At 72.1% G+C, this 57,671-nt stretch carries 43 protein-coding genes; 25 read left to right on the top strand and 18 right to left on the bottom strand.

What is annotated here, in order from left to right:
* Positions 1-399 precede the first annotated feature (399 nt).
* A complete protein-coding gene (locus tag ACWGJ2_RS04840; RefSeq protein WP_453344674.1) occupies positions 400-3,726 on the top strand; it encodes a GH92 family glycosyl hydrolase in 3,327 nt (1,108 codons plus the stop codon).
* A gap of 94 nt (positions 3,727-3,820) precedes the next feature.
* Here the strand turns inward: ACWGJ2_RS04840 and acnA are convergent, their stop codons facing one another.
* Complete coding sequence (gene acnA, locus ACWGJ2_RS04835) at positions 3,821-6,541, bottom strand: aconitate hydratase AcnA (RefSeq protein WP_453344514.1); 2,721 nt, start codon at positions 6,539-6,541, stop codon at positions 3,821-3,823.
* A 506-nt stretch (positions 6,542-7,047) separates the two neighbouring features.
* Between acnA and ACWGJ2_RS04830 the strand changes: the two genes are divergently transcribed.
* Together ACWGJ2_RS04830 and ACWGJ2_RS04825 are read left to right on the top strand one after the other, a co-directional pair.
* Positions 7,048-7,782 carry an SDR family NAD(P)-dependent oxidoreductase gene (locus tag ACWGJ2_RS04830; RefSeq protein WP_453344513.1) on the top strand — a complete coding sequence of 245 codons (735 nt, stop codon included), beginning with the start codon at positions 7,048-7,050 and terminating at the stop codon, positions 7,780-7,782.
* 210 nt (positions 7,783-7,992) lie between these two features.
* Positions 7,993-9,522, top strand: coding sequence for a helix-turn-helix domain-containing protein (locus ACWGJ2_RS04825; protein ID WP_453344512.1), 1,530 nt, complete (start codon positions 7,993-7,995; stop codon positions 9,520-9,522).
* Between the two features lie 45 nt (positions 9,523-9,567).
* Here ACWGJ2_RS04825 and ACWGJ2_RS04820 read toward each other — a convergent pair whose 3' ends face one another.
* Positions 9,568-10,743, bottom strand: coding sequence for an NAD(P)/FAD-dependent oxidoreductase (locus ACWGJ2_RS04820; RefSeq protein ID WP_453344511.1), 1,176 nt, complete (start codon positions 10,741-10,743; stop codon positions 9,568-9,570).
* Positions 10,744-10,858: 115 nt separating this feature from the next.
* On the opposite strand from ACWGJ2_RS04820, the gene ACWGJ2_RS04815 reads away from it, so the two are divergent.
* Positions 10,859-11,647 carry an ArsR/SmtB family transcription factor gene (locus ACWGJ2_RS04815; protein WP_453344510.1) on the top strand — a complete coding sequence of 263 codons (789 nt, stop codon included), beginning with the start codon at positions 10,859-10,861 and terminating at the stop codon, positions 11,645-11,647.
* Positions 11,644-12,558: an isocitrate lyase/PEP mutase family protein gene (locus ACWGJ2_RS04810; RefSeq protein ID WP_453344509.1), complete on the top strand. Its 915-nt coding sequence runs from the start codon at positions 11,644-11,646 to the stop codon at positions 12,556-12,558. Before ACWGJ2_RS04815 ends, ACWGJ2_RS04810 begins: the two co-directional genes overlap by 4 nt.
* Positions 12,559-12,624: 66 nt before the next feature.
* On the opposite strand, the gene ACWGJ2_RS04805 is transcribed toward ACWGJ2_RS04810, so the two are convergent.
* Positions 12,625-13,191, bottom strand: a complete 567-nt coding sequence (locus ACWGJ2_RS04805) for a TetR/AcrR family transcriptional regulator (protein ID WP_453344508.1) — start codon at positions 13,189-13,191, stop codon at positions 12,625-12,627.
* Positions 13,192-13,288: 97 nt separating this feature from the next.
* On the opposite strand from ACWGJ2_RS04805, the gene ACWGJ2_RS04800 reads away from it, so the two are divergent.
* Together ACWGJ2_RS04800 and ACWGJ2_RS04795 are read left to right on the top strand one after the other, a co-directional pair.
* Positions 13,289-14,752 (top strand): MFS transporter, encoded by a 1,464-nt coding sequence (locus ACWGJ2_RS04800; RefSeq protein WP_453344507.1) that lies wholly within the window; start codon positions 13,289-13,291, stop codon positions 14,750-14,752.
* Positions 14,753-14,814: 62 nt separating this feature from the next.
* Positions 14,815-16,047, top strand: a complete 1,233-nt coding sequence (locus ACWGJ2_RS04795; RefSeq protein WP_453344506.1) for an FAD-dependent monooxygenase — start codon at positions 14,815-14,817, stop codon at positions 16,045-16,047.
* 18 nt (positions 16,048-16,065) lie between these two features.
* Here the strand turns inward: ACWGJ2_RS04795 and ACWGJ2_RS04790 are convergent, their stop codons facing one another.
* The gene (locus tag ACWGJ2_RS04790) at positions 16,066-16,404 is read right to left on the bottom strand and encodes a RidA family protein (protein ID WP_453344505.1); all 339 of its coding nucleotides are present in this window, start codon (positions 16,402-16,404) and stop codon (positions 16,066-16,068) included.
* Between the two features lie 218 nt (positions 16,405-16,622).
* A complete protein-coding gene (locus tag ACWGJ2_RS04785; protein WP_453344504.1) occupies positions 16,623-17,837 on the bottom strand; it encodes an acyl-CoA dehydrogenase family protein in 1,215 nt (404 codons plus the stop codon).
* 95 nt (positions 17,838-17,932) lie between these two features.
* Here ACWGJ2_RS04785 and ACWGJ2_RS04780 point away from each other — a divergent pair, with 95 nt between their 5' ends.
* The 3 genes from ACWGJ2_RS04780 (at position 17,933) to ACWGJ2_RS04770 (ending at position 20,985) form a co-directional block, all read left to right on the top strand.
* Complete coding sequence (locus ACWGJ2_RS04780; protein WP_453344503.1) at positions 17,933-19,663, top strand: AMP-binding protein; 1,731 nt, start codon at positions 17,933-17,935, stop codon at positions 19,661-19,663.
* 91 nt (positions 19,664-19,754) lie between these two features.
* Entirely contained in the window at positions 19,755-20,600 is an 846-nt protein-coding gene (locus ACWGJ2_RS04775; protein WP_453344673.1) for a PaaX family transcriptional regulator, read from the top strand.
* 175 nt (positions 20,601-20,775) lie between these two features.
* Positions 20,776-20,985, top strand: a complete 210-nt coding sequence (locus tag ACWGJ2_RS04770) for a DUF3099 domain-containing protein (protein WP_453344672.1) — start codon at positions 20,776-20,778, stop codon at positions 20,983-20,985.
* A 24-nt stretch (positions 20,986-21,009) separates the two neighbouring features.
* Here the strand turns inward: ACWGJ2_RS04770 and ACWGJ2_RS04765 are convergent, their stop codons facing one another.
* The 4 genes from ACWGJ2_RS04765 to argF all read right to left on the bottom strand — a co-directional run bounded on the left by ACWGJ2_RS04765 (position 21,010) and on the right by argF (position 27,623).
* Positions 21,010-23,421, bottom strand: a complete 2,412-nt coding sequence (locus tag ACWGJ2_RS04765) for a bifunctional salicylyl-CoA 5-hydroxylase/oxidoreductase (protein WP_453344671.1) — start codon at positions 23,419-23,421, stop codon at positions 21,010-21,012.
* Positions 23,422-23,441: 20 nt separating this feature from the next.
* Positions 23,442-24,278: an enoyl-CoA hydratase family protein gene (locus ACWGJ2_RS04760; protein WP_453344502.1), complete on the bottom strand. Its 837-nt coding sequence runs from the start codon at positions 24,276-24,278 to the stop codon at positions 23,442-23,444.
* A 778-nt stretch (positions 24,279-25,056) separates the two neighbouring features.
* Positions 25,057-26,469: an amino acid permease gene (locus tag ACWGJ2_RS04755; RefSeq protein WP_453344501.1), complete on the bottom strand. Its 1,413-nt coding sequence runs from the start codon at positions 26,467-26,469 to the stop codon at positions 25,057-25,059.
* Between the two features lie 143 nt (positions 26,470-26,612).
* The gene (gene argF, locus ACWGJ2_RS04750) at positions 26,613-27,623 is read right to left on the bottom strand and encodes an ornithine carbamoyltransferase (RefSeq protein ID WP_453344500.1); all 1,011 of its coding nucleotides are present in this window, start codon (positions 27,621-27,623) and stop codon (positions 26,613-26,615) included.
* Positions 27,624-28,022: 399 nt separating this feature from the next.
* Between argF and ACWGJ2_RS04745 the strand changes: the two genes are divergently transcribed.
* From ACWGJ2_RS04745 to ACWGJ2_RS04715, 7 genes are all read left to right on the top strand, one after another.
* Entirely contained in the window at positions 28,023-28,880 is an 858-nt protein-coding gene (locus ACWGJ2_RS04745) for an endo alpha-1,4 polygalactosaminidase (RefSeq protein WP_453344499.1), read from the top strand.
* A 414-nt stretch (positions 28,881-29,294) separates the two neighbouring features.
* Entirely contained in the window at positions 29,295-30,686 is a 1,392-nt protein-coding gene (locus ACWGJ2_RS04740; protein ID WP_453344498.1) for an ABC transporter substrate-binding protein, read from the top strand.
* Between the two features lie 14 nt (positions 30,687-30,700).
* Positions 30,701-31,822, top strand: a complete 1,122-nt coding sequence (locus tag ACWGJ2_RS04735; protein ID WP_453344497.1) for a carbohydrate ABC transporter permease — start codon at positions 30,701-30,703, stop codon at positions 31,820-31,822.
* Positions 31,819-32,679 carry a carbohydrate ABC transporter permease gene (locus ACWGJ2_RS04730; protein WP_453344496.1) on the top strand — a complete coding sequence of 287 codons (861 nt, stop codon included), beginning with the start codon at positions 31,819-31,821 and terminating at the stop codon, positions 32,677-32,679. The genes ACWGJ2_RS04735 and ACWGJ2_RS04730 overlap by 4 nt, the downstream gene beginning before the upstream one ends.
* A gap of 90 nt (positions 32,680-32,769) precedes the next feature.
* A complete protein-coding gene (locus tag ACWGJ2_RS04725; RefSeq protein WP_453344495.1) occupies positions 32,770-33,735 on the top strand; it encodes a carbohydrate kinase family protein in 966 nt (321 codons plus the stop codon).
* Between the two features lie 119 nt (positions 33,736-33,854).
* On the top strand, positions 33,855-35,156 hold the full coding sequence (gene melA, locus ACWGJ2_RS04720; protein ID WP_453344670.1) for an alpha-galactosidase: 1,302 nt from the start codon (positions 33,855-33,857) through the stop codon (positions 35,154-35,156).
* 18 nt (positions 35,157-35,174) lie between these two features.
* Positions 35,175-36,473: a Gfo/Idh/MocA family protein gene (locus tag ACWGJ2_RS04715; protein ID WP_453344494.1), complete on the top strand. Its 1,299-nt coding sequence runs from the start codon at positions 35,175-35,177 to the stop codon at positions 36,471-36,473.
* 77 nt (positions 36,474-36,550) lie between these two features.
* Here ACWGJ2_RS04715 and ACWGJ2_RS04710 read toward each other — a convergent pair whose 3' ends face one another.
* The 7 genes from ACWGJ2_RS04710 to ACWGJ2_RS04680 all read right to left on the bottom strand — a co-directional run bounded on the left by ACWGJ2_RS04710 (position 36,551) and on the right by ACWGJ2_RS04680 (position 43,054).
* Positions 36,551-37,783, bottom strand: coding sequence for an arginine deiminase (locus ACWGJ2_RS04710; protein ID WP_453344493.1), 1,233 nt, complete (start codon positions 37,781-37,783; stop codon positions 36,551-36,553).
* Between the two features lie 109 nt (positions 37,784-37,892).
* Positions 37,893-38,795, bottom strand: coding sequence for a homocysteine S-methyltransferase (mmuM, locus tag ACWGJ2_RS04705; RefSeq protein WP_453344492.1), 903 nt, complete (start codon positions 38,793-38,795; stop codon positions 37,893-37,895).
* Positions 38,792-39,715, bottom strand: a complete 924-nt coding sequence (locus ACWGJ2_RS04700; RefSeq protein WP_453344491.1) for an LLM class F420-dependent oxidoreductase — start codon at positions 39,713-39,715, stop codon at positions 38,792-38,794. Before ACWGJ2_RS04700 ends, mmuM begins: the two co-directional genes overlap by 4 nt.
* Before the next feature lie 181 nt (positions 39,716-39,896).
* Complete coding sequence (locus tag ACWGJ2_RS04695) at positions 39,897-40,355, bottom strand: DUF6099 family protein (RefSeq protein WP_453344490.1); 459 nt, start codon at positions 40,353-40,355, stop codon at positions 39,897-39,899.
* Between the two features lie 106 nt (positions 40,356-40,461).
* Positions 40,462-40,827, bottom strand: coding sequence for a nucleotide pyrophosphohydrolase (locus ACWGJ2_RS04690; RefSeq protein WP_453344669.1), 366 nt, complete (start codon positions 40,825-40,827; stop codon positions 40,462-40,464).
* A 59-nt stretch (positions 40,828-40,886) separates the two neighbouring features.
* A complete protein-coding gene (locus ACWGJ2_RS04685; protein WP_453344489.1) occupies positions 40,887-42,170 on the bottom strand; it encodes an AAA family ATPase in 1,284 nt (427 codons plus the stop codon).
* 194 nt (positions 42,171-42,364) lie between these two features.
* Complete coding sequence (locus ACWGJ2_RS04680) at positions 42,365-43,054, bottom strand: phosphatase PAP2 family protein (protein ID WP_453344488.1); 690 nt, start codon at positions 43,052-43,054, stop codon at positions 42,365-42,367.
* Positions 43,055-43,569: 515 nt separating this feature from the next.
* Between ACWGJ2_RS04680 and ACWGJ2_RS04675 the strand changes: the two genes are divergently transcribed.
* The 3 genes from ACWGJ2_RS04675 to ACWGJ2_RS04665 all read left to right on the top strand — a co-directional run bounded on the left by ACWGJ2_RS04675 (position 43,570) and on the right by ACWGJ2_RS04665 (position 47,784).
* On the top strand, positions 43,570-45,456 hold the full coding sequence (locus tag ACWGJ2_RS04675) for a cellulase family glycosylhydrolase (protein ID WP_453344668.1): 1,887 nt from the start codon (positions 43,570-43,572) through the stop codon (positions 45,454-45,456).
* 310 nt (positions 45,457-45,766) lie between these two features.
* Positions 45,767-46,897 carry a cytochrome P450 gene (locus ACWGJ2_RS04670; protein WP_453344667.1) on the top strand — a complete coding sequence of 377 codons (1,131 nt, stop codon included), beginning with the start codon at positions 45,767-45,769 and terminating at the stop codon, positions 46,895-46,897.
* Between the two features lie 203 nt (positions 46,898-47,100).
* Positions 47,101-47,784, top strand: coding sequence for a lytic polysaccharide monooxygenase auxiliary activity family 9 protein (locus tag ACWGJ2_RS04665; protein ID WP_453344487.1), 684 nt, complete (start codon positions 47,101-47,103; stop codon positions 47,782-47,784).
* A gap of 119 nt (positions 47,785-47,903) precedes the next feature.
* Here the strand turns inward: ACWGJ2_RS04665 and ACWGJ2_RS04660 are convergent, their stop codons facing one another.
* Positions 47,904-48,614, bottom strand: coding sequence for a GntR family transcriptional regulator (locus tag ACWGJ2_RS04660; RefSeq protein WP_453344486.1), 711 nt, complete (start codon positions 48,612-48,614; stop codon positions 47,904-47,906).
* A 274-nt stretch (positions 48,615-48,888) separates the two neighbouring features.
* Here ACWGJ2_RS04660 and manD point away from each other — a divergent pair, with 274 nt between their 5' ends.
* From manD to ACWGJ2_RS04640, 4 genes are read left to right on the top strand one after another with little or no spacing between them, the layout of a single operon-like run.
* Positions 48,889-50,097: a D-mannonate dehydratase ManD gene (gene manD, locus ACWGJ2_RS04655; protein WP_453344485.1), complete on the top strand. Its 1,209-nt coding sequence runs from the start codon at positions 48,889-48,891 to the stop codon at positions 50,095-50,097.
* Positions 50,094-51,632, top strand: coding sequence for a mannitol dehydrogenase family protein (locus ACWGJ2_RS04650; RefSeq protein ID WP_453344484.1), 1,539 nt, complete (start codon positions 50,094-50,096; stop codon positions 51,630-51,632). The genes manD and ACWGJ2_RS04650 overlap by 4 nt, the downstream gene beginning before the upstream one ends.
* Positions 51,633-51,681: 49 nt before the next feature.
* Positions 51,682-53,187, top strand: coding sequence for an MFS transporter (locus ACWGJ2_RS04645; protein WP_453344483.1), 1,506 nt, complete (start codon positions 51,682-51,684; stop codon positions 53,185-53,187).
* Positions 53,184-54,245 carry an L-idonate 5-dehydrogenase gene (locus ACWGJ2_RS04640; protein ID WP_453344482.1) on the top strand — a complete coding sequence of 354 codons (1,062 nt, stop codon included), beginning with the start codon at positions 53,184-53,186 and terminating at the stop codon, positions 54,243-54,245. Before ACWGJ2_RS04645 ends, ACWGJ2_RS04640 begins: the two co-directional genes overlap by 4 nt.
* Positions 54,246-54,500: 255 nt before the next feature.
* On the opposite strand, the gene ACWGJ2_RS04635 is transcribed toward ACWGJ2_RS04640, so the two are convergent.
* A complete protein-coding gene (locus ACWGJ2_RS04635; protein ID WP_453344481.1) occupies positions 54,501-55,574 on the bottom strand; it encodes a LacI family DNA-binding transcriptional regulator in 1,074 nt (357 codons plus the stop codon).
* A 234-nt stretch (positions 55,575-55,808) separates the two neighbouring features.
* On the opposite strand from ACWGJ2_RS04635, the gene ACWGJ2_RS04630 reads away from it, so the two are divergent.
* Positions 55,809-57,635: a coagulation factor 5/8 type domain-containing protein gene (locus tag ACWGJ2_RS04630; protein ID WP_453344480.1), complete on the top strand. Its 1,827-nt coding sequence runs from the start codon at positions 55,809-55,811 to the stop codon at positions 57,633-57,635.
* Positions 57,636-57,671: the final 36 nt, after the last annotated feature.

The raw sequence follows: 57,671 nt of genomic DNA, 5'->3' as shown, positions 1-57,671 counted from the left end.
CGGCGCTTGGACATACGAAAGCACGCGCCCCGGCTGACGTGGGGCGCTTCCGCTCTTTCGCGCCGCCTCACCGGAAGAAAACCCTCCGCCCGGCGTTACGCCCGCACGGCGGCACCTCGCGGCAAATCCCGCACCCCTTCGCGTCCCTTCACGTCCCGTAAATCGCGTGCCCCTTCGGCACCCTTGACAACAAAGGTCCCCCGCACGTTACTTAATCCTGCATTGCGTAACTGACAACGATGTCACCTCTGTTGAGAGGCCCGAGTGCGACGTAGCCATCAGACCACCCGGCACAGACCCGCGGACCGCCGCGGATTCCGTCCCCCGTCCCCCTTCTCCCCCAGGGCCGCGCGTTTCTCCCCCAGGGCCGCGCGCGCCGTCGTGCTCGCCGCGGTCACCGTGCTCGTCGTGACGGCCCAGGGCACCGCCGTCGCGGCCCCCGAGCCCGGTGACCGCGGCACGCGCTTCAGTTCCTCGTTCGAGCCAGGACAGCAGGCCCCCGACTGGAACGGCACCGTCGAGACCGGCCCCGACGGCGAGCCCCGCGTCTCCGGCGTCGGCCCGGACGACTCCGGGTCGGGCCAGGGCATGAGCACCCGCACCGGAACCGGCCCCTCCGAGTCGCCTACGGCGAAGACGGGTGCGGGCTTCACCGGCAAGCACGCGCTGCGCTACGCGGGCGTCCACCGCGCCGGGGGCCACGCGTACTCCTACAACAAGGTCTTCGACGTCGACACCGACATCGCCGCCGACTCCGTGCTGTCGTACCGGATCTTCCCCGAGATGCCGGAGGGCGACCGCGGTTACGCGGCGACGCAGGTGGCCGTCAACCTGGCCTTCACCGACGGAACGTACCTCAGCGAGCTGCGCGCCACCGACCAGCACGGCGCCCCGCTGAGCCCGCGCGGCCAGGGCGCGTCCAAGACGCTGTACGTCAACCAGTGGAACCACAAGGAGGCCAGGATCGGCCGGGTCGCGGCGGGCAAGACCGTCGACCGGGTCCTGGTGGGCTACGACTCCGACAAGGGCCCGGGGGCCTTCAGCGGCTGGCTGGACGATCTCGCGATCGCCCCCGAGGCCCCCGCGAAGCCCAAGGCGCACCTGTCCGACCATGTGGCGACCAACAGGGGCACGAACTCCAGCGGCAGCTTCTCGCGCGGCAACAACTTCCCGGCGACGGCCGTGCCCAATGGCTTCAACTTCTGGACGCCGGTGACCAACGCGGGCTCCACCGACTGGCTGTACGAGTACGCGCGCAAGAACAACGGCGACAACCTGCCGACGCTCCAGGCGTTCAGCGCGAGCCACGAGCCGAGCCCCTGGATGGGCGACCGGCAGACGTTCCAGGTGATGCCTTCGGCGAAGGCGGGCACCCCGGACGCCTCGCGCTCGGCGCGCGCGCTGCCCTTCCGGCACGAGAACGAGACGGCCAAGCCGCACTACTACGGCGTCGAGTTCGAGAACGGCCTGCGCACCGAGATGACGCCGACCGACCACGCCGCGATGATGCGCTTCACCTTCCCCGGCGACGAAGCGAGTCTCGTCTTCGACAACGTGGACAACAGGGGCGGGCTCAGCCTGGACACCGAGCGCGGGGTCGTGACGGGCTACTCGGACGTCAAGAGCGGCGGGTCCACGGGGGCCACGCGGCTGTTCGTCTACGCCACCTTCGACTCCCCCGTCACCTCCGGAGGCAAGCTGACGGGCGGCGGCGGAGCGGACGTCACCGGCTATCTGCGCTTCGCACCCGGCGAGGACCGCACCGTCACCATGCGCATCGCCACCTCGCTGATCAGCGTGGACCAGGCGAAGGCCAACCTCGCCGACGAGATCCCCGGCTCGGCCACCTTCGAGGGGGTCAGGGACCGGGCGCGGGCGCAGTGGGACGACATCCTCGGCGTCATCGAGGTGGAGGGCGCGAGCGAGGACCAGCTCACCACGCTCTACTCCAACCTCTACCGCCTCTACCTCTACCCCAACTCCGGCTACGAGAAGGTGGGTTCGCGCAGCCGCTACGCCAGCCCGTTCTCCCCTGCCGAGAAGCCGGACACGCCGACGGAGACCGGCTCGAAGATCGTCGACGGCGAGGTCTACGTCAACAACGGGTTCTGGGACACGTACCGCACCACCTGGCCCGCCTACTCCTTCCTCACCCCCGAGCGCGCGGGGAAGATGGCGGACGGCTTCGTGCAGCAGTACAAGGACGGCGGCTGGATATCCCGCTGGTCCTCACCCGGCTACGCGGACCTGATGACGGGCACCAGCTCGGACGTGGCCTTCGCGGACGCCTACGCCAAGGGCGTGGACTTCGACGCTGAGGCGGCCTACGAGGCGGCGCTCAAGAACGCGACGGTGGCCCCGCCGGACCCGGGCGTCGGCCGCAAGGGCATGAACACCTCGGCCTTCCTGGGCTACACGAGCACGGCCACCAAGGAGGGCATGTCCTGGGCGCTGGAGGGTTATCTCAACGACTTCGGCATAGCGAACATGGCCAAGGCCCTCCACAAGGAGACCGGAAAGAAGCGGTACAAGGAAGAGGCGTCCTACTTCCTGAACCGGGCCCAGAACTACGTGAAGCTCTTCGACGACCGGATCGGCTTCTTCCAGGGCAAGGACGCCGAGGGTGACTGGCGGCTGTCGCCCGACGCGTACGACCCGCGCGTCTGGGGCCACGACTACACCGAGACCAACGGCTGGAACTTCGCCTTCACCGCACCCCAGGACACCCGCGGCCTGGCGAACCTCTACGGCGGCAGGGCGGGTCTCGCGAAGAAGCTGGACAGCTACTTCGCGACGCCCGAGACGGCCGAGAAGCGGTTCGCGGGCTCGTACGGCAACGTCATCCACGAGATGACGGAGGCCAGGGACGTCCGGATGGGCATGTACGGGCACAGCAACCAGCCCTCGCACCACATCGCCTACACCTACGACGCGGCCGGGCAGCCGTGGAAGACCCAGGAGAAGGTCCGCGAGGCGCTCTCGCGGCTCTACCTGGGCAGCGAGATCGGCCAGGGGTACGCGGGCGACGAGGACAACGGCGAGATGTCGGCCTGGTACGTCTTCAGCGCCCTGGGCTTCTACCCGCTGGTCATGGGCTCCCCCGAGTACGCGGTCGGCTCACCGCTGTTCACGAAGGCCACGGTCCACCTGGAGAACGGCCGCGACCTGGTCGTCAAGGCGCCGGAGAACAGCGCGGAGAACGTGTACGTGCGGGGCCTGAAGGTCAACGGCAAGAAGTGGAACTCCACGGCGCTCCCCCACAAGCTCCTCGCCAAGGGCGGCACGCTGGAGTTCGCCATGGGCCCCGAACCGTCGAAGTGGGGCAGCGGCGAGCACGCGGGCCCGACCTCCCTCACGAAGGACGACAAGGTGCCCTCGCCGCGCCGCGATGTGACCCGCCCCGAGGAGGGCGACGCGCTGCTGGACGACACCTCGGACACCGGCGCCGAGGTCACCTCCTCGCCGGTGGCGGTGGAGAAGGGCTCGCGCGTCACCTCGTACACCCTCACCTCCGCGAAGAAGGACGAGGCGCCGGACGGCTGGGTGCTCCAGGGCTCGCGGGACGGGAAGCGGTGGACCGACGTGGACCGGCGCGCCGGGGAGAGCTTCCGCTGGGACAAGCAGACGCGGGTCTTCGAGGTGAAGCGGCCCGGGGCGTGGGAGACGTACCGGCTGGTGCCGAAGGGCGGTGGCGCGAGGCTCGCTGAGATCGAGCTGCTGTCGTAGGCGCCGTTGTTCCGTGCACGTCCGTGTACGGCGGAGGCCCGCACCCCCGGTGGGGGTGCGGGCCTCTTCGCCGTGCGTCACCTCATGCGGTGCGTCACTTGCTGATGAGCGAGCGCAGCACGTACTGGAGGATGCCGCCGTTGCGGTAGTAGTCCGCCTCGCCGGGGGTGTCGATGCGGACCTTGGCGTCGAACTCGACGCCACTGTCCGTCGTCACCTTCACGGTCTCGGGGATGCCGCCGTCGTTCAGCGCGGTGATGCCGCTGATCGAGAAGCTCTCCTCGCCGCCCAGGCCGAGCGACTCGGCCGAGGCGCCCTCGGGGAACTGGAGCGGCAGGACGCCCATGCCGATGAGGTTGGAGCGGTGGATGCGCTCGTAGCTCTCGGCGATGACGGCCTTGACACCCAGCAGCGCGGTGCCCTTGGCCGCCCAGTCACGGGACGAGCCTGAGCCGTACTCCTTGCCCGCGAGGATGACCAGCGGGGTGCCCTGCGCCTGGTAGTTCTGCGAGGCGTCGTAGATGAAGGAGACCGGGCCGCCCTCCTGCGTGAAGTCACGCGTGTAGCCGCCCTCGGTGCCCGGCGCGATCTGGTTGCGCAGGCGGATGTTGGCGAACGTGCCGCGGATCATGACCTCGTGGTTGCCGCGGCGCGAGCCGTAGCTGTTGAAGTCGCGGCGCTCGATGCCGTGCTCGGTGAGGTACTTGCCCGCCGGGGTGTCGGCCTTGATCGCACCGGCCGGGGAGATGTGGTCGGTGGTGACCGAGTCGCCCAGCTTGGCCAGCACGCGGGCGCCGGAGATGTCGCCGACCGGCGAGGGCTCCATGCCCATGCCCTCGAAGTACGGGGGCTTGCGCACGTAGGTGGACTCGGCGTCCCACTCGAAGGTGTTGCCGGTCGGGACGGGGAGCGCCTGCCACTGGGCGTCACCGGCGAAGACGTCCTCGTAGGACTTGTTGAACATGTCCTCGCCGATGGAGTTGGCGACCACGTCGTTCACCTCGGCCTCGGTCGGCCAGATGTCGGCGAGGTAGACCGGCTTGCCGTCCTGGTCGGTGCCGAGCGCGTCGCGCGTGATGTCCACCTTCATGGACCCGGCGATGGCGTAGGCGACGACCAGCGGCGGGGAGGCCAGGTAATTCATCTTGACGTCGGGGTTGATCCGGCCCTCGAAGTTGCGGTTGCCGGAGAGCACCGAGGTGACGGCCAGGTCGTTGTCGTTGACGGCCTGGGAGACCTCGTCGGGCAGCGGGCCCGAGTTGCCGATGCAGGTGGTGCAGCCGTAGCCGACGAGGTTGAAGCCGACCTTGTCCAGGTACGGCGTCAGGTCGGCCTTGTCGAAGTAGTCGGTGACGACCTTCGAGCCGGGGGCCAGGGTGGTCTTGACCCACGGCTTGCGGGTCAGGCCCTTCTCCACGGCCTTCTTCGCGACGAGCGCGGCGGCGACCATGACGTACGGGTTCGAGGTGTTGGTGCAGGAGGTGATGGCCGCGACCGTCACCGCGCCGTGGTCCAGCTCGTACGTCGAGCCGTCGGGGGCGGTCACCTGGACGGGCTTGCTGGGCACGCCGTTGGAGACGGCCGGCGCGTCGGAGGCGGGGAAGGACTCCTTGCCCGCCTCGTCGACGTCCGCCTCGGTGACGTAGTTCCGGACGTCCACGCCGAACTGGACGGCGGCGTCGGAGAGCGCGATGCGGTCCTGGGGACGCTTCGGGCCCGCGATGGACGGCACGACGGTGGAGAGGTCCAGCTCCAGCTTCTCGGAGAAGTCGGGCTCGGCCGCCGGGTCGAGCCAGAGGCCCTGCTCCTTGGCGTACGCCTCGACGAGCGCGACCTGCTGGTCGCTGCGCCCGGTGAGACGCAGGTAGTTCAGGGTCTCGTCGTCGACCGGGAAGATCGCGGCGGTGGAGCCGAACTCCGGCGACATGTTGCCGATGGTGGCGCGGTTGGCGAGCGAGGTGGCGGCGACGCCCTCGCCGTAGAACTCCACGAACTTGCCGACGACGCCGTGCTTGCGCAGCATCTCGGTGATCGTGAGCACCAGGTCGGTGGCGGTGGTGCCGGCCTTCAGCTCGCCGGTCAGCTTGAAGCCGACGACGCGCGGGATGAGCATCGAGACGGGCTGGCCGAGCATCGCGGCCTCGGCCTCGATGCCGCCGACGCCCCAGCCGAGCACGCCGAGGCCGTTGACCATGGTGGTGTGCGAGTCGGTGCCCACGAGCGTGTCGGGGTACGCCTGGCCGTTGCGGACCATGACGGTGCGGGCCAGCTTCTCGATGTTGACCTGGTGCACGATGCCGGTGCCGGGCGGGACGACCTTGAACTCGTCGAAGGCGGTCTGGCCCCAGCGCAGGAACTGGTAGCGCTCGCGGTTGCGGCCGTACTCCAGCTCCACGTTCTGCTTGAACGCCTCGCTGGTGCCGAACTTGTCGGCGATGACCGAGTGGTCGATGACCAGCTCGGCGGGGGCCAGCGGGTTGATGCGGGCCGGGTCGCCGCCCAGCTCCTTGACGGCCTCACGCATCGTGGCGAGGTCCACGACGCAGGGCACACCGGTGAAGTCCTGCATGATCACGCGCGCCGGAGTGAACTGGATCTCCTGGCTGGGCTGGGCGCTCGCGTCCCAGCTTCCGAGCGCGCGGATGTGGTCGGCGGTGATGTTCGCGCCGTCCTCGGTACGGAGCAGGTTCTCCAGCAGAACCTTCAGGCTGTAGGGAAGGCGCGCGGAGCCCTCGACCTTGTCCAGCTTGAAGATCTCGTACGACTCGTCGCCCACGCGCAGCGTGCTGCGGGCGTCGAAGCTGTTCGCCGACACGACAGTCTCCTTCAGTGCATGAATAGCGATCCGCTATGGTGAGCAGGGCTTAGTTAGGTAAGCCTTACTTCAGCGGTCGGTGTGCGCCTTCTCGCCAGTTATCTCGATGTCGAGATAACTCTAGTACACGACCGGCGGACGGTCATGCCCCGCCCCGGTCGTGCGCCGACTCCTGCGGCCCACGGATACTGGACCGCACCGTCCACAACAGGCGCCCTCGCACCACGCCACACCCACGCCAGTTCGACGTGCTGCGCGGCTTAGCGACCGGACCCGCACGCGACCCCAGCGGCGAGCAGGCCCGCCGCGGGTGCCCGCCGGCCAACACCGCGGCCGATCCGGCCGTCTTGCCGGTCATGGCCGAGACGCTGCTCGACCGCCTGCTGCCCGCACTCCGAGCCTCCCCGCAGTCGTACGCGGCACCGCCTCACCCTAGTTATTGACCGAGCGGTCCACATCATGCAAAGTTATGGACTGATTGGTCAACAACAAGGTCGGGAGCGGTCATGAAGGCGCTGAAGGACAAGGTCGCAGTGGTGACAGGGGCGAACGCGGGCATCGGTCTGGCGATCGCACGCGCCTACCGCGCCGAGGGCGCACGGGTGTTCGTCACAGGCCGCCGCCAGGCGCAGCTCGACGCCGTCGAGGCCGAGCTCGGCCCCGAGGTGAGCGGGGTCCGTTGCGACGTGGGCAAGCCGGCGGACCTCGACGCGCTCTACGCGACAGTCGCCGAGCAGGCGGGCCGGATCGACGTCCTGGTCGCCAACGCCGGGATCGGGATCGCGGCCCCGCTGGGCGAGATCACCGAGGAGCAGTTCGACGCGATGTTCACCACCAACGTCAAAGGCCCGCTGTTCACCGTGCAGAAGGCGTTGCCGCTGCTCTCACCGGGGGCGTCGATCATTCTCACCGGCTCGACGGCCGCCTCGCGGCCCCAGCCGTCCCTGCCCGTCTACGGGGCGACCAAGGCCGCCGTCCGCAATCTGGTCCGCGGGTTCGCCCACAGCGCCGAAGCACGCCGGTTCAGGATCAACGTGCTCTCACCCGGCGGCACCCGCACCCAAGGGCTGCTCGACCTCGTCTCCGCCGACGAGCTCGCCGCCGCCGAAGCCCAGGTTCCCCTCGGCCGGCTCGCCGAGCCGGACGAGATCGCCGCGGCGGCCGTCTTCCTCGCCTCCGACGCGTCCAGCTACGTCAACGGCTCCGAGCTCGCCGCCGACGGCGGCTTCGCCCAGGTCTGACCGGTCCGACCCCCGCCGGAGCACGCCGTGGCCGACAGGTGCCGGCCCCTCCGTCGGCCTACGGGTCCGCTCCGGCTCCGGCCGGGGCGGCTCCCCGTCACACTCGCCGCACGACGCCACCCGGGCCGAACCCGCCACCCGCGCACCCTCGCCCCCGGATGGCCCACCCCCCTCGCACTCCTATCTCACATCTGAGATACCGTCTTTTATATGACCGACGACTACCTCGCTCGTATCGGACAGCTCATCCGTGACGCCCGGCAGCACCGCGGCTGGACCCAGTCGCAGCTCGCCGAGGCCCTGGGCACCAGCCAGAGCGCCGTCAACCGCATCGAACGCGGGAACCAGAACATCAGCCTTGAGATGATCGCCCGAATTTCCGAGGCGCTCGACAGTGAAATCGTGTCGCTGGGCTACTCGGGACCCATGCATCTGAGGGTCGTCGGCGGACGCCGTCTCTCCGGCAGCATCGATGTCAAGACGAGCAAGAACGCCTGCGTCGCGCTGCTGTGCGCCTCCCTGCTCAACTCGGGGCGCACCGTACTGCGCCGGGTGGCCAGGATCGAGGAGGTCTTCCGCATCCTGGAGGTGCTCACCTCCGTCGGGGTCCGCACGCGCTGGATCAACGGCGGGGCCGATCTGGAGATCGTGCCCCCGGCCGAGCTGGACCTGGACGCGATCGACGAGGAAGCCGCGCGGCGCACGCGCAGCATCATCATGTTCCTCGGCCCCCTGATGCACCGCATGGACCGCTTCCGCATCCCCTACGCGGGCGGCTGCGACCTCGGTACCAGGACCGTGCAGCCCCACATGAGCGCGCTGCGCCACTTCGGCCTGGAGGTCACGGCGACGGAGGGGATCTACCACGTCGAGGTGCGCAGGGGCGTCTCGCCCGCGCGCCCGATCGTGCTGACCGAGCGCGGCGACACCGTGACCGAGAACGCGCTGCTGGCCGCCGCGCGGCACGACGGCACGACGGTCATCCGCAACGCCTCGTCCAACTACATGGTCCAGGACCTGTGCTTCTTCCTGGAGCAGCTCGGCGTCAGGGTCGAGGGCGTGGGCACCACCACCCTCACCGTGCACGGCGTCCCGGACATCGACGTCGACGTGGACTACTCCCCCTCCGAGGACCCGGTCGAGGCGATGAGCCTGGTGGCCGCGGCCGTGGTCACCGAGTCGGAGCTGACGGTGCGCCGGGTGCCCGCCGAGTTCCTGGAGATCGAGCTGGCCGTGCTGGAGGAGATGGGGCTCGACTTCGACCGCAGCGCGGAGTATCCGGCGGACAACGGGCGTACGCGCCTCACCGATCTGACGGTGCGGCCCTCCAAGCTGGAGGCGCCCATCGACAAGATCCACCCGATGCCGTTCCCCGGCCTCAACATCGACAACGTGCCCTTCTTCGCGGCCATCGCCGCCTCGGCCCAGGGCAAGACCCTCATCCACGACTGGGTCTACGACAACCGCGCCATCTACCTCACCGACCTCAACCGGCTCGGTGGCCGCCTCCAACTGCTCGACCCGCACCGCGTCCTGGTCGAGGGCCCGACCCGCTGGCGGGCAGCGGAGATGATGTGCCCGCCCGCCCTGCGTCCCGCCGTGGTGGTCCTGCTGGCGATGCTGGCGGCCGAGGGCACGTCGGTGCTGCGCAATGTGTACGTGATCAACCGCGGGTACGAGGATCTCGCGGAGCGGCTCAACGAGGTGGGCGCGCAGATCGAGACGTTCCGGGACATCTGAGGGGCGTGAGGCTCCTGGCGCTCCACGGCTCCTCGGCGAGCCCCGCTACGGCCCCTCGACGGCGGCGGCCCGTCGCAGCGGGTCGTACGGCGTCAGGTCCAGCCCCGGCGGCGTGCCCAGTGCCAGACGCGCCGCCAGGGCGCCGACGTAGGGGCCCATGGTGAGGCCCGAGGACCCCAGGCCGTTGGCCACGACGAGGCCCTCGCACGCGGGGACCGTGCCGAGCAGGGGCCGGACGTCGGGGCCCATCGGGCGGAAGCCGACCCGGGTCTCCACATGGGTGGCCGTGGCCAGTCCGGGGGCCACGGCCAGTGCCTCGCCCAGCACCTCGGCCAGTCCGCCCGCCGTCACGCGGTGGTCGAACCCGCTGCCCTCCTCTCGGGTGGCGCCCACGACGACGCGGGAGCCGTCGAAGGCGAGCAGGTAGTGGCTGGAGCGCGGGAGCACGACGGGCCAGCGCGCGGTGTCCGTACCCGTGCCCGCGTCCGTGCCCGCGTCCGTGCCCGTGCCCGCGTCCGGGAGGCGCAGGTGCACGATCTGGCCGCGCTGCGGGGTCACCTCGACGTGCACGCCGAGCGGCCCGAGCAGCGCCGGTGACCACGCGCCCGCCGCGGCGACCACCCCGTCGGCCGCGACGAGTTCGTCGCCGACGGACACCCCGCGCACCCGCCCGTCACGCGCCTCGATCCTGGCCGTGCCCCGCACCGTCCGCGCCCCGCGACGGACCGCGGCCCGCCGCAGCGCGTCCCGCAGCAGCCGCCCGTCGAGCCGCGCGCCCCCTTCGACACGCAGCACCGGCCCCTCGTGCCGGAGCGGAGGGAAGAGCCGCACCGCCTCGTCGCCCGTGAGCAGGGAGACGTCCCCGGCGAGCGCGGAGACGGAGGCGCGGGTGGCGACGAGGGAACGTACGGCCTCGGCCCCCTCCTGGTCCCCGGGGTCCAGCAGCCGGAGCGCGCCGACGCGGCGGTACCCGATGTCCTCCTCCCCGTCCTCGGACAGCGCCGCGAGCAGCGCGGGGTAGTGCTCGGCGCCCGCGCTGGCCAGCATGTACCAGGCCGGGTCGCGGAGGCGGCTGGTCCAGGGGCAGATGATGCCCGCTCCCGCGGAGGTCGCCCTGCCCTCGGCGGCTGAGTCGACGAGCACGGTGTCCGCGCCGGAGCGGGCCAGTTCGTACGCGGCTGCCGCGCCCGCCACGCCCGATCCGATGACGACGATGCGCATGTGGTTCCCTCTTCCTCCCGGGCGGGCCCACCGGGCTGCGGGGCCCGCGATGACGGCGGTGTCGGGCCGGGAGAGTTCGGCGGCCACCGAACGGTCCCGGTCGCATCATGGTCGTATGAAACGTGAGGTACGCGGTACACCCGGTGCGTCCGGTACGCCTGTGGCACACGTCGCCGAGGACGCGAGCGCCGGGCTCGCCCGGCTGGCCGCGCTGCTCGCCGACAGGACACGGGCGCGGTTCTGTCTGACGCTGCTCGACGGCCGGGCCTGGACGGCGGGCGAACTCGCGCGCGCGGCCGGGGTCGCGGCGGCCACGGCGAGCGGCCACCTGGACAAGCTGATCGCGGGCGGCCTGCTGGCCGAGGAGCGGCAGGGGCGGCACCGTTATGTGCGCCTCGCGGGTCCCCGCGAGGCGCAGTTGGTCGAGAGCCTCGCGGCGCACGCGGGCCCGCCGCCCGCGCCCCGTTCGCTGCGTGCCTCGTCGGTGCACTCGGCGCAGGCACAGGCGCGTACCTGCTACGACCATCTCGCGGGCCGCCTCGGCGTGGCCGTCACGGACGCGCTGCTGGCGCGCGGGCTGCTGCGCCAGGGCACGGACACGGGCACGGGGTTCGCGGTGACGGAGTCCGGGCTGGCGTGGTTCCGGGACGTGGGCGTCGAGCTGGCGCCACGCCCGCGCGGCCGACGCCCCCTCGCGCGTGCCTGCCTCGACTGGACCGAACGCCGCCCGCATCTGGCGGGCGTGGCCGGGGCCGCGCTGTGCGCGCACGCCCTGGCGGAGAACTGGTGCGAACGCGTCGGCAGCGGGCGCGCCCTGCGCGTCACGGCGCGCGGCGACGAGGCGCTGCGCGCGCTGCTGGACATCGGCTTCGGCTTCGACTTCGACGGAGAGGGCACGGCGTGAGCGGGAACGGACGGCAGGGGCGGGCCGAGGCAGGGGAGCAGGCGCCGACGGAAACGGAGGCGGCGCGGGCGGAAGCGGCGCAGGAACCAGCAGCGGGAGCGCGCGCGTTCCGTCGGCTGCACCACGGGGAGCGCCCTTTCCTGCTGCCGAACGCCTGGGACCACGCGTCGGGCGCGGCACTCGCCGCGCACGGCTTCGCCGCCATCGGCACGACGAGCCTGGGGGTCGCGGCCGCGGCGGGACTCCCGGACGGCGAGGGCGTGGCCCGCGACCTGACCCGCGCGCTGGGGTGCGCCCTCGCGCGGCTGCCGGTGCCGGTCAGCGTCGACATCGAGGGAGGCTTCGCCGACGCGCCGGAACCGGTGGCGGCACTGGCGGCCGAGCTGTGGCGTGCGGGCGTCGCGGGCGTCAACATCGAGGACGGCCTTCCCGACGGCGCCCTCACCGACCCCGCCCTGCACGCCGCCAAGGTGACGGCGGTGAAGGAGGCGGCGCCCGGCCTGTTCGTCAACGCGCGCACCGACACCCACTGGCTCCGCGCGGACCCGACGGTGCGGGGCGCGCTGCGCCGCGCCGAGACGTATGTGGCCGCGGGGGCCGACGGCATCTTCGTCCCGGGCGTGTCCGACGAGGACACCATCGCCGCGCTGACGTCCTCGCTGACCGTCCCCCTGAACGTCCTCCACTCCCCCGCGCTGCCCTCCTTCGACCGCCTCGCCGCGCTGGGCGTGGCCCGCGTCAGCCTGGGCTCGTCGCTGTTCCGGGCCGCGCTGGGCCACGCCGTCGCGACGGCCGCCGCGCTCGCGGCCGGTGCCGACGGGGCGCCCGCCGCCGCGCCCCGCTGGGCGGGCAGCGGCACGGGCGTGCCGCCGTACGCCGAAGTCCAGGCGCTGGCGGGCCACTTCGCCTGAGCGCGGCGGCGCCGGGGCCGACCGGCCGGACAGATGAGGGCTGGAGAGCTTGCGGGCTTGCGGGCTCTAGCGGACCAGCGGGAGGAAGATCGTGTCGACGATCTCCTCGATCACCTCGGGCGCGACCGGCCGTCGCGTCATCATCGTCTCGCTCCGGAGCAGGTCGAAGGGGAGTGAGGCGATCCGTGGTGTGAGCTTGGCCGGGTCGATCTCGCCGCGCTCGACGGCGCGCTCCATGATCTCGTCGCGTCCGGAGCGGCGTCCGGCCAGGAGCGTGTCGCGCAGCTCGGCGAAGCTGGTCCCGGCCTCGGCGAAGTAACCGGCGAGCAGCAGGCTGAGCTGAGTGAGGAACGGGCCCCGTTCCTCACTCAGCTCGGTCAGGGTGGCGATCAGGTCGCCGCGCAGGGACCCGGTGTCGGCCGGGGCGATCGGCCGGATGATGTCGCGGTGCACGACCGCCGCCTCGACCAGCTCCCGCTTGTCCGCCCAGCGCCGGTAGAGCACCGGTTTGCTGGTGCCCGCGCGCCTGGCGACGGAGTCGACGGTCAGGTTCGCGTACCCCCGCTCGCTCAACTCGTCCCAGGCCGCTTCGAGGATCGCCGCCTCAAGGGCTTCGCCACGCCGTCGTCCCACAACACTCCTTAGAAACTTTGACGTTTCTTATCTCGCACCGTACTGTGCGAGATAAGAAACCCAAACGTATCGTAAACGAGTGTGTGAGGAGTCCTTCATGCGGCAGATCAGGGCCGGAGGCGCAGACGCCGGGCCGCACACGAGATGGAACGGGCGGCTCATCGGCCTAGTGGCCGTGCTGGTCATGGTGAACTTCGTGCTCGACTCGGCCGTCAGCGCGCCGCTGGTCGTCCTCCCGGAGATGCTCGACCACTTCGACACCGACCAGACGGCGTGGCTCAACGCCAGCGCGATGCTGGCGGGCGTGCTGTGGGCCCCCCTGCTCGGCAAGAGCGCCGACATCCACGGCAAGCGCAAGGTGCTGGTGCTGTCGTTACTCCTCAGCGGCGCGGGCGCCCTCCTGTGCGCCGTGGCCCCCAGCCTCTGGGTGTTCGTGCCGGGGCGCATGCTCCAGGGAGCGGCCCTGGCCACCCTGTTCCTCTCCGTCGCGATCGTCCGGGAGGTCTGCGTACCCCGCATCGCGATGGTCATCGTGGGCATCGTCACCTCCGCCTCCGCGACGCTCAACATCGCGTCCCGTTTCGCCGTCGAGCAACTGGCCGAGGTGTTCGGCTTCCAGATCCTGTTCGTCATGTCGGCCCTCGTCGCGGCCGTGATGGCGATATGCGTGCACAAGATCGTCCCCGAATCCACGGTCAGGACCCCGGGCAGGATCGACCTCAGCGGTGCCTTCCTCCTCGGCGGCGGACTCGTCGGGGTGCTCAGCTACGTCAGCCTGGGCTCGGGCCTCGGGTGGCTCGCCGTCGGCCCACTGGCCCTCCTGACCGGCGGCGCCGCGGCACTGGCCGGGTGGTTCGTGGCCTCGGGCCGGAAGCCCGACCCCCTGATCGACGTCAGGAACCTCGGCCGTCCCTTGGTGCTCACGCTCCTTGTCGTCTTCTTCGCGACCGGCTCGTACCAGAGCATGCTTCAGCTCGTCTCTCTCATCGCCGACGTCTCGTCGGATCAGCGGCTCGGATACGGGCTGGCCGACCAGGGCTCTGTGGCACTGCTGCTCGCGGCACCGGCGCTCGGCGTCACGCTCGGCGGCCCGGCGTCCGGATGGATCGCCGCACGCGTCGGACCGGCCAGGACGCTGGCCGGGGCGGTCGTGCTCGGCACGGCGGTGACCTTCGCGATGTTCCTCGGGGCCTCCCTCCTCCCCGTCGCGCTCTGCTGCGGAGTCCTGCTGGGTGTCACGGTGGGAGCGCTCGGGTCGTCCGGCTTCAACGTGGTCGGCAGCCTGGCGTCCCCCGAGCGGCAGGCCGTCGTGTCCAGCCTGGTCATGGTCATGGTCTCGATCGGCTCCGTGGTGCTGGAGTTCGTGGGTTCGGCCGTGCTCGGGTCGACCAAGGTGGTCGTCGACGGCGACACGGTGAACTCGGCCGTGGGCGTGTACAGCTACATCGCGATCGCCTCCGTCGCGTTCGCGGTCGCCGCGGTGCTGGCCGTCAGGCTCGTGCGCAGCACCCGCCTCAGCGGTAATTCACCGTCGCCCGGACTTGAGCGGGAAACGGTATAGGGCGAGGTAAAGGCTCGCGGAAGTCCCGCATGTCCCATCACAGGCTGAGGAGTTGCTGTCGAATGAGCACAAGAACCGCATCGAAGGGCACGGTCCTGATATCCGGCGCGAGCATCGCGGGTCCCGCCGTGGCGTTCTGGCTGCGCCGGTACGGATTCGCGGTGACGGTGGTGGAGAAGTCCACCGGGCCGCGGGACGGCGGATATCCGGTCGACGTGCGCGGCACGGCGGTGGAGGTGGCGCGCCGGATGGGAATTCTGCCGCGGCTCAGGGAGGCGCATATCGAGTCGCGCCGGATGACTTTCCTCAATGCCGACGGCAGTACGGCGGCCGTGGTCCATCCACAGGCGGTGACGGGCGGAATCGAGGGACGCGACGTCGAGGTGCGTCGCGGGGATCTGACGGAGATCCTGTACGAGGCCGTCCGCGACGAGGTGGAGTTCGTGTTCGACGACTCCATCGACACCCTCACGGAACACGCGCACGGCGTCGACGTCACCTTCCGCAGCGGCGCCCGGCGCGATTTCGACGTGGTCCTGGGCGCCGACGGGCTGCATTCGCATACGCGGCAACTCGTATTCGGGCCCGAGCGGCGATTCCACCGCTATCTGGGGTACTGCTTCGCCATATTCACCATGCCCAACACCTTCAAGCTCTCCCATGAAGTGCTCATGTGGAACACCCCAGGAAGGGCGGCGGCGCTCTACGCGGTCGGGGACGGCGACGAACTGCACGCGTTCCTCAACTTCGCGCACCCCGAGCCGCCGTACGGGGCCCTCCGCGACCCCGGGGCACCACGCGACCTCGTCGCCGCCACCTTCGCCGACGACGGCTGGGAGATCCCGGCCATGGTCGCCGCCATGCGCCACGCGGACGATCCGTTCTTCGACACCGTGAGCCAGATCCGCATGCCGCGCTGGTCCAGCGGCCGGGTCGCGCTCGTCGGCGACGCCGCCTACGCCCCGTCGTTCCTGACCGGGCAGGGGACCAGCCTCGCCCTCGTCGGCGCCTATATGCTCGCCGACGCGCTGGCCACCCACCCCGACCACACCTCGGCCTTCGCCGCCTACGAACGCGACATCCGCGGCTTCGTCGAACTGAACCAGAACCAGGTCGGCGAAGGCGACGCGGCGCTTTTCCCCACCACCGCCGAGGCTCTGGAAAGGCGCAACGCCAGGCTCCGCGGCCTCACCGCCATGCCGCCAGGGACCGGACGCCCGGCCCACACGGCCCTCACCTTGCCGGACCGGCCCACGGCAGGACGCCCCGCCCCGAGGTCTGCACCGGCCCGCTAGGGGATGTCTTCCGCGTCCTCACGGCAGCACGGCCACCCCGTCCAGTTCCACCAGTGCCGTCTCGTCCCAGAGGCGGACGACTCCCACGACGGCCATGGCCGGGTAGTCGCGGCCCGCCAGCGTGCGCCACAGGGCGCCGAGTTCGCGGGCGCACTCCCGGTACGCGGGCACGTCCGTCGTGTAGACGGTGACGCGGGTGAGGTCGGCCGGGGTGCCGTCGCAGGCGGCGAGGGCCGTGAGGAGGTTGGTGAGGGCGCGTTCGAACTGGGCGGGGAGGGTGTCGCCGCGGATCACGCCCTCGGCGTCCAGCGCCGTCTGCCCCGCGAGGAAGACCAGCCGGGAGCCTGTCGCGGTCACCGCATGCGAGAAGCCGGTGGGGGGTGAGAGGCCGGCGGGGTTGACGCGGCGGTTGGGCGTCGGGCGTGCGGCTTCGCGGGCCGCGGCTTGTGCTGGTGCTGGTTCCGGTGCCGGTGCTGCTGGTACCGGTTCCGGTGCCGGTGCCGGTGCCGGTGCCGGTGCCGGGTGGCCGTCTCCCCTGGGGTCCGGCGTGCCGCACTCGCCCGCCCCGTCCCCCGTCATCGGTACAGCTCCTTCGCGATGATCGAGCGCTGGACCTCGCTCGCGCCCTCGTAGATGCGGGGCGCCCGCACCTCGCGGTAGAGGTGTTCCAGCAGGTGGCCCCGCTGGAGCGCCGCCGCACCGTGGATCTGTACGGCCGTGTCGACCGCTGCCTGCGCGGTCTCCGTGGCCAGCAGCTTCGCCATCGCGGCCCGCTTGGCGATGTCCGGGGCGCCACTGTCGTACGCCTCGGCCGCCGCGTAGACGAGGAGCCGCGCCGCCTCCACCCGGGTCGCCGTCTCGGCGAGCTGGTGGGAGACGGACTGGAGGTCGCGCAGTGTCCCGCCGAACGCGCGCCGACGCGCCGCGTGGCCGAGTGCCGCGTCGAGTGCCGCCTGCGCCATGCCGACCGCGAAGGCGCCGACGCTGGGCCGGAAGAGGTTGAGGGTGCGCATGGCGACGCCGAAGCCGCCGTCCACCTCGCCGAGCACGTCCTCCGGGCCGACCCGTACCCCGTCGAAGCGCAGCGTTCCGATGGGGTGCGGGGAGAGCATGTCCAGGGGCTCGCCCGTGAGGCCCGGCCTGTCGCCGGGGACCAGGAACGCGGTGATGCCGCGCGCGCCCGCGCCGCCACCCGTACGGGCGAAGACGGAGTAGACGTCCGCGTACGGGGCGTTGGAGATCCACGTCTTGGTGCCGTCGAGGCGCCAGCCGCCCCCGCCCCGGCCCACGTCACCGTCCCCGCCCCCGCCTCTCTCCGGGGTCGCGGCGAGGGTGAGGGCCGCCGCGTCGCTGCCCGCCTCCGGCTCGCTCAGCGCGAAGGCCGCGACAGCGCGGCCCGAGGCCACCTCGCCCAGCCAGCGGTCCCGTTGCCGCTCGGTGCCCGCCTGGGCCAGCGGTCCCGCGCCGAGCCCCTGGAGCGCGAGCGCGGTCTCGGCCTCCGTGCAGGCGTAGGCGAGGGACTCGCGCAGCAGGCACAGGTCGAGGGCGCGGACCGGCCCCGCGACCGACGGCTCCGGTGACCCCACTGTCCCCGGTGCCCCCGGCCGCCCCGTCACATCTGAGCCCAGCACCCGCGCCAGCAGCCCGAGTTCGCCGAGCGCGGCGACCAGCTCCCGGTTGACGCGCCCCGGAGCGCCCGCTTCCGCGAGCGGACGCAGTCGCTCCGCGCCCAGCTCCCGCACCTCCGCACACCACGTCAACTGCTCCGTATCGAGCGCGAAAGCGGGCATCGGCAACGCCTCCTGTATCGCGTACTGTTGACTGCCGTCACCATCACGTTACGCTCAACGGCACATCGGCACACCCGCCGTGAGGGGGCAACCGCATGCGCCACCTGAGCCCGTCAGCGCACCTCGACACCTTCGCCCGCGACCACCTGCCCCCTCCCGAGCAGTGGCCCGACCTCCTCCTCCACCGGCCCGAGCTGCACTACCCCGACCGCCTCAACTGCGGTACCGAGCTGCTCGACCGCACCGCCGCACGCCTCGGCCGCGACCGCCCCGCGCTGCGCGCCGAAGCGCCGGCGACGCACCCCGGTTCCGGGCCCACCGCGGAAGCGCACGCGACGACGTGGTCGTACGGCGAACTCCAGGACCACGTCGACCGCCTCGCCCACGTCTTCACCCGCGATCTGGGCGTCCTGCCCGGCAACCGCGTGCTGCTGCGCGGGCCCACCAGCCCCCAGCTCGCCGCCTGCTGGCTGGCGGTGATGAAGGCGGGCGGCATCGCCGTGACCGTGCTGGCCGCACAGCGCCCCCAAGAACTGCGCACCGTCTGCGGCCTCGCCAGGGCCGGTCACGCGCTCTGCGACGCGCGCGCCACGGACGATCTGATCGCGGCGCGGATACCGGGGCTGCGCATCACCCCCTTCGGCGGCGACACCCCCGACGACCTGCTGCGACTCGCCGAGAACGCCCCATCCACGCCGTACGAGGCGGTCGCGACGGCGGCCGACGACGTCGCCCTGATCGCCTTCACCTCCGGCACCACAGGACGCCCGAAGGGCTGCGTCCACTTCCACCGCGACGTCCTCGCCGTCGCCGACACCTTCTCCGCGCACGTGCTGCGCCCGCGCCCCGACGATGTGTTCGCGGGGAGCCCGCCCCTGGGCTTCACCTTCGGGCTCGGCGGGCTGCTGCTCTTCCCGCTGCGCGCGGGGGCCAGCACCGTGCTGGAGCAGTGGAGCGGCGCCGAGGGGCTGCTCGCCGCGGTCGGACGGCACCGGGTGACCGTGCTGTTCACCGCGCCGACCGCGTACCGCGCCATGCTCGCGAAGCTCGCCGAGCCCGCGCACAACCCCGAGCAGGGCCCCGCGTACGACGACACCTCCTACGTCATCCCGCCGTACGACATCTCCTCGCTGCGCCGCTGCGTCTCCGCGGGCGAGAACCTCCCGGCCGCGACCTGGCACGGCTGGCACGAGCGCACGGGGCTGCGGCTGATCAACGGCATCGGCGCGACCGAGATGCTGCACATCTTCCTCTCCGCCGCCGACGAGGCCGCGCGGCCCGGCGTGACGGGCGTGCCCGTGCCCGGCTTCGAGGCGCGCGTCGTGGGCCCCGAGGGCATCGCGCCGCTGCCCGACGGGGAGCCGGGGCTGCTGGCGGTGCGCGGCCCCGTGGGCTGCCGGTATCTGGACGACGAGCGTCAGCGCGAGTATGTACGGGAGGGCTGGAACCTCACGGGCGACACCTATGTGCGCGAGCCCGACGGCTACTTCCGCTATGTCGCCCGCGCCGACGACATGATCATCTCGGCGGGCTACAACATCGCCGGTCCCGAGATCGAGGAGGTCCTGCTGCGCCACCCCGACGTGATGGAGGCGGCCGTGGTCGGGCGCACCGACGAGAAGCGCGGGCAGACGGTGGTGGCGCACGTGGTGCTGCGGCCCGGCATGCCGGAGGGTGAGGCGACGGCCGAGGCGCTGCGGGCGTTCACCGCCAGGGAACTGACCCCGTACAAGTGCCCGCGCGAGTTCGTGTTCGCCGCCTCGCTGCCGCGCACCCCGACGGGCAAGCTCCAGCGATTCCGGCTCCGCGAAGCACACCTAGAGTGACCGCGTGACCCAGCACCCGCCCGCCGAAGCCCCCGTCTCCCCGGCCCGCCAAGCCCCGGCCGCCGACCCGGCCGACCCGTACGCCGTCCCCGTGCCCGGTTCCGGTCCCGGTCCCGGTTCCGCGAGGCCGTCGCCGGGGTCCTTGATCATCACCTTCTACGGTGCCTACGGCCGCGACTTCCCCGGCGACGGCACCGTGCCGGTGGCCGCGCTCATCCGCGCCATGGCCGCCGTCGGCATCGACGCGCCCTCCGTGCGCTCGGCGGTCTCACGGCTGAAACGGCGCGGCCTGCTGACCGCCGACCGGCCCGGCAGCAAGGCCGCCGGATACGCGCCCTCCCCCGCCGCACGTCAGCTCCTCGACGACGGCGACCGCCGCGTCTACACCCGCGCCGTGCCCGACGGGCGCTGGCTGCTCGCCGTCTTCTCGGTGCCGGAGAGCGAGCGCACCCGCCGCCACGTGCTGCGCTCCCGGCTCGCCAGGCTCGGCTTCGGCAACGCGGCACCCGGCATCTGGATCGCCCCCTCCCACCTGGAGGAGGAGACCCGGCACACCCTCGTCCGGCTGGGGCTCGACGCCTACGTCGACCTCTTCCGGGGGACACACGAGGGCTTCGAGCCGACGGCCGAGGCCGCGGCGCGCTGGTGGGACCTGGAGGCCATCGCCGCCCTGCACCGCTCCTTCCTCGCCGCGCACGAGCCGGTGCTGCGTGCCTGGTCACGGCGGCGCAAGACGCCGCCGGAGGAGGCGTACCGCGACTACCTCCCCGCTCTGGACGCCTGGCGCCGCCTCCCCTACGCGGACCCGGGCCTGCCCGCCGCGCTCCTCCCCCGCGACTGGCCCGGCGCCCGCGCCGCCAAGGTGTTCTTCGCGCTGCACGCGAAGCTGCGGGACGCGGGGCGGCGGTACGTGCTGGGCGCTGGGGACGGCGCGTAACCGGGCCGGAACAGGCCAGGGCGGACCGGGGCGGTCGTACCCTGGGGGCATGACCATCCGTCGCCCGACTTCCCGTCCGGGTGCAGGACCGGAGAGGTCACCGGACCCGGCCCCGGCCCCGCCCTCGGACGGCGCCCGCCGCTCCTACCCGCGACGGCGCCGCCGCTACTTCGCGATGATGACGCTCTGCCTGGTGCTGTTCGTCTCGGCCTGGGCCTTCGTGCGGCTGTGGTCCGTGCCCGTCGCGGTGGGCATGTGCGTGGTCGCCATGGTCATCCCGCCGTGTGCCGCGATCGTCGGCAACAGGCGCGAGCGGGAGGACCGCTGGTGGGACGAGGACGGGAACGGGGGCGAGGGCGGGAACGGGAACAGCCGGGGCCGCTGAGCGGCGCTCCGCTCCGCCCGCGCGTCAGAGGGTGAGCCTGGGCTTGGGCGCGTCCGTGCGCCCCGTCGGCGGCTTGCGGCTTCCCGCGCGGTACGGCAGCGGCCAGGGCGCGCCCGGCCCCTCGTACCCCTGGTCTGCGGCGGCGTGCAGGGTCCAGTGCGGGTCGTAGAGGTGCGGGCGGGCCAGGGCGCACAGGTCGGCGCGGCCCGCGAGGACGAGGGAGTTGACGTCGTCCCAGGAGGAGATGGCGCCGACCGCGATCACGGGGACACCGAGGGTGTTGCGTATGCGGTCGGCGTACGGGGTCTGGTAGGAGCGCCCGAAGTCGGGGCGTTCGTCGGGCACGACCTGGCCCGTGGACACGTCGAGCGCGTCGGCCCCGTGCTCCGCGAAGGCGGCGGCGATGGCGAGCGCGTCCTCGGCGCTGGTGCCGCCCTCGGCCCAGTCGGTCGCGGAGATCCGCACGGTCATGGGCCGCTCGGCGGGCCAGATCGCGCGTACGGCGTCGAAGACTTCGAGGGGGAAGCGCAGCCGTCCGGTGATATCGCCGCCGTAGGCGTCGGTGCGGTGGTTGGTCAGCGGGGAGAGGAAGCTGGAGAGCAGATAGCCGTGGGCGCAGTGGAGTTCGAGCAGGTCGAAGCCGCAGCGCACGGCGCGCTCGGCCGCTGCCGCGAAGTCCTCGCGTATCGCGTCCAGTTCGGCGCTGGTCAGCTCGTGCGGTATCTGGTTGACGCCCTCGCGGTACGGGAGGGGTGAGGGCGCCACCAGCGGCCAGTTGCCCTCCGGGAGCGGCTGGTCGATGCCGTCCCACATGAGCCGCGTCGAGCCCTTGCGGCCCGAGTGGCCGAGCTGCACGCCGATGGCGGCGCCCGGTGACGCCTCGTGCGCGAAGCGGGTGACGCGGCGCCAGGCCGCCTCCTGCGCGTCCGTCCACAGGCCCGTGCAGCCGGGGGTGATGCGGCCCTGCGCAGAGACGCACACCATCTCCGTCATGGTGAGGCCCGCGCCGCCGAGGGCGCGGGCGCCCAGGTGGACGAGGTGGAAGTCGCCGGGTGTGCCCTCGCCGTCGGCCGAGTACATGTCCATGGCCGAGACGACGATCCGGTTGCGCAGGGTCAGTCCGCGCAGCGGGAAGGGGGTGAACATCGGGGGTGTGCCGCCGGTGTCCTTTGTGTCGTCCCCGGTGGCTTCCCCTGTGTCGTCCCCGGTTCCGCACACCTCGCGTTCCACTGAGGCGACGAAGTCCGCGTCGCGCAGCCGCAGGTTGTCGTGGGTGACGCGGCGGCTGCGGGTCAGCAGATTGAAGGCGAACTGGCGTGGCGGCTGGCCCGTGTAGGTGGCCAGGTCCTCGAACCACTCCAAACTCGCGCGCGCGGCCCGCTGCGTGGACGCGACGACGGGGCGCCGCTCGGCCTCGTACGCGGCCAGCGCCGACGGCAGGTCGGGCTGCTCCTCCACACAGGCCGCCAGCGCGAGGGCATCCTCGACGGCCAGCTTGGTGCCCGAGCCGATCGAGAAGTGCGCGGTGTGCGCGGCATCGCCGAGGAGGACGGTGCGGCCGTGCGACCAGTGCTCGTTGACGACCGTACGGAACGCGATCCACTGCGAGTTGTTGCCGCGCAGCGCGCGCCCCTCCAGCGTCGCGGCGAACAGCTTGGCGCACGCCTCGGCGGAGGCCCGCTCGTCCATCGCGTCGAGCCCGGCCGCGCGCCAGACCTCCTCGCGGGTCTCGACGATGACGGTGGAGGCGCCGTCGGGGTGCTCGGGGGACGGGGCCGCGTAGGGGTACGCGTGCAGTTGGAACACGCCGTGCGGGGTCTCCGCGATCTCGAAACGGAACGCGTCCAGCGCGAAGTCGGCGGCGAGCCAGATGTAGCGGCAACGGTGTGTGGTCACCGTCGGACGGAACGCGTCGGCGTGGGCCTCGCGGGTGGCGCTGTGCACGCCGTCGGCGGCGACGACCAGGTCGCACGTCTCGGCCAGCGTCGCCGCCGACGGCGCCTGCGTACGGAAGCGGAGGCGCACCCCGAGATCCCGGCAGCGCGCGTGGAGCACCGCGAGCAGTCGCCGCCGCCCCAGCGCGGCGAAGCCGTGGCCGCCCGACGTCAGGACGCGGCCCCGGTACAGCACGTCGATGTCGTCCCAGCGCACGAACTCGTTCTGGAGCGCGGCGAAGACGGCGGGGTCGGCGTGCTCGATGCCGCCGAGGGTCTCGTCGGAGAGGACGACGCCGAAGCCGAAGGTGTCGTCGGGCGCGTTGCGTTCGAAGACGGTGACGTCGCGGGAGGGGTCGAGGCGCTTGAGGAGGGCCGCGGCGTAGAGGCCGCCGGGGCCGCCGCCGATGACGGCGATACGAGTTGTCGGCGTGGCGGCGGCGCGGGTCGTCGGCGCGGCGGCAGCACGAGGCGTCGTCGGCGTGGCGGCGGAGCGGGTCATCGGCGCGGCGGCGCTGGGGGCTACCTGCCCTGCCACTTGGGGTTCCGCTTCTCGGTGAAGGCAGCGTGGAACTCGGCGTAGTCCGCGCTGTGCATCAGCAGGGCCTGGGTGGCCGCGTCCATCTCGACCGCCGCCGCGAGCGGGAGGTCCAGCTCGGCCGTGAGCAGCGCCTTCGTCTGCGCGTACGCGAGTGCGGGGCCCTCGGCCAGGCGCCGGGCCAGCCGCTGGGCCGCCTCGTGCGCCTGGCCCTCCTCGGTGAGCTGGCTGATCAGGCCGATACGTTCCGCTTCGGGTGCGCGGACAGGGTCACCGAGCATGAGGATGCGGGTCGCGTGGCCGAGGCCGACCACGCGGGGCAGCAGATAGGCGGCGCCCATGTCGCCGCCGGACAGTCCGACACGGGTGAAGAGGAACGCGAAGCGTGCGGTCGGGTCGGCGACCCGGAAGTCGGCCGCGAGCGCGAGCACGGCGCCCGCCCCCGCGGCGGCGCCGTGGACGGCCGCGACCACGGGGAACGGGGCCTCGCGGATGGCCCGCACGACCTGGCCCGTCATGCGGTTGAAGTCCAGGATGCGGGCGGTGTCCATGCCGAGGGTGGCGCCGATGATCTCGTCCACGTCGCCGCCGGAACAGAAGCCGCGGCCTTCGCCCGCGAGTACGAGGGCGCGGGTCTTCTTCTCGCGGGCCAGCTCGGCGAGGAGGTCGCGGAGGTCGGCGTAGGCGCCGAACGTGAGCGCGTTCAGCTTGTCCGGTCTGGCGAGTGTGACGGTGACGACGCCTTCCGCGGTGTCGTCACGGGTGACGCGCAGGTGGTGCCACGTGCCGGTGTGTCCGGCTGACCCCGTGAACGGGCTCATGACCTCTGCCTCCTCGCGGGCACTGGCGTGGGGCGGTGCGGTTCGGTTCCGACGTCGCGAACGTATCACCGGTTCGTGACTGCCGTCACGGGTGCGCGATAGATGGCCGGCGCTGCGCTGTGTGGTTCGGCGTTTCGGGGTGCCCCCTTCGCCGGGGGTGTTGCGCGGGACGGTTGGCCTGTGAGGTGGGTGCCGTAGGGTCCCGCGCTGATTTTTGTGCCGCGTCACGGGGTGCGGCGTTCTTCGGGTGCGGGCCGGTGGCTACGGCGCGGCGTGTGGTTGCGGTGCGGTGCGGCTGGCGCCGCGTGATTCTTGGCTTGCGCCGGTGGCCATGTGGGTTGCTGTGTGGTGGGGGTCGGCGCCGCGCCGGGGTGTCTCCTCGGCGTGAAGGTCTCGTGTTCGTCTTTCGGCCGGTGACTTTCTCGACCTGCGGGGACACCCCACCACGTCCCCTCCCACTCGGTGGCCAACTATCCGCCGGTGGCCGGTCCGGGTGCCCCCATGTTGTGGGGCACCTCCGCCGTGGCGCCGGTGCGCCACTGTTGCGGACCGGTGCCGCGGCGGAGGGGCCCACCCTTGTTGTGGGCAAGCGTCCCGCTCGGCGAGGGGGCACCTCCCAGCGGTAGCTGGGGGAGGGTGGGCACAACCCGTGCCACCGGACCGACGCACGCGAACGAACCCCCAAGAGGCACCCCCGATAAACCGGGCACCCCGTGAGGCGGTCAGCCTCGAACCCCGTGGAGGGGTGCTACCCGGTGAAGGGGCCACCCTGCGTTTCCTAGCGCGCCCCGCGAAGGGGGAGGCGGGAGTGGTGGCGGGCGTAGAAGGTGTAGAGGAGCAGGCCCAGGACGAGGAACCCCGCGAACTGGACCCACGTCACCCAGGGCAACCCCCACATGAGGTAGACGCTGAAGGCGACCCCGAGCACAGGCGCCACCGGATACATGGGCACGCGGAACCGCCGCTCCAGCCCCGGCCTGCTGCGCCGCAGCGCGATCACACAGATGTTGACCACGGCCATGATCGCGAGCGTGCCGATCACCGTCATGTCGAGGACGACGTCGAGCGGCACCACGGCCGCCGGCACGGCGAAGACGACGGCGACGATCCAGGTGTTCGCCACAGGCGTCGCCGTCTTTGGCGAGACCCGCTCGAAGACCTTCGGCATCAGCCCGTCGCGGGACATGGACATCAGGATGCGGGTCTGCCCGTACATCACCGCGAGCACGACGGACGCGATGGCCACGACCGCGCCGACGGCGATGACGGTGCTGCCGAACGTGGAGCCCGTCGCGTGGTTGACGATCAGCGAGAGCGCCGCGGGCTTGCCGCCGACGTCCTGCCAGGGCATCGCGCCGAGCGCGGCGACGGAGACCAGGCAGTAGAGGAGGGTGACGACGCCGATGGTGACGAGGATGGCCAGCGGGATGTTGCGCCGCGGGTTCTTGACCTCCTCGCCCGCCGTGGAGATCGCGTCGAAGCCGATGAAGGAGAAGAAGGCGAGCGAGGCGCCCGCGCCGATCCCGCCGATGCCCTCGGGCGCGAAGGGGCTGAGGTTGCCCGCCTCGAAGGCGGTGAAGGCGATGGCGCAGAACAGCAGCAGGATGCCGATCTTGATCACGGCCATCGCGGCGGTCGCGCGGGCGCTCTCCCGTACGCCGCGCACCAGCAGCGTCGCGGCGAGCAGCAGCACGATGACGGCGGGGACGTTGACGACGCCGCCGTGCCCGGGTGCGTCGGCGAGCGCGGCGGGGATCTGCCAGCCGATGGTGTTGTGGAGCAGTTCGTTGAGGTACTGGCCCCAGCCGATGGCGACGGCGGAGACGGAGACGCCGTACTCCAGCAGCAGGCACCAGCCGACGAGGAAGGCGGCGCGTTCGCCGAGGGTGGCGTAGGTGTAGGAGTACGAGCTGCCGGAGACCGGGATCGCACCGCCCAGCTCGGCGAAGGAGAAGGCGGTGAAGATGCAGGTGATGGCCGCGAGCACGAAGGAGATGATGACGGCGGGCCCCGCCTCGGCGACCGTGTCGGACAGGCCGACGAAGATGCCGGTGCCCACGATCGCGCCGACGCCGAAGCAGACGAGCTGGAAGGGGCCGATGGTGCGCTTGAGGCCGTGGCCCTCGCGGTCGGCGCCGGACTCGGCGACGAGCAGATCGGGGGACTTGACGCGGAGTCCGGGACGGGGCATGGCGGGTCTTTCCGGTGGAGCAAAAGGAGAGGGGCCCGGACGCGGTGCCCTGACCCCTCGGAACGCTTCCATCGTAACCATGCGGAATGAATGGTTCCGCATAATCGTGTATGACTATGCGCACACCCCATCCCGGGCGCCGGTCAGTCGCCCGCGAGCGTCGCGACGAGAACGGCCTTGATCGTGTGCATCCGGTTCTCCGCCTCGTCGAAGACGACGGAGTGCTCGGCGGACTCGAAGACCTCGTCGGTGACCTCCAGGGAGTCGAGCCCGTGGCGCTCGTGTATCTCCCTGCCGACCGCGGTACCAAGGTCGTGGTAGGCGGGCAGGCAGTGCAGGAACTTGACGTGGTCGTTGCCGGTGGCGCGCAGTACGTCCATGGTCACGGCGTACGGGCGCAGCAGCGCGATGCGCTCGTCCCAGACCTCCTTGGGCTCCCCCATGGAGACCCACACGTCGGTGGCGACGAAGTCCGCGCCGCGCACCCCCTCGGCCACGTCCTCGGTGAGCGTGACGCGCGCGCCGGTGCGCTCGGCGAGCGCGCGGGCCTCGGCGACGACCGCGTCCTCGGGCCACAGACCGCGCGGCGCGACGACGCGCACGTCCATGCCGAGGAGTGCGCCGGTGACGAGGTAGGAGTTGCCCATGTTGGAGCGGGCGTCGCCGAGGTAGGCGAAGACCAGCTCTTCCAGTGGTTTGCCGGGCGCGTGCTCGGTCATGGTGAGCGCGTCGGCCAGCATCTGGGTGGGGTGCCACTCGTCGGTGAGGCCGTTGAAGACGGGGACCCCGGCGTACTCGGCCAGCTCCTCGACGATGGACTGGCCGCTGCCCCGGTACTCGATCCCGTCGAACATCCGGCCCAGCACCCGGGCGGTGTCCTTGACGGACTCCTTGTGCCCGATCTGCGAACCGGAGGGGTCGAGGTAGGTGGTGGCGGCGCCCTGGTCGGCGGCGGCGACCTCGAAGGCGCAGCGGGTGCGGGTCGAGGTCTTCTCGAAGACGAGGGCGATGTTGCGCCCGCGCAGTCGCTGCCGCTCGGTGCCCGCCTTCTTGGCGGCCTTCAGCTCCGCCGCGAGCGTGAGCAGATGACGGAACTCCTCCGGCGAGAAGTCCAGTTCCTTGAGGAAGTGGCGGCCCTTGAGGTTTGTCGCCATGAGGGGCTCCTAGGTGGCTATCGCCGCGCTCGGCCGGGAACGCCGCGTTCGACAGGTACGAAGGACGGAAGTCTATACGATTGACCGTATCTGTATACGGTAGGGCAGTCCTCCGGGCTCCCGCCCACCGACCCCGGAGACCCCTTCCCCGCGAAGGCCCGCCCCCTCCGACACACTGCGCGAAACTGTGCGGAACGGGTGCATCGCGCGCACTTTCCTACTCTTGACACGCCCGATCGTGCTCGTTTTACTACGGTCGACGCACGGGACGCGCTCCCTGCGTCAGAGGTACGCCTAGCCGGTACACGGTGGTGCACACCACCAGTCCGGACAAAGTCGCCAGGATCGCTGTCAGCGTCCGAGGCGGGGACGTACCCCCAGATCATCAGGAGTTCGATGATGAACACCCCCCGTGTTCTTCGTTCTCGTCGAGGTCTCGCCACCCTTGCCGCGGTCGTCGCAGCCGTGGCGGGCGGGGTGCTGATACCCACCGCGGCGGACGCCGTCAGACCCGCGGCGGACACCGCCCGGTCCGCTGCGCCCGCCTCGGTGACCCTGCCCCCCACGCACGCGGACTTCGACTACCAGATCGGCGGCGCCTACACCCCGCCCGACGGCGTCGAGGTGGTCAGCCGTGACCACAAGAGCACCCCGGCCGACGGCCTCTACAACATCTGCTACGTCAACGCCTTCCAGACGCAGCCCGGCGCGGAGAAGGAGTGGGACTCCGACCTGCTGCTGCACGACGACAACGGCGAGGTCGTGTACGACAGCGAGTGGGGCGAGGCCGTCCTCGACCTGACGACCAAGGACAAGCGCGAGCGCATCGCGAAGAAGGTCAACGGCTGGGTCGACGAGTGCGCCGAGAAGGGCTTCCAGGCCGTCGAGCCCGACAACTACGACACCTTCGACCGCTACGAGGACTACCTCACCCCGGACCAGGCCAAGTCCCTCCTGGGCCTCATCGCCGACCACGCCCACGAGCGGAACCTGGCGGTCGCGCAGAAGAACACCGTCGAACTCTCCGCCGACCGCGAGTCGGTGGGCCTGGACTTCGCCATCGCCGAGGAGTGCGGCAAGTGGACCGAATGCGACGGCTACGTCAAGGAGTTCGGTGACCACGTCATCGTCATCGAGTATTCGGCAGAGGGCCTGGCCACCGCCTGCGAGGGATGGGGCGACCAGCTGAGCATCGTGCGCCGGGACAAGGACGTCAGGCCCGCCGGGCACGCGGATTACCTGCGCGAGACCTGCTGACGGAGCACGGAGCGACACGGGCCCCGAAGGGCGCCGACGCGCCTTCGAAGGGTGCCGACGGCACGGTCCGGCCGTCCGATCGTTCGACCACGAGGGTTGCCCGCGGCTGGTACGCCGGTGCAGGCCAGGAGCCGGGCACGGAAGCGGTCCAGGACCGTGAACCGTGCACCGGGGCTCCGGCCGCCTCCCCCGCGGCGGCCCGCCGCTCCCCTCCTTCCGCCACCGGCAGGCTCCCCCTGCCGGTGGCCCGTGGGGCCGTCCCGTATCCCCTAGCGGGACGGCCCCACGATGCGTCCGGGACCCCCTCGCGGTCCTGCCGGTCTCGCGGTCCTCCCGGTTCTCGCGGCCTCCCCCGCGCCACCCCACATCGCCCCCACGCCACCCACTCCCCCGTTCCTCCCGTGGAGGTTCCAGATGGCATACCGTCAGCTCGGTCAGCTCCGTCAGCTCCGTCAGCCCGGTCAGCGCGGCGGGCACGGTCAGCACACGCGCGGGCGCCCCTCGCGACGCCGTGTCCTGCGGCAGGGCGCGACGGCGGCCGGCGCGGCCCTCGCCTCCGCCGCGCTCGCGGGCTGCGGCAGCGACGGCGGTGCGGCGGGCGGCGGGGAGAGCGGCGGGCGCGTCACCGTCGAGCTGTGGCACGGTCAGACGGACACGGCCCGCACGGCGATCGAGGCGCTCGTCGACCGGTTCAACAGGGAGCACCCGGACATCCGGGTCGTCCCCGGCGCCGGTGTGGTCGCGGACGCGATGCTCCAGAAGGTGACCGCGGCACTCGCCTCCGGCGCCTACCCGGACATCGCCTACATCTTCGGCTCGGACCTCGCGGGCGTCGCCCTCAGCCCCCAGGTCGCGAACCTGACCGACACCATGGCCGAGGGCCCCACCCCCTGGAAGAACTACTGGCCCGCGGCGCGCGCGGCCGTCACCGTCAAAGGGCAGGTGCGCGCCGCGCCCGCGCTGCTCGACTCCCTCGCCGTCGTGTGCAACAAGAAGCTCTTCCGCGAGGCCGGGGTGCCGCTGCCCGAACCCGGCTGGCGCTGGCGGGACTTCCAGGACGTCGCCAAGCGGCTGACCGACCGGGAGCGGGGCGTCTTCGGCACCGGCTGGCCCGGGGTCGGCGACGAGGACACGGTGTGGCGGCTGTGGCCGATGGTGTGGGACCTGGGCGGCGACGTCATCCACGAGGACGGCCGCAGCATCGGCTTCGCCGACACCGGGGTCCGCGCCCTGGAGACGGTGGCGGCGCTGGCCCGCGACAAGAGCGTCTACATCGACCCCAAGCCCGGCAGCGACCAGATGTACCAGGTCTTCCTCTCCGGGCGCATGGGCATGGCCGTCACGGGGCCCTGGCAGCTCCCTGACATCCAGCAGGCGAAGGTCGACTACCACGTGGTGCCGCTGCCGAGCTACAGCGGTCGCCCCCTCACCATCTCCGGGCCCGACACCTGGGCCGTCTTCGACAACGGCGGCGCACGGCTGAAGGCCGCGCAGACCTTCGTCAGATGGCTGACGCAGCCCGAACAGGACGTCCGCTGGGACATCGACGCGGGCAGCCTCCCCCTGAGCCGCCGCACCGAGGCACTGCCCGCCTGGCGGAAGAAGAGCGCCGGGACACCGGGCCTGCGGACGTTCACCGACACGCTGGAGACGGCGCGCGTACGGCCCGTCCACCCCGCCTACGCGCAGATCTCAGCGGCGCTGGGCGAAGCCATCGTCTCCGTACTTCTCGGCAAGAGCACACCGGCCGCGGCACTGCGCCGCTGCGCCGACCAGGCCAACGCCGCGTTGATCATCCCGCGTTGAGGAGTCATCAGCCCATGCCCTCTCTTCCCGCACCCCTCACGCTCTCCGACGACGCACGCGAACGCGGCCGTCAGCGGCGCGGCCGGCGACATGACCGCGCGGACGACCGGCCGGACGACGGACGGAAAGCACCGGGCCGCAAGCGCCGCCGCGGGCCCGACAGCTCCTGGACGGCGTACCTGTTCGTCTCCCCCGCCGTCCTGATCATCCTCGGGCTGAGCGTCGTCCCCGTCCTCTGGTCCCTGCTGCTCTCCTTCCAGGCGGACGACCTGATCACCCCGAGCCGCTGGGTCGGGCTCGACAACTACCGCGCGCTGAGCCAGGACCCGCACTTCAGCCAGGCGATACGCAACACGGTGCTCTACACCGTCCTCTACGTGCCCCTCAGCATGGGACTCGGCCTCGCACTCGCACTCCTGCTGAACCGGCGCATCCGGCTGGTCGGCCTGTACCGCGTCCTGATCTTCGTGCCGTTCATCGTCTCGGCCACGGCCCAGGGCGTGCTCTTCTCCTTCATCCTCGACCCGGAGTTCGGCGCCGCCAACGCGGTGCTGCACTCCCTGGGCGTCTCACCACAGGGCTTCCTCACCGACCCCGGACAGGCGCTGCTCGTCCTCGTCGCCATCTCCCTGTGGAGCGGCACCGGGTTCTGCGTCGTGATCTACCTCGCCGCGCTCCAGGACGTACCGCAGTCCCTCACCGAAGCGGCCCGGCTGGACGGCGCGAACAGACGGCAGTTGCTGCGCCACGTCGTCCTGCCCACGCTGCTGCCGGTCAGCGTGTTCCTGCTGCTGTGGCAGACGATCAACGCGCTCCAGGTCTTCGACCTGGTGTACGTGACGACCAAGGGCGGGCCGCTCGGCTCCACCACCGTGATCGTCTACTTCATCTGGGAGCAGGCGTTCAAGAACTTCACCGCGGGCTACGGCGCGGCAGCCGCCTATGTACTGGCCCTGGCGCTGTTCGCGATCGCCGGGTGCCTGCGGCTGGTACGGCGCCGACGCAACGGCAACGGTGACGGCGCCGAGAGCGGCGCCGTCAGTGGCAGCGACGCCGGAACCAGTACCCGTACCAGCACCGGCACCGGCACCGGCACCGGCACCGGCACCAGCACCATTCAGGGGGCAGCACGATGACCGCGACCTCCACACCGCGCGGCGGCAACGGCCGTCTCCGCGTACGCCTGCCGTTCAGCCCCTGGCACCTGGTGCTGGCCCCGCTGGCCCTGCTCTTCGCCCTCCCCCTGCTGTGGCTGCTGCTCAGCTCCGTGATGAGCAACGCCGAGATCAACAGGTTCCCGCCGGCCCTGTGGCCCTCGGGCATCCACCTCGACGGCTACCGGTACGTACTGGGCAACGCCCTCTTCCCCCAGTGGTTCGCCAACTCGCTGATCGTCTCCGCCGTCACCGTCACCTCCAACCTGCTGTTCGGGGCGCTCGGCGGCTACGCGTTCGCCAGGATGCGGTTCGCGGGCTCCCGGCTCCTGCTGGTGCTGATGCTGGGCACGATGGCGATCCCCTTCCAGCTCACGATGATCCCGACGTTCCTCGTCATGAAGCGGCTCGGGCTCATCGACTCGCTGGGGGCGCTGATCGTCCCGTCGCTGGTGACACCGTTCGCCGTGTTCCTGCTGCGGCAGTTCTTCCTCTCCCTGCCCAGGGAGCTGGAGGAGGCCGCCTGGCTCGACGGCTGCTCACGGCTGCGGGTGCTGTTCCTCATCGTGCTGCCGCTGTCCAGGCCCGCGCTGAGCACCGTCGCCGTCCTGACGTTCCTCACCACCTGGAACGACCTGACCTGGCCGCTCATCGCCATCCACCACGACAGCCACTACACGCTCCAGCTCGGGCTGACGACGTTCCAGGGCGTGCACCACACCCAGTGGGCGGCCGTCATGGCGGGCAACGTGATCACCGTGCTGCCGGTGCTGCTCGCCTTCCTGGCCGCGCAGAAGTCGTTCATCCGGTCCATCACCTCCAGCGGGCTCAAGGGCTAGCGCCGCGCGCACCCCCGCCCCTTCCCGTAGACCGCACGCCCCGCCCCGTTCCCGACCCCCGGCCACACCACCGCACGGCAAGGACAGCTCATGCCGCACACCTTCGACCTGCTCGTCATCGGCGACGCCAACCCGGACGTCGTCCTCGGCCCGCTGCACGAGCCCCTCGCCTTCGGACAGCGCGAACAGCTCGTCTCCACCGGCATGCTCACGCTCGGCGGCTCCGCCGCGATCACCGCGTGCGGCGCGGCCAGACTCGGCCTCAGCGTCGCCTTCGCGGGGCGGATCGGCGACGACGACGCCGGGCGCTTCGTCCGCGCCAGGCTCGACGCGCGGGGCGTCGACACCGAGGCGCTGCGCGTCGACCCCGCGCTGCCCACCCCGCTCACCGCCGTGATCACCCGGGACGACGACCGCGCCATCCTCACCGCCTCCGGAACCCTCGGCGCCACCCGTCCCGACGACATACCGGCAGACCTGCTGGCGCGCAGCAGGCACGTGCACGCCGCCTCCTACTTCCTGATGCCGGAGCTGGCCGCCGGACTGCCGGGGCTGCTGGAGACGGCGCGCGCACACGGAGCCACCACCTCCCTGGACACCAACGACGACCCCGACGGCCAGTGGGACCCGGCAGGGCTGGCGACGGTGCTCCCGCTCGTCGACTTCCTGCTGCCCAACGCGCAGGAGGCGCTGGCCCTGGCGGGGCCCCTGGCAGGACCTTCCGCCGTGTCCCTGGAGTCGGCCGCGGCACGGCTCGCCGCTTACGGCCCCCGCGTGATCGTCAAGAACGGCGGCAAGGGCGCCCTCGCCTACGACGGGCGCACCCCGCTGCGCACCCGGGGCACGCCCGTGCGGCCGTTGGACACCGTCGGCGCGGGCGACAGCTTCAACGCGGGCTACCTCGCCGCCGTCCTCGCCGGGCTGCCGCCCGAGCAGGCGCTCGAACTCGCCGCCGCCTGCGGCGCCCTGTCCACCCGGGCCCACGGCGGCACCACGGCACAGCCGACCTGGGACGAGGCCCTCGCCGCCGCGACCCGCAACCGAGAGAACCAGTAGAACCAGTGACGAAGCCAGTGAGGACGACCACGGTGACGACCACCACCACCCCGACCACAGCCACGGCCACCACCCCGGCCACAGCCGCTGCCCCGAAGAGCGGAACCGCCGCCAAGAAGATCGCGTTCATCGGCGCGGGAAGCGTCGTGTTCACCCAGGGCCTGCTCGCCGACCTCTTCGAGTTCCCCGAACTCAAGGACGTCCACATCGCCCTGCACGACATCGACGCCGACCGCCTGGCCACCGCACACGCCGCGGCCGACCTCATCGCCGAGACCCGCGCCGCCGCACCCCGCATCACCGCGCACCCCGACCGTCGCGAGGCGCTCGACGGCGCCGACTTCGTCATCAACATCATCCAGGTCGGCATGCGCGAGGCCACCCGTACCGACTTCGACGTGCCCGCCCGCTACGGCCTGCGCCAGACCATCGGCGACACCCTCGGCATCGGCGGCATCTTCCGGGCCCTGCGCACCTTCCCCGTGCTGAAGGCCCTTGGCGAGGACATCGCCGAGCTGTGCCCCGACGCCTGGCTGCTCAACTACACCAACCCCATGGCGATGAACGTCCAGTACCTCACCCGCGCCACGGGCCTCACCCGCGTCGTCGGCCTGTGCCACTCGGTGTACTGGACCATGCGGGACCTGTGCGAGCTGCTGAAGGTCCCGTACGAGGAGGTCAGCTACCGCGCCGCCGGGGTCAACCACCAGGCGTGGGTGCTGCGCTTTGAACAGAACGGCACCGACCTGTACCCGCGGCTCGACGCGCTCGTCGCCGAGGACCCGCAACTGCGGCGCCGGGTACGCGTCGACATGTACCGGCGCCTCGGCTACTACCCGACCGAGACCAGCGAGCACTCCTCCGAGTACGTCCCCTGGTACCTGCACCACGACAGCGAGATCGAACGGCTGCGGCTGCCCGTCGGCGCCTACCTGGACATCGTGGACGAGAACGTCGCCGCGTACGAGAAGACCCGCGAGGCGCTCGAAGCCGGGGACCCCCTCCCGGTCGAGGGCACCATGGAGTACGCGCCCCAGATCATCCACAGCATCACCACAGGCACACCCCGCACCGTCTACGGCAACGTGCCCAACCACGGGCACGGCCTGATCGACAACCTGCCCGCGCACGGGGTCGTCGAGGTCCCCTGCCTCGTCGACGACCTCGGCGTACAGCCCACCCGCGTCGGCCCCCTGCCGCCGCAGTGCGCGGCGCTCAACAGCACCTACCTGCACATGAACGAGCTGGTCGTACGGGCCGCGCTGGAGGACGAGCCGCGCCACATCCGGCACGCCGCCATGGCCGACCCGGCCACCGCGGCGACGCTGCCCGTCGAACGCATCTGGGACCTGTGCGACGACATGGTGCGCGCACACGGGGACGCCCTCCAGCCCGCGCTGCGTGCGACGCTCGGCCACTGACCGGAAGGGCGCGCGCTCATGAGTGAACCGCGGAGTTCGCCGCAGGATGAACTGCGGATCGGGGTCGTCGGGGTCGGCCAGCGCGCGCCGCTGGCGGCCCACGCCCACCGTCCGGGCGTCGCGCGGGTCGTCTCCTGCGCGGATCCCTCCCCACGGGGCCGCGCCGACGCGCTCGGCCTGTTCGGACCCGGCACCGCCGTGCACGAGAACTACGAGGACATGCTCGCCGACGGCCTCGACGCCGTCTTCGTCCTCACCCCGGACGACCGGCATCTGCGGACCGCGCTGTTCTTCCTCGCCGCGCGGGTCGCGGTGTTCGTCGAGAAGCCGCTCGCCATCACCATGGCCGACTGCGACCACCTGCTGCGGGCCGCGCGGGACTCCGGCACACGGCTGTACGTCGGCCACAACCTGCGGCACCTGCCCGTACTGCGCCGGATGCGGCGGCTGATCGACGACGGGCTGATCGGGCGGGTCCGCTCGGTGTGGTGCCGCCACTTCGTGGGCCACGGCGGGGACTACTACTTCAAGGACTGGCACGCCGAACGCGCCAGGACCACGGGGCTGCTGCTCCAGAAGGGCGCACACGATCTCGACGTCATCCACTGGCTGGCCGGGGGCCACACGCGCGGGGTCACCGCCATGGGCGACCTCGCGGTGTACGGGGCCAACCCGCGCCGCGTGCCGGACGGTGGTGACGGGAACGGTGGCGATGACGGGGGCGGACCGGGTGACGGGGACGACGGGAGCGGGCCGGGCTCGGCGCGGATGCCGGACTGGTTCGACCCGGACGTGTGGCCGCCCGCCGCGCTCACCGGGCTGAACCCGGTCGTCGACGTCGAGGACATCAGCCTGCTCCTCGCCCGCCTCGACAACGGCGTACTGGCCAGCTACCAGCAGTGCCACTTCACCCCCGACTACTGGCGCAACTACACCGTCATCGGTGACGAGGGACGGCTGGAGAACTTCGGCGACGGACTCGAGGGCGCCCCGGCCACGCTCAAGGTGTGGAACCGCCGCCGCTCCGGCTACCGCCCCGAGGCCGACCACACCGAGGAGATCGCCGCACCGGACGCGCTGCACGGGCACGGCGGCGCGGACAGGGCGCTCGTCGAGGAGTTCCTGCGCTTCGTCGCCGAGGGCGGCCCCACCGACACCTCGCCGCTCGCGGCCCGTGAGGCCGTCGCCGCCGGAGCCGCCGCGACGGCGTCACTGCGCGCGGGCGGCGTCCCCACCGACGTACCGGCCCCGGACCCCGCCCTCGCCCACTACTTCACGCACCACCAGCCGGGAGCCGGGCACCGGAAACCGGGGTGAGGGGACGAGGGGCTGCGGCGCGAGGGGGTGAGGGGGTGAGGGGGTGAGGGGGTGAGGGGGCCGGGGGGAAGCGGAGCCTAGACCGCGTCCCGCTCCACCGGACAGCTCATGCAGCGCGGCCCGCCCCTGCCCCGGCCCAGTTCGCTGCCCGGGATCTCCAGGACCTCGATGCCCTGCTTGCGCAGATGGGTGTTGGTGGTGACGTTCCGCTCGTAGGCCAGCACCACGCCGGGCTCGACGGCCAGCACGTTGCAGCCGTCGTCCCACTGCTCGCGCTCCGCCGAGTGCACGTCCTGACTGGGCGTCAGCACCCGGACGCCGTCGAGCCCGAGGGCCGCGGCGATGGCGCGGTGCATGTGCTCGGGCGGATGGTCGGTGACCTTCAGCTCGCTGTCGCCCACGCCCGGCTCGATGGTGTACGAGCGGAGCATGCCCAGCCCCTCGTACTGCGTGAAGGTGTCCCCGTCGACCATCGTCATCACCGTGTCCAGATGCATGAAGGCACGGCGCTTCGGCATGTCCAGGGCCACGATGCTGCGGGCCGAGCCCGCCGCGAAGAGGCCACGGGCCAGCATCTCGACGGCCTGCGGCGTCGTCCGCTCGCTCATCCCGATCAGCACGGCGCCGTCACCGATGACCAGCACGTCCCCGCCCTCGATGGTGGACGGGTAGGCCGACTGCCCCTCCGACCAGACATGGAAGCCGCCCGCCTCCGCGCCCGTGAAGAGGGGATGGTGCCGGTAGATCGCCTCGAAGTGCACCGTCTCGCGGCGGCGCGCGGGCCAGCGCATGGCGTTGATGGACACACCGTCGTAGACCCAGGCCGACGTGTCGCGGGTGAAGAGGTGGTTGGGGAGCGGCGCGAGGAGGAAATCGTCCAGCTCCATCACATGGAAGCGGACCGAGACGGGCTCGGGGTGCCGCTCCAGGTACTCGCGCTTGGTCATACCGCCCACCAGCACGTCCGCCAGCTCGAACGACGGCAGCTCCTCGAAGGCCGCGCGCAGCAGGTCCGTGGCGAGGGGCCCGTACTCCTTCTCGTCGAAGACCCGGTCCAGCACCAGCGCACGGGCCGCGGGAATCGCCAGGGTCTCGCCGAGCAGCTCGCCGAAGAGGTGGACGGCGATGCCGCGGTCGCGCAGCGCGTCCGCGAGCGCGTCATGCTCCTGACGTGCGCGACGTACCCACAGGACGTCGTCGAAGAGGAGGTCGTCCTTGTTGGTGGGGGTGAGCCGCTTCAGCTCCAGATCGGGCCGGTGCAGGATGACGCGGCGCAGCCGCCCGGTCTCGGAGTTCACATGGAAACCCATCCCCCCATCCTCTCCGAGCACCGCGCGACACGCGGGCGGAACGATGAACGCGTCGGTCGGGGCGCGCACTGGGGGGAGGGGCCCCTCCCCCCTCCCCCCACCCCGCCCCTCACCCCACCGCCAGCCCCTTCGCCAGTGCCGCGATCCGGGCCGGGCCGACCCGGCAGCAGCCGCCGACGAGCCGGGCGCCGCGCGCGGTCCAGCCCGCGACCCGCGCCGGGTCGAACGTCCCGGCGCCCCGCCAGGCGCGGGCCCGCGCGTCCCAGCCCTCGCCGCTGTTGGGGTAGACGACGGCGGGCTTGCCCGTGCCGTCCACCGCGGCCCGCACGGCGGCGTCCACCTCGGCGGCGTCGCAGCAGTTCACCCCGACGGCGACCACCTGGTCGTTGCCCGCCGCCAGCGCGAACGCCTCCTCCAGCGGCTGCCCCGCCCGCGTACGTCCCCCCTCGACGGTGTAGCTCAGCCACACCGGGACGCCGCAGCCCTCCACCGCCCGCAGCAGCGCCTCCGCCTCGGTCACGTCCGGCACCGTCTCCAGCGCCAGCACATCGGGCTCCGCCTCCACCAGTGCCGCCACCCTCGGCCGGTGGAACCGCTCCAGCTCCTGCACGCTCAGCCCGTAACGCCCTCGGTACTCGCTGCCGTCGGCGAGTACCGCGCCGTACGGGCCGACCGAGGCCGCCACCCACACCGGCTCGTCCCCCGAGGCGGAACGCGCCAGCTCCACGCTGCGCCGGAACAGCCCTTCCGCCTCCCGGCGGCCGACGCCGCGCCGCGCGAAGCCCTCGAACGACGCCTGATAGCTGCTGGTGATGAGCGCACGCGCCCCCGCCCGTACGTACGCCGCGTGGGCCTCCTCGATCTGTCCCGGGTCGTCGGCCAGCAGCCGGGCCGACCACAGCTCGTCCGAGAGATCGCAGCCCTGTGCCTCCAACTGGTTGGAGAGCCCGCCGTCCAGGGCCACCGGTCCCTGGGCGAGCGCCGTACGGAGCGGGAGCGCGGGACGTGTCACGACAGTTGCGTCCCCACCTCGCGGGCGATCAGCTCAAGGTGGTCGAGATCGCCCAGGTCCAGGATCTGGAAGTAGATCCGGGAGGTCCCGGCCTCGGCGAACCGGCCGATCTTGTCGACGACCTCGGCGGGCGAGCCCGCGAGACCGTTCTCCTTCAGTTCCTCCACCTCCCTTCCGATGGCTGCGGCGCGGCGGGCGACCTCGGCGTCGTCCTTGCCGACGCAGGCGACCAGCGCGTTCGAATACACCAGCTCGTCCGCCGACCGTCCGTGCTCCTCGGCGGCGGCACGCACGCGGGCGAACTGTGCACGTGTGTCATCGAGGGAGGCGAACGGGATGTTGAACTCGTCGGCGAAGCGGGCGGCCAGCCGTGGTGTGCGTACCTTGCCGAGGCCGCCGATCAGCACGGGGACCTTCGGCTGCGCGGGCTTGGGCAGCGCGGGTGAGTCCTTGAGCTGATAGTGCGTCCCCTCGAACTGGAACTTCTCACCGACCGGGGTGCCCCACAGCCCGGTGATGATCTCCAGTTGTTCCTCCAGCCGCCCGAACTTCTCCTTGGGGAACGGGATGCCGTAGGCCGAGTGCTCCTCGCCGTACCACCCCGAGCCGAGGCCCAGCTCGACCCGGCCGCCCGACATGGCGTCCACCTGCGCGACCTGGATGGCGAGCGGACCGGGGAGACGGAAGGTCGCCGCGGTCATCAGCGTGCCCAGGCGGATACGGCTGGTCTCACGGGCGAGCCCGGCGAGGGTGATCCAGGCGTCGGTCGGGCCCGGGAGACCGTCGGAGTCGCCCATGACGAGGTAGTGGTCGGAACGGTAGAAGGCGTCGAAGCCGAGGTCCTCGGTGGCCTTGGCGACGGAGAGCAGGGTGTCGTAGCTGGCCCCTTGCTGGGGCTCGGTGAAAATGCGCAGGTCCATGATTCCATCTTGCACGGTGGCGGTCCCCGCTTCGCCGTCGGCAGGGTCCGCGACCAGGCGTTCGGCCCTGGCGCACCCGGTCTCAGCGACGAGCGCGGCGTACGGGGTGGCCGCGGCGGGCCCGCGGCGCGAGGGGGCGGGCCCGCAACGCGAGGGGACAGCTGCGCGGGGCGAGGCGTGTTCATGCGACGCCTCCCCTCTCCCGGAGGGCGAGTCTGCGGAGTATGCCGATGACGCGATCGCCCGACTCGTCCGCCGCGTCGATGGCTTCGACGCACTGCCAGTACAACCCCTCCTCGTCCGCCGAGACCGCGACGGAGACGAGGGCCGCACCCGTCTCCCCCAGCAGTCCGGCGAGATCGAGGAGAGTGCAGCGGGCGTCCCCGATCATGGTGAGCCGGGTGGCACGCACGCCGTCGGCGCGCAGCGCGGGGTGATGGAGCGAACCGCAGGCACGGCTGCCCGCTTCGCTGAGGCCGAGGGCCTCGGAACGGACCGTTGGTGGCCCGTTTATCGCGAGGTGGCTGCCGACCGCCTCCGCGAGCGCTTGCGCCTGCCACGCCTCGGCCACGATGTCCGGCACGGCCTTGCTCTCGGCTAGCGCATACCGGGTGGCTTCGATGAGACGTTCCGCATCCATCTGCCTTCCCCCTCCACTGGTCGCTACCCAGCGTGACCGCCAATGGGCTCTTCCGCCAGGGGGTTTGGGAAATCTGTGGATAATAAGCCCTTCGCGGGCTTCTCCGTCACTCCATAGAGTGACCGTTTCCGGGGGTCGGGAAACGCTTTTCGTTCCTCTCGATCTTCGCGGAGAGCGCGGAGAGCGGGTCGACGCCCAGCACTTCGCAGAACTGGAGGAGGTAGGCGAGCACGTCAGCCACCTCGTCCTCGACGCGCGCTGCGGAGTCGGGCTTCTCCATCACGCGTACGGATTCGTCGGGCGTCAGCCACTGGAAGATCTCCACCAGCTCGCCCGCTTCCACGCTCAGCGCGGCCGCCAGGTTCTTGGGCGTGTGGTACTGCCTCCAGTCGCGCGCGGCGGCGAACTCGGCCAGCCGGTCCTGGAGTTGGCGCACCGAGGGGCGGCCTTCGGCGCCGTCGGCAGCGGGGATCCCAGAAGCAGGGGTGCCGGATGCGGGGATCTCAGATGTGGGGGTGTCAGGGGTATCGCTCACTCCCCCAGGTCTACCAGTGACACCCCCGCCACCTCCTCCTTGCCCTCGCCCTGGCCCCCGCCCGCCTCCGCGCCCACACCCGCACCCGCTTCGTCACCCACGCCCCGCACCTCATCCGCGTCCCGCACCGTGCCCAGCAGCCTGACGTGTCCGCGCCTGCCCATGCGCGCGGCCAGCGACCGCAGTTCGGCCGACTGCCGCCGGTCCATGGCCCGGTCCATGCCGTCCGCGAGGACGGTCAGCGCCTGCCGCGCGGGCAGCACCTCGTCGGCCGGGTCCATGGAGAGCACGCCGGGGCCCGTGAGCAGCACGAGGGCCAGGGCCGTGTAGCGCAGCTCGCCGTCCCCGAGCCATTCCAGGGGCGTGCCGGGCGTGCCGGGGCCGCGCTCGACCAGGGCCCGTACGAGCCGGGGGTCGTGCGGATCGCCGCAGCGCTGCCCCCGTCCCATGCCGCCCCTGGCGCCGGTGACCCCCGTGACGGTGATCAGGTCGGCTGTCAGCCCCGTGACGGGGCCCGCGCAGCCCGCACGTACGGCGTCGACGAGGGCCGCGTGCCGGGTGCCGCACTCCGTACGCGTACGGCGCAGCACCGCCGCCATGTTGTCGCAGCCGCCGCGCAGCATGCCGTCGGCGTAGGCGACCGGATCGCGCATGGTCTCGGGGCGCGGGTCGCAGGCGAAGGCGGAGCGCAGCGCGACGACGACCTGTTCGGCGGCGGCGAGCACGTGCCGCTGCCCCTCGGTGGTGCCCGCGACGCGCAGGGGCAGCAGTGCCGTGCCGAGCCGGTCGTCGGGGAGCGGGGCGCGTGTGACGCGGGTGGCGCCCGCTGTGTGCCACTCGGCCTGGACGGTGCGGCGGGCGGGATCGCGCAGCGCGGTGGACAGCAGCGCCCGGCCGCCGACGCCCGTCAGCCGCTCGCCCGCGATGCGCAGTTCGGGTTCGGCCTGGACGGCGATGTCGAAGTGGACCGTGCCCGCCGGGCCGTCGACGGTGCAGCCGAGCCGGAAGCCGCGTCTGCCCTGGCCGTCGGGGCGTGCGCGCTGCGGTACGTAGGCGGAAGGGCCGCCGCTCACGGTGCCGAAGACCTCGCCGAGCGCTTCGCCGCCGCCGAGGCGCGCGAGTGCTTCGTACGCCTCCAGGACGGTGGACTTGCCGCTTCCGCTGGGTCCCGTCAGCAGCGTGACGGGGGTGAGGGGGACGACGAGGCCACGGAGGGAACGGTAGGAGGAGAGCCGGAGTTCGGTGACCACGGCTGCCCTGGCCGTCATGGGGTCGTCCATGCCGGGGACCGTACGCACAGGCCGCGCAGGCGAACCGTTCCAGCGTGCGTCCGGCCCCACGATCGTGTGATCAATGGACCGGCACGCGCCGCCCGCGCCCGGACGGGGCCCGCCTCACCGGCCCCCGGTCCGGTTCCGGTCCCGGCCCCCTCCAGCGCTGAGGCCCGCGCCGGGGCGCGCTCAGGGGCCCGTGCTCAGGGCACGGGCGGAAGGGTGCTGCGGCTCCAGTCGGCACCGCGTCGCCAGGGGCGCTGCCGCCCCCGGTGCCGCCGTACCGTGTCCGGGACGATCAGCAGCAGGGCCACGACGGCCCCGAGTGCGAAGCCGCCCAGCACATCGGTGGCCCAGTGCACGCCCAGATACACGCGGCTGACGCCCACCAGCAGCGCCAGGCCCAGCGCCCCCGCCCATACGGCGAGGGCGGCGGCACGCGAGCGGGCGCGCAGATGGCCCGCGAAGACGTAGGCCAGCACCAGCAGCACGGCCACGGCGATCGTGGTGTGCCGGGAGGGGAAGCAGAAGCCGCTCTCCGGGACGGCCCAGAAGGAGGCGGGCGGGCGGGTCCGGTCCGTGAGTTCCTTGACGAGTGTGGCAGCCGCCACCGACAGCGCACCCGCTCCGCCCACCAGCAGCACCGGACGCCACGAGCGGGCGCGCAGCCCGAGCAGCGCGGTGGCCAGCACGGAGACGATGATCAGCGGGACCTTCGAGTTGTCGGTGGCGAACGTCATCAGCCCGTCGAGGGCCTGGTGACGGGACGCGACGGCCCCGGTCAGCACGGGCCGGTCGACGAAGTCGGTACGGCGCCCGAGGACGAGGGCCATGTCCAGGAGGAACACGGCGGCGCAGAGCGGCAGGAGGCTCACCGTGGCGGCCACGGTCACGGGGCGGGCCCGGCCGTCCTTCGGCGCCGGACTGAGGGGCCGGACCGGCCGGAGTGACCGGATGGGCCTGAGCGGGGGACGGGGCATCGTGCGTCTCCGGATCGCGGGCGGAGGTTGGCTGACAGTGGGGATTCGGGACCCCGGGGGGGGTCGGGGCCAGGGGGTCGGGAGTCGGGGGGCGAAGGGGAGCAGTCGGACGGAACGGACAAGAACGGTCCCCCACCCTGCCCCTCACCGCGCCGCCTGTGGCACCGCCACACCGGCCACGGGCCGAAGACGCCCGTGTTGCGGGTAAGCGCGGGAGGTGTTGACGGGGCTCCCGCGAGCCCGGAATTGTAATGGCCATGGCGAATAGGCGTGTGCATGGACGACGTGCGTTCCGTGGTTTCCGCTGGGCCCACCGCCCCTCCCGTCCCCCTCGACCGCCCCGCCCGTCTCGTCCGCCCCATCCGCCCCGTCACCACCGACCACCCCGCCACCCCCTCGCCGCCGCGCTGGCCGCGCTCCTCACTGGGCTGCTGACGTTCGCGGGCGCCCCGCCGTCATCCGCGTCCCCGCCCTCATCCCCGCCCTCATCCGCGCCCGCGCCCACGTCCCCGGCCGCCGGACCCCGCACCGCCGAAGCCCTCCCCGACTCCCTGTGGTTCGACGGCCCCGCCACGGCCACCCTCACCGCCGAAGACGGCCGTTTCACGGACGGGCTCGGCCGCGAGGCGGTGCTGCGCGGCTACAACGTCTCCGGCGAGACCAAGCTGGAGGAGAACGGCGGCCTGCCCTTCGCCTCCGTCGCCGACGCCGAGAAGTCCGCGGCGGCGCTGCGCGCCCTCGGCGGCGGCAACACCGTGCGCTTCCTGCTGTCCTGGGCACACGCCGAACCGGAACGCGGACAGGTGGACACCGCGTACCTCGCCGACGTCACAGCGCAGATGCGCGCCTTCCTCGACGCCGGGATCCGCGTCTTCCCCGACTTCCACCAGGACCTCTACTCGCGCCATCTGTTCCACGAGGAGAGCTGGTACACCGGCGACGGGGCCCCGGCCTGGGCCGTCGAGGCGGGCGGGTATCCGAGGGAGTCCTGCGGGATCTGCTTCTTCTGGGGCCAGAACATCACCCAGAACGAGGCCGTGAAGCAGGCCACGTACGACTTCTGGCACAACGAGCACGGCGTCCAGGACGCGTTCCTCGACACCGCCGAGACCACCATGGCCTACCTCGCCGACCACCTGAGCGCGGAGGAGTTCGCGGCCGTCGCCGGGTTCGACCCGTACAACGAACCCCACGCGGGCAGCTACGACTCCGGCCAGAACAGCCGCACGTGGGAGCGCGACGTGCTGTGGCCCTTCTACGAGAGGTTCCGCGCCCGCATGGACGCGGCCGGGTGGCGGGACAAGCCCGCCTACGTAGAGCCCAACCTCTTCTGGAACGCGAACCTGTCCTTCCAGAAGGAGGAGGGCGGCCTCCTGGACGCGGGCACCCTCGGGCCCCGCTACGTCTTCAACACCCACTTCTACGACCAGAAGGCCATCTCCGGCGTCTTCATGCCGGGCAAGGCGCGCGACGGCCAGTACACCGGTGACTTCGAGTCCGTGCGCGAGCGCGCGGACGACTCCGGCACGGCGGCCGTCGTCAGCGAGTTCGGACACCCCCTGAAGGGGGCCGTCTCCGACAAGGCGCCGACGGTCTACAAGGCGATGTACCAGGCGCTCGACTCCCGCCTCCCCGGAGCCGACTGGTGGTCGGACCCCACGGGCTCGGGCCCCGTACTCTCCGGTACGCAGTGGCAGTGGGACATCTACAACGGCCGCCACCACGAGCTGATGAACGGCAACCCCGACAAGGTCCGCACCGAGGGCGACGCCTGGAACGACGAGGACCTGTCCGCCGTCCGCCTCGACGACTCCGGCAAGGCCGAACTGCGCCAGGACGCCCGCCTCCTCGACCGCCTGTACCCCGCCGCGACCGCGGGCCGCACCCTCGGCTTCACCTACGAGGACCGCTCGCGCGACGGCTCCGCCGCCCTCACCTGGAACCCCGTGCCCGACTCCCTGCCGCACCTCGCGGAACTGGTGGGATCGGGGCAGTACGGCGTCCTGCTGTGGCGGTCCGACGGCAAGGAGGCGCCGACCGAGCTGCACCTGCCCGCGTCCTTCGGCACCGGCGACACCACCGTCGTCTCCGACCTCGGCACCGTCCACGGGCCGCCCGCCTACACGCGGACCACGCCCGTCGCCGTCGCCCCCGAGCCCGGCGGCACCGGCAGCCGCCGCCTGCTGCTCACCTCGTCCGCGCCCGCGGGCACCCCGCACGCGGCGCTGGTCACCAACGGCGCGTCGTCCCCGTCGCCCGGCCTGCTGGCCGCCGCCGAGTCCGAACTGTCCGCGTGGGCCGAGGCACAGGGCTGACCCTGCCGGCGAAGCGGGCCGAGCCCTCCGGACCCAGGCGTGAAGTCGCGCTGACGGAGACCCGCCGACGGGCTACGGTCGGCCCCCGCGGGCCGGGGCCAGGGGCCGGGACCAGGGAGGTGCCGCGGTGAGCGGTGACGTACTGGGCACACGCAAGATCCACCGGAAGCTGGCCCCCGAAGCGGCACCGGCACCCGGCGCGGGAGCGGCACCCGGGTCGGGCCAGGTACCCGGGCCGGGACCTGGACCGGCACCGGCACCGGCACCGGCATCTGCGGCCGATCCGGGCCCCGCCGCCGACGGTTGCCCCGTGCGCCGCGGCTCCGACGGCGTCTGGCGGGTACGCGGCTACGACGAGGCGCGCACCGTGCTGCGCAGCACCGTCACGGTGCAGGCGGGCCTCGGCATCGAGACGGTGCGCAAGCTGCCCGCGCGCGTGCGGCGCCCCGTCCTGTACCGCGACGGCCCCGAACACCGCGAACACCGTCGGCAGACCGCGCGGTTCTTCACCCCGCGCCGCGTCTCCCAGGAGTACCGCCCGACGATGATCAGGATCGCGGAGGCAGAGCTCGCGAAGCTGCGCGCGGCGGGCGAGGCCGACTTGGCCGACCTGAGCTTCCACCTCGCCATCGGAGTGGCCGCCTCCGTGATCGGCCTGACCGAGGGCGGACCGGGCCTCCGGCGCCGACTGGAACGCTTCGTTCCCGAGCGGTTCGGCACACCCGGCTTCACCAGCGTCGAGGGCATCCGCTGGGTGGTGCGGCAGAACTCGAACTGGCTGCGCTTCTACGTCGCCGACGTACGCCCCGCCATCAGGGCCCACCGCCGGGCGCGCCGCGACGACCTCATCTCGCACCTGCTGGACGAGGGGTGCACGAGCCCGGAGATCCTCGGCGAGTGCCTGTCGTTCGCGGCGGCGGGGATGTTCACCACGCGGGAGTTCGTCACCGTCGCGGCCTGGCACCTCTTCTCCGACGAGGCGCTGCTCCGCCGCTACCGCGCGGCCGACGAGGACGAACGCCTCGCGGTGCTGCACGAACTGCTCCGGCTCGAACCGGTCATCGGCCGCCTCCGCCGCCGTACCACCGCGCCGCTCGACGTCCGGAGCACCGACGGGACGGTGACGGTGCCCTCCGGGGAGCTGGTCGAGCTGCTCATCGACAGTGCCAACACCGACCCGCGCGCGGTCGGACAGCAGCCCGAATGCCTCCGCCCGCAACGCTCAGTCAACGGCCTCGCCGTCGCCTCCGGGCTCTCCTTCGGAGACGGCCCGCACAGATGCCCCGGAGCCCACATCGCGATCCTGGAGACGGACATCTTCCTCAGCCGCCTCTTCGCCGAACCCGGAATACGGCTGCGTTCCGAGCCCCGCCTCACTTTCCAGGAGGCCATCGACAGCTACGCGCTGCGCGGCATGACCGTCGCAGTCGGCGACGGCTGACAGTTATCAGATAACAGGTGACGGATATCAACTAACAGATAACGAAATCTGCCAGCACCGCACCCACCGCGCCGCCCCTCCACCCCGTCCCGCCCCATGGCTTGATTACACGCTTCAACACTCCCCCGAGGAGTAATACCCTCCGCAATGGGAGCGCTCCCACTACCCGCACACCCACCCCCACGGAGAACGGAGACCCACCCATGCGTACCGATTGTCATGATCGCGCCAGACGCGTCAGGCGTGTGAGCTGGCCCCTCCGCGTGCTGACGCTGCTGTCCGCGGCGCTGCTCTGCCTGCTGTCCTGGTCCGGGACCGCCTCGGCCCACGGTTCGGTCGTCGATCCCGCCTCCCGCAACTACGGCTGCTGGGACCGCTGGGGCGACGATTTCCAGAACCCCGACATGGCGCAGGAAGACCCCATGTGCTGGCAGGCGTGGCAGGACAACCCGAACGCGATGTGGAACTGGAACGGGCTGTACCGCAACGGCGTCGGCGGCAACCACCAGGCCGCCGTCCCGAACGGGCAGCTGTGCAGCGGAGGCCGGACGGAAGGCGGGCGCTACAACTCGCTCGACGCGGTGGGCCCGTGGAAGACGACACCCGTGTCCGACAACTTCACCGTGCAGCTCTACGACCAGGCCAGTCATGGCGCCGACTACTTCAAGGTCTACGTCACCCGTCAGGGCTTCGACCCCACCACCGAGGCCATGGGCTGGGACGACCTGCAACTGGTCGCCGAGACCGGCAGATACGCGCCCAGTCAGAACTACGCGATCAACGTGAACACGTCCGGGTACTCAGGGCGCCATGTCGTCTACACGATCTGGCAGGCGTCGCACATGGACCAGGCGTACTACCTGTGCAGCGACGTGGACTTCGGCTGACGACGGACTCCCGCGTCCCGTAACCCCCTCTGCCCCTCCCGGGGGCCCGCCGGAACGGGCCTCCGGGAGGTCTCCGTCGAAGGGCCCCGTCGAGAAGGTCTCCGTCACGGCTCCCGGAGCTACTCCCAGACGACGACGCTCCGCCGCACCGGCACCGTCTCCGAGTTGGCCGCGAACAGCTCGGGCGAGTGGGCGCGGATGCGCTCGATGTCGTTGAAGACGGCGCGCAGGTGGGTGCGCATGGCGGCGCGGGCGAGCGGGACGTCGCCGCCGACGACCGCGTCGAAGATCTCGTCGTGCTGGGCGGCGAACACGGCGGGCGACACATTCTCGTAGAGGCCCAGGCGGCGGGCCCGGTCCAGGTGGCCCTTCGCGGCGGCGACGGTCGTCCAGGCGTTGCCGTGGCCGCTGAGGCGCATCAGGCCCTGGTGGAACGCCTCGTCCAGCGCGAAGAACTCCTCCAGGCCGAGGTCCTCGCGCCGCTGCTGTTCCAGGTTGCCGCGCAGTTCGCCGACGACCGCCTCGTCCAGCTCGGCCGGCAGGTCCTCCAGGGAGGCCAGCTCGACGGCCTCCCGCAGGAACTGGGCGTCGGCCACCTGCGCCGGGTCCACCCGCGAGACGAACGAGCCGATCTGCGGGAAGACCTGCACCAGCCCCTCCTGCGCGAGCAGGATCAGCCCCTCGCGCACGGGCGTGCGGCTCACGCCGAGCGAGGCCGCGAGTTCGTTCTCCGAAAGGGCGGCACCCGGCGGGAGTTCGAGGGTGAGGACCATCTGGCGCAGCGTCGTGTAGATCGCCCGCCGACTCGTCCGCCGGTTCGATTGAGCCATGCGCCCATCGTATAGCTGAGCGTGCCTCCGCCCGGCACGTTCGACGGCTCTCCCGGGCCCCTCGCCGGGCTCTCGTGCGGCGCTCCGGCGCGTCGACGGGCCTCTGATCTGCGATGTTCTCCGACGACGTGCGCGTAAAAACGTGGCGACTCTGGTATTGCCGTACTGAAACACAAGTGCTTGTATACTAGTGGTGCCCGACAGGGACGCCCGGTGCGGAGTCGCTCAGCCCACCCACACCCGTCAGCCGCAAGCCCGTGAAGGAGATCCGTCTGTGAGCAAGATCGAGCGCGCCGAGGTGTTCGTCGCCTCGCCGGGCCGCACGTTCGTCACGCTGCGCATCACCACGACGGACGGTGTGACCGGCCTCGGTGACGCCACGCTGAACGGCCGCGAGCTGGCCGTCGCCGCCTATCTGCGCGACCACGTGGTCCCCCTGCTGATCGGCAAGGACGCCGACCGCATCGAGGACATGTGGCAGTACCTCTACCGCGGCGCCTACTGGCGGCGCGGGCCCGTCACCATGACGGCGGTCTCCGCCGTAGACACCGCGCTGTGGGACATCAAGGGCAAGGCGGCCGGGATGCCCGTCTACCAGCTCCTCGGCGGGCGCTCCCGGGACGGCGTGCTGGTCTACTCGCACGCCAGCGGCACCGACGTGCCCTCCCTGCTGGACGACGTCGAGCGCTATCTGGAGCTGGGCTACAAGGCCGTAAGGGCGCAGGCCGCCGTCCCCGACGTCGGCGGCACCTACGGCGTCCGCAAGGGCAAGGTCTACGAGCCCGCGGCGACGGAGCTGCCCGACGAGCAGCCCTGGGACACCGAGGCGTATCTGAACTTCGCGCCCACCTACCTGGAGGCGGTGCGGGAGCGGTTCGGATTCGGCTTCCACCTCCTGCACGACGTGCACCACCGGCTCACCCCGATCGAGGCGGCCAGGTTCGGCAAGAGCGTCGAGAGCTGCCGCCTGTTCTGGATGGAGGACCCTACCCCGGCCGAGAACCAGGAGGCGTTCCGCCTGATCCGGCAGCACACCACGACCCCGATCGCGGTCGGCGAGGTGCTGAACTCGATCTGGGACGTCCAGCATCTGATCACCGAGCAGCTCATCGACTATGTGCGCACCACCGTCGTGCACGCGGGCGGCATCACGCATCTGCGGCGGATCTTCGACCTCGCCGCGCTCTACCACGTGCGCACCGGCTCCCACGGCGCGACGGACCTCTCGCCCGTGAGCATGGCCGCTGCCGTGCATCTCGATGTCACCGTGCCGAACTTCGGCATCCAGGAGTACATGGGCCATCCCGACGAGGCGGCGGAGGTCTTCCACGGCGGTGCCACGTTCGCCGGCGGGATGCTGCACCCCTCGGAGGAGCCCGGGCTCGGCGTCGAGTACGACGAGAAGGCCGCCGAGCGCTTCCCGTACCAGCAGCGCTATCTGCCGGTCGCGCGGCGCCTCGACGGTTCGGTGCACGACTGGTGAGCGCCGACGCACTCCCCCAGCACCAGCCCCAGCACCAGCCCCAGTCCCTGAGCCGTGCGGCGCTGCCCCGGCTCGCGCCCGGTCAGCGTCCCGCCGTCGACCCCGCCGAACTGCGCACCCGCGTCGTGCACTTCGGGCTCGGCGCCTTCCACCGCGCCCACCAGGCCGTCTACACCGAGAACGCCGCGGCCCGCTCCGGGCAGCCCTGGGGCATCACCGCCGTGGCGCCCCGCTCGGCGGAGACGGTGCGCGCCCTGCGGGGCCAGGACTGCCTGTACTCCCTCACCGAACTCGACGGACTCAACGGGCGTCGGCCCGGCGGCGAGTGGCGGCCCGGCGGCTGCGCGACGCGCGTCGTCGGCGCCGTCACCGGCGCGCTGCACATGGGCGCGGACGCCGCGGCCGTCGACGCGCTGCTCGCCGACCCCGAGGTGACGGTGGTGACCCTGACCGTCACGGAGAAGGGGTACCACCGGTCGCCGCGCACCGGTGGCCTGGACGCGTCGGCGCCGCCCGTCGCCGCCGACCTCGCGGCCCCCTCCGGCGCCGCCCTCGGCACCGTGGTCGGGCGCCTGGCCACGGGCCTCGCGGCCCGGATGCGCGCGGGGGCGCCCCCGGTCACCGTCGTGTCCTGCGACAACATGGCGGACAACGGCGCCGCGCTGGAACGGCTGGTCCACGACTACGTCCGCGCCAGCTCCTGGCCCGACCGCGCCACGGTGCTGGACCGGCTGGCCCTGGCCGTCGCCTTCCCCTCGACGGTCGTGGACCGGATCGTGCCCGCCGCGACGGACGCCGACCGCGACGCCGCGGGCGCGGCGCTCGGTGTGCGCGACGCGCTCCCCGTCGCGGGCGAGCCCTACCGGCAGTGGGTGCTGGAGGACTCCTTCGCCGCGCCGCGCCCCCCGTGGGAGCTGGACGGCGCCCTGTTCGTCCCGGACGCCGCGCCCTACCAGCTCACCAAGCTGCGGCTGCTCAACGGCTCCCACTCGGCCCTCGCCCACCTCGGTCTGGCCGTCGGCCGCACCACGATCGCCGACGCCATGGCGGCCGACTGGGGCGAGCGCCTCGTGCGGGCACTGTGCGCCGAGATCGCCCCGACGCTCCCCGTGGGCGGCCCCGATACGGGCGCGTACGCCGACGACCTCGTCGCGCGCTTCCGCAACCCCGCGATGCGGCATCTGCTGCGGCAGATCGGCTCCGACGCCTCGCTGAAGATCACGGAGCGGTGGCTGCCCGCGCTGCGGGAGCTGCGCGCGCGTGGCGCGGGCAGCCCGGTGCTCGAACTCGCCCTCGCGGGCTGGGCGCACACCACGCGCCCTTGCGACGACGGGACCGGGAGCGTCACCGAGGGGGTCACCGACCCCGCGCGGGACGCGCTCGCCGCCTGCTGGGGACCGGGGAAGCGACCGGCAGACGTCGTCGGCGCGCTCCTGCGGGTCCTGGGCGCGGCGGACCTGGCGGAGGACACCGCGCTGGTCACGGCCGTCGCGGACCGGCTTCCCGCGCTACGGGCAGGCCGCGTCGACATCTGACACCCCCGCCCCCGACCCTCCACGCAGTGCACGGACAACGGAGTTCACGATGCAGCACAGCGCCACCGCAGCGGAGCCCTCGGGCACCCCGCCACGCGGCACACAGAACACCACAGGCACCACACGCACCACACGCACCACACGCGATCTCACCAAGGCCGCCGTCTCCGGCTGGCTCGGCACGGCCATGGAGTTCATGGACTTCCAGCTCTACTCGCTGGCCGCAGCCATCGTCTTCAACAAGATCTTCTTCCCTGACGTCAGCCCCGCGATGGGCCTGATCGCCGCGATGGGCACCTACGGCGTCGGCTACGTCGCCCGGCTCGCGGGCGCCGTCTACTTCGGCCGGATGGGCGACCGCCTCGGCCGCAAGAAGGTCCTCTACATCACCATCCTGCTGATGGGCGCCTCCACCACCCTCATCGGCGTCCTGCCCACCTACTCGATGATCGGCATCCTCGCGCCCGTCCTCCTCGTCGTCCTCCGGCTCGTCCAGGGCTTCGGCGCGGGCGCCGAGATCGCGGGGGCGACGGTGATGCTGGCCGAGTACGCGCCCGTCAAGCGGCGCGGACTGGTCTCCTCGCTGGTGTCGCTCGGCACCAACTCGGGGACGCTCGCGGCCTCGGGGCTCTGGGCCGTGCTGCTCGCCGTCCTGAGCGAGGAGCAGTTGCTCTCCTGGGGCTGGCGGCTGCCCTTCCTGCTCAGCTTCGGGCTGATGATCTTCGCGGTGTGGCTGCGTACGGGGCTCAAGGAGAGCCCGGTCTTCGAGGAGCGGCCCGACGTGGTGGACGGCGTCGCGATGACGCGCGACGAGGTCGAGTCCACGCTCGCGGCGACGGACAGCACGGAGGGCACTGGCGACGCGAACGGCGGAAGCGGCGCGGACAACGCCAAGAGCACCGGAGACACGACGGACCGCAAGGCCGGTGTGCTGGAGGCGGGCATCCGCCAGCGCAAGGGCAAGGCGTTCTTCCTCACCCTGGGCCTGCGCTTCGGGCAGGCGGGCAACTCCGGCCTGCTCCAGACGTTCCTCGTCGGCTACATCGCCACCAACCTCGCCGTCGGCCGGTCCGTCCCCACGGACGCGATCGTGTACGGCTCGCTCGCCGGGTTCGTCACCGTCCCCCTCGTCGGCCTGCTCGGCGACCGCTTCGGACGCCGCCCCGTCTACCTCGCGCTGACCGTGCTCACCATCGTCACGGCCTTCCCCGTGATGTGGCTGATCACCTCCGGGTCCACCGCCGCGCTGATGCTGGGCATGATCCTCGGCGTGAACATCGGCGTGCTCGGGCTGTTCTCGCTGGAGAGCGTGACGATGGCCGAACTCTTCGGCTCCCGTACGCGGTTCACCCAGCTCGCGCTGGCCAAGGAGATCGGCGGCATCCTCGCCACCGCCGTCGGCCCGGTCATCGCGGCGACGCTCACCGCCGCCACCGGCAGCTGGTGGCCCATCGCCGTGATGCTCATCGTCTACTCACTCATCACCCTGATCAGCGCGTATCTCGCCCCGGAGACACGGGGACGCGACCTGGTCCGCCTGGAGGACGCGGTATGAAGGCCGTCACGAAAGCCGTCATGAAGGCCGTCGTGGTGCACGGTCCCGACGACGTACGGATCGACGAGCGCGCCCGCCCCGTACCGGGCGAGGGCGAGGTCCTCATGGCCATGGAGTGGGGCGGCATCTGCGGCTCCGACCTCGCCTACTGGAAGCGGGGCGCCTCCGGCACCGCCACGCTCGCCCACCCCCTCGTCCTCGGCCACGAGGTCGCGGGCCGGATCGCCGCGCTCGGGCCCGGCGTGACGGGGCTCGCCGAGGGGCAGCCCGTCACCGTCCACCCTGCGGAGCTGGTCGGCGACGGCGCGCTGCCCAGCACCATCGCCGGGCGCACCAACCTCTACCCGCACATCCGCTACTTCGGCTCGGCGGCCTTCGACCCGCACACCGACGGCGGCTTCAGCGAGTACCGCGCGGTGCGGGCCGAGCAGATCAGGGCACTGCCCGAGGGCGTCGGCACCGAGGCGGGCGCGCTGGCGGAACCGCTGGCCGTCGCCCTGCACGCCGTGGGCCGGGTGCCCGCGCTGCGCGGCCGTACGGTGCTGGTCAACGGCGCCGGGCCGATCGGCTCCCTCGTCGTCGCGGCGGCCAGGCTGCGGGGCGCCGCGAGCGTCGTGGCCGCCGACCTCTCCGCCTCCTCGCTCGCCGTGGCCCGCGCCATGGGCGCCGACGCCACCCACGACCTCTCGCGCGGCGAACCGCTGCCCGAGGACGTGGACGTGGCCTTCGAGGCGTCCGGCGCACCGTCCGCGCTGGGCCCGGTGCTGCGTGCGACGGCGCGCGGCGGCACCGTCGTCCAGGTGGGCAACCTGCCCGGCACGGCCGCCCCTGCGACCCTGGGCGACCTGGTCACCCGCGAACTCACCTGGATCGGCTCCTACCGCTTCGTCGACGAGATCGACACGGCCCTCACAGCGCTGCGCGACGGCCTCGACGTCACCCCGGTCATCAGCCACCGCTTCCCCCTGACCCGGGCCGAGGAGGCACTGACCGTCGCCGCCGACCCGGCGGCGGGGAGCAGCAAGGTGATGCTGCGGCTGGGGGACGCGGAGGGGTGACGGAGCTGGGGCCTGTCCGACCACTCGCGCCCGGCCCGGGGGGGTGCCCCCAGCGGTGGCCGGGGGCACCCGGCACGCACGTCCGCCGCGTTGCCGAACCGGCCGAGCAGCCCGCTGCGAGGACGTCCTCCGCTTTGCGACTGCACGCACCGCCTCCCGGCGGTAGCCGGGGGGGACAGCGCCAGTTGCCGGACGGGCCCCAACCCGCGCCCGCCCGGGAGCGGCCGGGGCGGCCGAGCCCCGAAGGGGAACCGCCTACGCCGACCCCCGCTCCACCAGCACCGGCCGGAACACCCTGGACCCCGGCGCGCTCCCCCGCTCCCGCTCCGGTTCCCTGATACGCGCCAGCAGCAGCCGGGCCAGTTCGGCGGCCATCTCCTCCACCGGCTGGCGGACCGTGGTCAGGGGCGGTTCGCAGGCCACGGCCGCCTCGCTGTCGTCGAAGCCGACCACCGACACGTCGCCCGGCGGCAGCCCGACGCCGACGCCCGCGCGCAGCAGTGTCTGGAGCGCGCCCTGTGCCATCAGATCCGAGGCGACGAACACGCCGTCCAGGTCCGGACGCTCCGCCAGGAGCCGACGCATCGCGGCGGCGCCGCCAGCGCGCGTGAAGTCCGCCTCAGCCCAGGGCGCGTCGGTGACACCGTGCGCGGCGAGCGCGTCGCGGAAGCCTTCGAGCCGCTCCTGGGCGGCGGGCATGTCCTGCGGTCCGGCGATCGTGCCGATCCGGCGGCGGCCCCGGGAGAGCAGATGGCCGACGGCCAGCCGCGCCCCCGCCCGCTGGTCCACCTCCACATACGGCAGCGGAACCTCCCGCGCCGGACGCCCGGAGAGCACCGCGGGCAGCCCGCTCTCGGCGAGGAGCCGGGGCAGCGGGTCGGCGGCGTGCGAGGAGACGAGGACCGCGCCGTCGACGTGGCCCTGCCGCACGTAGGACACGAACTGGCGGCGTGACGCCTCGTCGTCCACCAGCATCAGCAGCATCTGCACCCCGGCCGGGCGCAGCACGTCCAGGAGGCCGCCGACCACCCGCCCGAAGTGGGGGTCGGTGAACATCCGGCCGACGAAGGGGGCCGCGACGGGGCGCCGTTCCCGTTCGGAGATCACCAGGGCGACGGAGTCGGTCCGCCGGGTCACCAGGGAGCGGGCCGCCTGGTGGGGCACGTAGCCGGTGGCCTCGACGGCGTCCTCGACCTTGCGGCGCAGCGCCGGGTCGACGGTGGGTGTGCCGTTGACGACACGGGAGACGGTGGCCCGCGACACCCCCGCGGCGCGGGCCACGTCCTCCAGGGTCACCGGGCGGCCGGGCCGCGGCGCGTCGGCAGTCATCGACCCTTTATAGCCCCACGTGGGAGCCCGTGGCGCCAACCGGCGTGCCCGGCCGCCGGTTCGGCCGGGTGCGCCGAGTTCCGCGTGACATCGTGCGCACCCCCTTGACGTGTCTCATCCAAGCCACAACTATCCAACGCCAGAGAGCGCTCTCTCACGGATCACCGTTCATGTTGTGAACACGCGCACGCCCGGAACGTCCGCCGAATCCACCCCCCACCAGAGAGAGTTGACATGACGTCGAACCTTCCTCAGCCCGGCACGTCCACCGAGAGATCCGCCGTCTCCCGCCGCGCGGCGCTCGCCGCAGCGCTGGCGGTCCCGGCCGCCGGCATGCTCGCCGCGAACGCCGCCTCCCCCGCGACCGCAGCGCCGCGACCGGCCGCGGCCCCCGCCGCCCGGCCTCGGCCCGCGAACGCCCTGGCGCCGGACTTCGGCCCGAACGTGATCGTCTTCGACCCGTCCACCGCGGGCATCCAGGCCAAGCTGGACGAGGTGTTCAAGCGGCAGGAGTCGGCGCAGTTCGGCACCGGCCGCTACGCGCTGCTGTTCAAGCCCGGCACGTACAACGGCCTCAACGCGCAGATCGGCTTCTACACCTCGATCATGGGCCTCGGGCTGACCCCCGACGCCACCCACATCAACGGCGACGTCACCGTCGACGCGGGCTGGTTCAACGGCAACGCCACCCAGAACTTCTGGCGTTCGGCCGAGAACCTGTCCCTCTCCCCCGTCAACGGAACCAACCGCTGGGCGGTCTCGCAGGCGGCCCCGTTCCGCCGGATGCACGTGCGCGGCAATCTGAACCTCGCGCCCAACGGATACGGCTGGGCCAGCGGCGGCTACATCGCCGACAGCCGCGTCGACGGCACCGTACAGCCGTACAGCCAGCAGCAGTGGTACACGCGCGACAGCTATGTCGGCGGCTGGCTCAACGCCGTGTGGAACATGGTCTACTCCGGCGTCGAGGGCGCCCCCGGCAACACCTTCCCCGACCCTCCGTACACCACCCTGGACACCACCCCGTACTCCCGCGAGAAGCCCTTCCTCTACCTCGACGGCGCGGAGTACAAGGTCTTCCTGCCCGCCCTGCGCACCAACGCGCGGGGCACCAGTTGGGGCGGCGGCACCCCGCAGGGCCAGTCGCTCTCCCTCTCCGCCTTCTACGTCGCCAAGCAGGGCGACAGCGCGGCCACCCTCAACGCCGCGCTCGACCGGGGCCTCCACCTCCTGCTCACCCCCGGCATCTACCACCTCGACCGCGCCATCGAGGTGAAGCGCGCGAACACCGTGGTCCTCGGCCTCGGCTACGCGACACTCATCCCGGACGGCGGGGTGACCGCGCTCAAGACCGCCGACGTGGACGGCATCCGGCTGGCGGGCCTCCTCGTCGACGCCGGGCCGCAGAACTCCGCCACGCTCGTCGAGATCGGCCCCTCGGGCGCGAACACCGCGCACTCCGGCAACCCGACCACCGTCCAGGACGTGTTCATCCGGATCGGCGGCGCGGGCGCGGGCAAGGCCACCACCAGCATGGTCGTCAACAGCAGGCACACGATTGTCGACCACACGTGGGTGTGGCGCGCCGACCACGGCGAGGGCGTCGGCTGGGAGACGAACCGGGCCGACTACGGCGTCGTCGTCAACGGCGCCGACGTGCTGGCCACCGGGCTGTTCGTGGAGCACTTCAACAAGTACGACGTGCAGTGGAACGGCGAGCGCGGGCGCACGATCTTCTTCCAGAACGAGAAGGCGTACGACGCGCCCAGCCAGGCCGCCATCCAGAACGGCAGCATCAGGGGCTACGCGGCGTACAAGGTCGCCGACTCCGTCAACACCCACGAGGGCTGGGGCCTGGGCAGCTACTGCTACTACAACGTCGCGCCGAGCATCGTGCAGGAACACGGCTTCGCGGCGCCGAACAAGGCGGGCGTGAAGTTCCACCATCTGCTCGTCGTCTCGCTCGGCGGCCAGGGCCAGTACGCGCACGTCATCAACTCCACCGGCTCCCCCACGTCGGGCACCTCGACCGTGCCGTCCACGGTGGTCTCCTTCCCCTGACCGCCGCCCGGCCCCGCGCGGCCGTCGGCGCGACGA

Source organism: Streptomyces sp. NPDC054796 (genome assembly GCF_053611545.1).
This window is presented reverse-complemented; position numbering and strand designations above follow the sequence as displayed.

Bases quoted from the DNA above. Each gene is read 5' to 3' on its own strand.
- ACWGJ2_RS04815 (WP_453344510.1), top strand. From the start codon at position 10,859: ATGAAACGTGAGGTACGCGGTACACCCGGTGCGTCCGGTACGCCTGTG.
- ACWGJ2_RS04685 (WP_453344489.1), bottom strand. From the start codon at position 42,170: ATGGACGACCCCATGACGGCCAGGGCAGCCGTGGTCACCGAACTCCGG.
- ACWGJ2_RS04700 (WP_453344491.1), bottom strand. From the start codon at position 39,715: ATGGACCTGCGCATTTTCACCGAGCCCCAGCAAGGGGCCAGCTACGAC.
- ACWGJ2_RS04745 (WP_453344499.1), top strand. From the start codon at position 28,023: ATGAACACCCCCCGTGTTCTTCGTTCTCGTCGAGGTCTCGCCACCCTT.
- ACWGJ2_RS04785 (WP_453344504.1), bottom strand. From the start codon at position 17,837: ATGCCCGCTTTCGCGCTCGATACGGAGCAGTTGACGTGGTGTGCGGAG.
- ACWGJ2_RS04645 (WP_453344483.1), top strand. From the start codon at position 51,682: ATGCAGCACAGCGCCACCGCAGCGGAGCCCTCGGGCACCCCGCCACGC.
- ACWGJ2_RS04665 (WP_453344487.1), top strand. From the start codon at position 47,101: ATGCGTACCGATTGTCATGATCGCGCCAGACGCGTCAGGCGTGTGAGC.
- ACWGJ2_RS04825 (WP_453344512.1), top strand. From the start codon at position 7,993: ATGACCGACGACTACCTCGCTCGTATCGGACAGCTCATCCGTGACGCC.
- ACWGJ2_RS04820 (WP_453344511.1), bottom strand. From the start codon at position 10,743: ATGCGCATCGTCGTCATCGGATCGGGCGTGGCGGGCGCGGCAGCCGCG.
- ACWGJ2_RS04800 (WP_453344507.1), top strand. From the start codon at position 13,289: ATGCGGCAGATCAGGGCCGGAGGCGCAGACGCCGGGCCGCACACGAGA.
- ACWGJ2_RS04770 (WP_453344672.1), top strand. From the start codon at position 20,776: ATGATGACGCTCTGCCTGGTGCTGTTCGTCTCGGCCTGGGCCTTCGTG.
- argF (WP_453344500.1), bottom strand. From the start codon at position 27,623: ATGGCGACAAACCTCAAGGGCCGCCACTTCCTCAAGGAACTGGACTTC.
- ACWGJ2_RS04755 (WP_453344501.1), bottom strand. From the start codon at position 26,469: ATGCCCCGTCCCGGACTCCGCGTCAAGTCCCCCGATCTGCTCGTCGCC.
- ACWGJ2_RS04780 (WP_453344503.1), top strand. From the start codon at position 17,933: ATGCGCCACCTGAGCCCGTCAGCGCACCTCGACACCTTCGCCCGCGAC.
- ACWGJ2_RS04730 (WP_453344496.1), top strand. From the start codon at position 31,819: ATGACCGCGACCTCCACACCGCGCGGCGGCAACGGCCGTCTCCGCGTA.
- ACWGJ2_RS04635 (WP_453344481.1), bottom strand. From the start codon at position 55,574: ATGACTGCCGACGCGCCGCGGCCCGGCCGCCCGGTGACCCTGGAGGAC.
- ACWGJ2_RS04735 (WP_453344497.1), top strand. From the start codon at position 30,701: ATGCCCTCTCTTCCCGCACCCCTCACGCTCTCCGACGACGCACGCGAA.
- ACWGJ2_RS04830 (WP_453344513.1), top strand. From the start codon at position 7,048: ATGAAGGCGCTGAAGGACAAGGTCGCAGTGGTGACAGGGGCGAACGCG.
- ACWGJ2_RS04640 (WP_453344482.1), top strand. From the start codon at position 53,184: ATGAAGGCCGTCACGAAAGCCGTCATGAAGGCCGTCGTGGTGCACGGT.
- ACWGJ2_RS04660 (WP_453344486.1), bottom strand. From the start codon at position 48,614: ATGGCTCAATCGAACCGGCGGACGAGTCGGCGGGCGATCTACACGACG.
- ACWGJ2_RS04740 (WP_453344498.1), top strand. From the start codon at position 29,295: ATGGCATACCGTCAGCTCGGTCAGCTCCGTCAGCTCCGTCAGCCCGGT.
- ACWGJ2_RS04765 (WP_453344671.1), bottom strand. From the start codon at position 23,421: ATGACCCGCTCCGCCGCCACGCCGACGACGCCTCGTGCTGCCGCCGCG.
- ACWGJ2_RS04715 (WP_453344494.1), top strand. From the start codon at position 35,175: ATGAGTGAACCGCGGAGTTCGCCGCAGGATGAACTGCGGATCGGGGTC.
- ACWGJ2_RS04760 (WP_453344502.1), bottom strand. From the start codon at position 24,278: ATGAGCCCGTTCACGGGGTCAGCCGGACACACCGGCACGTGGCACCAC.
- ACWGJ2_RS04725 (WP_453344495.1), top strand. From the start codon at position 32,770: ATGCCGCACACCTTCGACCTGCTCGTCATCGGCGACGCCAACCCGGAC.
- ACWGJ2_RS04695 (WP_453344490.1), bottom strand. From the start codon at position 40,355: ATGGATGCGGAACGTCTCATCGAAGCCACCCGGTATGCGCTAGCCGAG.
- ACWGJ2_RS04710 (WP_453344493.1), bottom strand. From the start codon at position 37,783: ATGGGTTTCCATGTGAACTCCGAGACCGGGCGGCTGCGCCGCGTCATC.
- ACWGJ2_RS04795 (WP_453344506.1), top strand. From the start codon at position 14,815: ATGAGCACAAGAACCGCATCGAAGGGCACGGTCCTGATATCCGGCGCG.
- ACWGJ2_RS04630 (WP_453344480.1), top strand. From the start codon at position 55,809: ATGACGTCGAACCTTCCTCAGCCCGGCACGTCCACCGAGAGATCCGCC.